Here is a 57671-nt window from a genome sequence, read left to right on the forward strand (position 1 = left end):
CCGCCAGTAACATGAGGGACACACCGCCGGTCGCCATGACAAAACTGGGAGACCAGAGGGCCTTGTTGATGGGAACCCAGGGATGCCCCAGCTGCCCCGCCACCAGCAAAGCCAGGCCAGCCAGCAGCCACTGCAGGCAGAGCGTTTTCTGCGCTGCCACCGACTTCCCCGCCTGTCGCCACTGCAAACCGGCGAAGACCCCGAGCAGGCAGGTGGCCACCGCCGGCAGGGTGGTCAGCAACCCCTCCGGGTCAAAGGCAAAGGGTTCGGCGGTGCGGTAATAGACATGGGCACTGCCGAGCAACTGCTGGTCGAGCCAGGCGGAAAAGTGATTGCCGAACTCCAGCTGTCCCAGGAATATTTCGCCGCCGGCCCCCTGGTAAGGGACAAGCAGCATCAGGCCCCAGGGCACCGCCAGCAGGAGCACTGCAACGCCGGCAAGCGCGCGCGGCGAACACCAGCGCAGCAGGTAACAGGTGATGATATATACCAGCGCAATACGCTGCAGGACACCCAGCCAGCGGATCCCCTCGATGCGGTCCTCGAGCCAGCTGTAGGAAGCATCGCGGAAATTGTAAAAAAATACCGCCAGGAAAAGCCCCAGCCCGAACAGCTTCAACGCCCGTGACCATTGTGGCCAGCCCACCGGCGGGAACGCCTTGCGGCTGCCGTTCGCCAGTACCAGGGAAATGCCCACCACAAACAGGAACAGCGGGAATACCACATCAGTGGGAGTCCAGCCATGCCAATCGGCATGGGCCAGGGGCGCATAAACGTAGGACCAGCTGCCGGGATTATTCACCAGCACCATTGCGGCGATAGCGAGTCCGCGCAGCAGGTCCACCGATACCAGCCGCCCCTGCGGCTGCAGTGCCATGATCCGGTCGATATGCTGCCGCAACATGCCTCAGCCCTCCGGGTAGAGCAGGTAGGGCTGGCGCCGCTCGAGGTAGGCGCGGATATCCGGCTGCCAGCTGTGGCGGATTTCCTCTGCCCCCTGGCCAGCCAGGATCGCCCGGCGCAGCGCATCGGTACCGGCCAGCTTGTCGAAGAAACCGGGGCGGGAAAAATACTGCTCGCCACCCTCGCCCGTACGCTTTTGCCAGTCCACCAGGTACTCCAGGTTAAACCGGATCGACAGCGGCTCTCTACGCAGGTCCTGCCCACTCAATTGCTTGCCACGGTGCTTGGGATTTTCGCTGGCACCCGGCACCGGCCGCGGGGTAAAGCTGAATTTACCCACCGTGTCAGCCGGGTGGCCGATTACCTGGAACGGGAAATCGGTCCCGCGACCGATACTGACACTGGTACCTTCAAACAATCCCAGTGACGGGTACAGGCGAACCGACAGGTCGTTGGGGAGGTTCGGGGAGGGCTTTACCGGCAGCGAATAAGCCATGGATTTTTCGTAGCCCGCCACCGGGATCACGGTCAGTTCGCACTGCGCGCCGCCCTCCAGCCAGCCCTCGCCGTTGATCATCTGCGCCAGCTCACCCACAGTCAGCCCGTGTACCAGCGGGATCGGGTGCATGCCGACAAAACTGCGAAAGTCCGGCTCCAGCACCGGGCCGTCCACGTAATCCCCATTGGGGTTGGGCCGGTCCAGCACCAGCAGCGGCACGCCGTAATCGGCGCAGGCCTGCATCAGGTAATGCAGGGAACTGATGTAGGTATAGAAACGCACGCCCACATCCTGGATATCGAACAACAGCCAGTCCAGGTCCGCGACCTGTGCTTCACTGGGGGCATAGCTGCCACCGTAGAGGGAGACCACCGGCAGTCCGGTGGGGCCATCCACCCCACCCTCGACCTTGCCGCCATTCTCCACATCACCACGGATACCGTGTTCCAGCGCGAATATCTTCTGCACTTTTACCTGCCGGTCGCGCAGGAAGTCGATCAGGTGGCGGTCGCCGACCCGGGAAGTCTGGTTGACCACCAGGCCCACCCGCTCATCGCCCAGCAGCGGCAGGTAGGCGTCGGCGCGCTCAGCGCCAGTGAGCAGGGGATTCTCCTGTTCTGCCTGCAGGCAGCCGCTGGCCACCAGCGCCACCAGGACCAGGCAGAGTCGACCAAACCATTGCCTTTGCATTTTCCAATACCCCTGCTGTCGAACTATTGATACAGAAACTTACCGGGAGTTCCCGCCGGGAAATTTATTCGGTGGGGCTGCTGTCACTCCACTGGAATATCAAAATACTGCTCCGGCCAGGGTTCCGGCTTGTAGGTATAGTGCCACCATTCCTGGGCGTAATTGACGAATCCGTGCGCCGCCATGGAATCTTTGAGCAACTGCCGATTGCGCACGGCTTCAGGGTTTTCCAGCGGGAATGCAGTCGCGGAACGCTCGTCCATAAAGTCGAAGCCGGTACCCATATCGAGCGATTCCCCGCTCTGCAGGTTGTACAGACCCAGGTCCACTGTCGCCCCGCGACTGTGGCCGGAACGCTCGGCAATATAGCCGCGCTCGAACATCTGTGATTTTTTCTCGCGGGGATAAAACTGCGACTTGGTGGAAAAGTCCTCTGGCGCGCCGGCCCAGCGGACGAAATGATCCACCGCGCGCTGGGGCCGGTAGCAATCAAAGACTTCCAGCCCCAGCCCCCGCCTCGCCAGGTCATCGGCGACCTTTTGCAGGGCTTCGGCAGCAACCGGGACCAGCAGGCAGTGGTTGGCCCGGTAACCGTCGAGCGGCTCACCCACCAGGTTATCACCAGTAAAATATTTCATTTCGACCCGGATACCATCCCCCTGTACCGATACCGGCTGGAAACCGGCGTCAGCCCCGACGTCATCGCCCGCACAGGCGGCCAGCGCGAGAATCAGCGGCGAGAAACATGCCAGGAACCTTTTTCGGTGCGGCCTGAGGGCCGGCTGGCAGCCGGCCCTCCACTGCAATGGCCCGTGCGATCCGGGGTATTGCCGCTCGTTCAATCTACTGTCCCTGTCATGTCCTTCCATGGGTAATCTCCCGATCAGATATCCTGCAGTTCGCGGCGTGCCGGCTGTGCTTCGGAATCGGTCATCACCCGCAAAGCCACCCTGCCCCCGGTATGGCGTACGCCATGCATTTCCAGGTCCTCACGTTCGAAGACATAGGACTGGATTGCCGCGAGTATCTCCGCGGTGATTTCCTGCCCCGGCACCAGCAGCGGGATGCCCGGTGGGTAGGGAACGATTTCGTCACAGGAAATCCGGCCTACCAGCGCGGACATGTCCTCGCGCTCCAGCGGCAGTAACTCACCGCGGGCGTAATAGGCCGTGCGCGGCAGCGCAACGATATCCGCCAGTGGCGGCAGCGATTGGCCACGGTCGGCCCCGGCGGCATCGCCGGCGCTCTCCGACAGCTTGCGCAGCGCCTGTTTCAGGCGCAGCAGTTTGCTCTCGGTGGTGCCGATGGTGACCAGGAAAGACAGGGTATTGTGGGTATTTTTCTCGACCTGGATACCAAACTCATTGAACAGCCGGTACTGCGCCGCGGGCGCAGACAGGCCGGCGCAGCCGACATCGATGGTGACCTTGGTGGGATCCAGGCGAATGCCGTCCTGCGCCACCTCCTCACTGCACAGGTCATCGACGCCCAGGCAGCGGAAGGCGGTGGACTCCCGCACGAAACTGCGGATCTCTTCCGCAAACCCGAGCGTGCGGCTCATGACATTGAAACCCTCGATGCTCATCTGCTTGCGCGCCACATCGAGGCTGGCGATCATCCCGTACTGCGGGCTGGTGGAAGTGTGCATATTGATATCTTCACGGAAGCCAGCTGCATCAAAATTCTCCACGCTCTCGCCCACGTGGATCATGCTCGCCTGGGAAAACGCCGACAGCATCTTGTGGGTCGACTGGGTGACAAAGTCCGCCCCGCACTCCAGCGCCGTGGGGCGCAGTTCCGGGTGGAATCGCCCGTGCGCATACCAGGCCTCATCGATCAGCACGTACACGCCGTGCTGGTGCGCAAATTCAATGATCGGCTTCAGGTCATAGCGCAGGCCGTCATAGGTGCAGGAAGTCAGTACCAGCAGGCGCGCCGACGGGTTTTCCTCGATTGCCCGGAAGATGCTCGCTTTCGGCACCGGGCCGTAGACACCGTAGTGCTGGTTCACCGATGACTCCAGGTACACCGGCACTGCGCCGCTCATGATCATCGCGTGGTGGACAGACTTGTGGCAGTTGCGGTCAACCACTACGCGATCGCCCTGGCGCAACAGGTGCTGCAGTACAATCTTGTTCGAAGTGGAAGTGCCGTTGGTGACGAAGTAACTGTGCTTCGCCCCAAAGGTTTTCGCAGTCAGGTTCTGGGCCTGGCGGATCACGCTGATGGGATCCATCAGCGAGTCCAGCATTTTCACACTGACCGATAGATCCGTGTTGAAGATGTGCTCACCCATAAAGCGATAGAAATCCACCACCCAGGGACTGGAGCTGAGGCTGTCGCCGCTGGAGTGACCGGGCGTATGCCAAGAGTCCCGCGCGGCATAAACATATTCCTTCAGGGCGTCGGCAAACGGGGTGGCGATGCGCTCCAGCAGGATTCGCCGCAGTGTCCGGTAAACCACACCATAGTTGGATTCGGCCCGGGAGATGACGCACTCATAGATGCGTTCCTCGGTCGGCGTCTTACACGCGGTCAGCAGCACACAGTCGATCTCTGCCCGCAGGCGACGCAGTTCGCGGTAGCACTCCACCAGGGAGTCGGCATCGAGCGCGCCGTCATCCAGCGCCACCACCTGGGTGGCGCCATCGCCCAGCTGTTCCGTCAGCGATTGGCCAGGTTCGCAGTAATTGAACACCAGGCCCAGTGGAGAACCCTCATCGCTCTCCGCTACCTGTGCCAGTTCATTCACCCAGCGGCGGCCGAACTGGGCATCCGCAGTAACCAGTACAACTTTACAATCCATTTCCAAACCCATATTCAGTTACAGCATGACCACACCCAGCAGGACAAAGCCCGCCGCGCTGATGGCACCGGCCTGCAGCGCGTAGGGCAACTGTGTCCGGACGTGGTCGATATGTTCAGTGCCGGACGCCAGCGAAGAGACAATCGTGGTGTCCGAGATTGGCGAGGAATGATCCCCAAAAATACCGCCGGAAAGCACGGCGGCAACGAACAGGGCGGGTTCAGCGCCCAGTGCCGATGCGACCGGAATCGCGATCGGCAGCATGATCGAGAAAGTGCCCCAGCTGGAGCCTACCGAGAAAGCAATCAGGCCCGAGACCAGGAAAATCACCAGTGGCAGCAACCACAATGGAATCGCGTCACCCACCATGCCGGCCACATAGTCCCCGGTGCCCAGGGTCTTGGAGACCGATCCCAGTGCCAGGGCCAGTACCAGGATCACTGCCAGCGGCAGCATACGCCCGGCACCTTCCATCCAGGTATGGCTGAGCTCGTCCAGCTTCATGATCCGCTGCGCCAGCACCAGCACCGAGATCACCGCGAGCCCGGCCAGCGAGGCCCATAGCACCGAAGTGGATCCGGAGCCGGCAAAGATCTCGCCGTTGCCGGTAATCCACAGGCTCGCCGGCATCGCCAGCACCAGCACCAGGATCGGCAGGAGCATATTGACCGCTCGCGGCTTGCTGGTCTTCTCACCCTTGATCGACGCGGTGAGCTCAATCCCGTCCACTTCACCACCATCAGTCCGCGCCTGCGCTGCAGCCATGGGGCCCGGGTTGTAATTGCGTGAGATGGTAAAAGCCGTCAGGGCCACTGCCGTAATGGCGTAGAGATTCAGGGGGATACTGGACAGCAGCACTGTCAGCGGGTCGCTCACATCCAGTCCCTCAAGCAGGCCCAGGTTGAAAGCACCCCAGGCATTGAGGGGGATCAGCATGCAGATCGGGGCAGAGGTGGAGTCGATGATATAGGCGAGTTTTTCCCGCGCCACGCGGAAACGATCGAACAGCGGGCGCGACACGGTGCCGGAGACCAGCACCGTGATATTGGATTCAATAAAGATCAGCACCCCCACCAGCCACGCCATCCACTGGGCGCGCTTGCCGTTGGTGACCCAGCGGCTGCGCTCCAGGAAGCGCACAAAGCCGGTAACGGCACCGCTGCGCTCCAGGGTGAGGATAAAGGCACCGATCACCAGGGTGAACATGACCACGCGCGCATCCCCGGGGTTGGCCAGTACCGCCAGCACGCCGTCGAGGGCTTCCGCCAGGGAGGGCAGCACCCCGGACTGGTTGAGCAGGAAATAGCCAAGCCAGATACCGGCAAACAGGGCCAGGTATACCTGGCGGGTCAGCAGGGCCAGGCCGATGGCGATAAACGGGGGAAGCAGGGTAATCCAGGTCAAATCAGTCATACAGGCTTCTATTTATTATTGATTTCGCCGGCCAGCCCCCGGCTCCCGCCAATCCGGCAGGCATCGCCCGGTCACCCGGACGCCGGGCGACAGGCCCGGCAGAACGCATCATAGTGGTTTTGTGATCACGTAACTACCGGCTCGAGCAGTTTCAGAGTGCCGGCATCACCGTCAAGTTCCGCCATGGCCCCCACCGGCACGACCGTCTGGTCGTCCACGTGACCGATCATCAGGCCCCGCACCACGGGAACCTCCAGCCCCGCACAGCGCTCCCGCAACACGTGCTCGACGCTGAAGGTGTTGCCGTCCGTGTCGGTCTCCGTGAACTTGCCAAACACGATACCCGCCACCTGGTCGAGCTTCCCGGCCAGCCACAACTGCGTCAGCATCCGGTCAATACGGTAAGGCGCCTCACCCACGTCCTCGAGGAACAGCAACCGGTCGCGGAAGTCGGGCTCGAACTCGGTGCCCAGCAGGCTGCACACCAGGGTCAGGTTGCCCCCCACCAGGCGACCGCGGGCGCGCCCGCCGCGAAAGCGGGTAATGCGGTTGCGGTGCTCCGCCCTGCCCGGCCGGGCCTCGAAGGGCGGCGGCGCGCCCAGCAGGGTCGGGGACTCACCGCGCACCAGCACCTTGCGGTACTCCTCAAGGGTGTAATCGGTAAAGTTCTGCGCGGCGATGGGGCCGTGAAAGGTAACGAAACCGCAGCGCTGGTAAATGGCATTCAGCAGCGCGGTGATATCGGAGTAGCCCAGTAATACCTTGGGATTCCCCGCAATGGTGTCGTAGTCCAGCATCGGCAGGATTCGCGGCGTGCCGTAGCCGCCCCGCAGGCAGAACACCGCATCCACACTGTCATCGGCAAACATGGCATTGATATCCTGGGCCCGGGCCAGGTCCGGGCCGGCCAGGTACTGGGTGCGCTGGTAGAGGTGTTCGCCTTCCTTTACCCGGAATCCCAGCGACTTCACCACATCGATGGCGAAGCGGATATCCTCGTCCTCCCAGGCGTTGCTGGCCGGAGTGACCAGGCCTACGGTCATGCCCTTGCGCAGCCTGGCGGGTCTACGCGGCCGCTGTTCCCCGGCGGCCGCGACATGGGTGGCGGCACCGGCCATTGCGCCCAGTAATGGCGCCGATACCAGGCTCTTGATCAGGGTTCTTCTGTCCACGTTCACTCCTGTCACTGCTTATTCTTCTGTTTCTTCTGTGCCAACAGACCCACCGCCTCGCCGTTTTCCCCGGCCGGGCCGGTACGGACAAAGCGCAGGTCCGGGAAGTCATAACTGAAGTCCACCCCGCGGGACAGGGGCTGCATGGTGACCACCAGCTCGCCATCGTCGCCCCGTTCGGCTACCAACCAGGCATCTGCCTGCAGGCTGCGGTCGTCCCAGCGCAGGCTCCAGACGCCCGGTGCAGCGGATTCCATAGTGCCCACAAGCCGCGGGGATTTCAGTGAGCGCCAGCGCAATTTGCCCGCCGCGCCTGTGTAGATCTCCATCGGCCCGAACCAGGGATCACGGTAGCGCCCCTCAACCTGTTTGCGGGCGACCGGTGCACGGCTCTCGGGCCGGGGCAGCAGTTCCGGTTCGCTGGGCGCCGCGGCGCCCCCCCAAAGCTCCTGGAAGTGCGCCAGCCAGTCCCGCGGCTCGGCCCCCAGGTAGGGCTTCAGCAGCCCGTGGATCAGTGCCTGGCGTGCGACACCGGCACTGCGGTTCATCAACACCACCATGGCCAGCTTTTCTTCCGGTACGATCGCCGTCCACGCATACATGCCCGACAGCGAACCGGTATGGTGAATCACCCGCTTGCCATACATATCCTGCACCCGCCATCCCAGCGCGTACGCATAGAAGTGGCCACCATCACGCTCGGCACGCTCGGGCGACATTGGCATCAGGGTGACCGGCTGCCACAGCCGATCGCGGGATTCCTCGCTCAGCAGGCGCTGCCCGTCCGGGCTCACACCGCCCGCCAGCAATGTGCGCAACCAGCGCAGCATATCGCCGGCACTGCAGTGCATGCCCCCGGCAGCGGCGAGGACAATCGGGTGGTCGGGCGCCAGGTTGGGCGTATCGACCACCAGGCGATCGCCCTCCAGCCGGTGGGGGTCGGCCAGGTTGTCCCGCGCCGCCTCCGGCACCGGTCCGGCGTAACAGTGCTCCAGGCCCAGCTCCGCCAGCAGGCGTTGCTGCACAAACTCCTCATAACTCATGCCGGATACGGCGGCAATCAGCTCGCCGGCCACGATATAAAGCAGGTTGTCGTAGGCGTAGTCGGCCCGAAAGCTGCCGGTCACCGGCAGGTGCCTTAACCCCTGCAGGATATCCGCACGGCTGAAGCTGTTGGGCTGCGGCCACAGCATCAGGTCGCCCGCGCCGGGACCCAGCCCGGAACGGTGGGTAAGCAGGTCCACCACCTGGAACTCGCGGGTAATCCACTCGTCCCCCAGGGCAAATTGCGGCAGGTAATCCGCCACGCGGCTGTCCCAGTCCAGCTTGCCCTCTTCCACCAGCAGCGCCAGCGCCGCGGTGGTGAACGCCTTGGTCGTGGAAGCCAGCTTGAACAGGGTTTCCTGGTCAACCGGGCGCGGACTGTCGACGTTGGTCACACCGAACCCCCTGACCAGCACCGGCTCGCCATCGCGCCAGATCCCCACTGCTGCCCCCGGCACCCGCTCCTCCTCAATTACCCGCTGTACCAGGGCTTCAGGGTTTATGGGCGACTGGTCCGCATCGCGGTCGCTGCCACAGCCGGGTAACAGCGTGACTACCGCCAGGCCAGTAGCCGACAGGAATAATCGTTTCTTCAGGGAGGTGGGTCGCATCGGATCTCCAATCGGCCGTCAGGCGCCAGCCACTCGCAGTAAACGCACATCGCCGAAGCCGCCACAGGCCTGGCACAGGCGAAGCGGCATACCCTTTGGCGCTCCATTTGCCCTCGACTGACTTGACGCTGGCACTGGTTTAGAATAATTTTCAGAATAATTTATCAATACGAATTTGCCGTGTAAATATAATTTATTCAAACCGAAGGCAAACGACCCCGGAGCCCCACTGTGCGCAAGACCTTTTTGAGAAGAAAAAACCCGATGTTGTCCGTGCGGGTGAGCCGCCCATCTTTCAAAGCTTTTATTCCCGCCGCACTGGTAGCGGCGATGGCACTGGCGGGATGCAGTGCAGCAGAAAGCTCATTGACCCGGGTGCAGCAACTGGCCGACCAGGGGCATTACAGCAAAGCACGCGAGGAGATCAGGAAGATGCTGGAAAGCGATCCCGCCGACAGTGAAGCCGCGTCCCTGCAATTCGAGCATGAGCGCATGCGCCGTATCGAGATGGATTTCCAGCTCACCGGTGATGAACTGCTGCCATCTATCCAGCGCTACATCCCCGACGCCACGGCCGAGGATATTCTCGCCTGGGACCAGCAGGGCCTGCTTGAGTCCAAGGTAATCGACGGCGAGCGTCGTTTCTTCAACAAGACCGCATACAACCTGGTACATATTTCAGATGCCGCGGCACAACGCACGGATGACTACCAGCGTTTTACCGGCAAGGCACCGCTCTATGCATTGCACCCGCACCACCGCGAGGTGATCGCCGCCGACACACCGCCGCGCAACCGTATCCGCATCCAGTACACGCTCACCGTCGATCCCGACGTGGTCCCCGATGGGGAGATGGTCCGGGCCTGGATTCCCTTCCCCCAGGAAATTGCCGGCAAGCAGGAAAATATCGAGCTGGTCACGACCTCCCCGGCTGAGTTCCAGCTGGCACCGACAGACCAGGCCCAGCGCACGGTCTATCTCGAGCAGCCCGCCCGGGCCGGCGAGCCCACTAAATTTCGCGTCAGCTACCGCTATGACAGCCTCGCCCGTCATACCGCGATCGATCCACGGCAGGTAGAACCAGTGGAATTCACCCCGGCCCTGGAACCCTATTTATCCGAGCGCGCACCGCATGTGGTGTTTACCCCGGAGCTGCGCGCGCTTTCCGAGCGTATCGTCGGAAAGGAGAAGCACCCCTACCGCATCGCGCAGAAACTCTTTGCCCATGTCGACCAGATACCCTGGGCCGGCGCGCGGGAATATTCCACCATCCGCAATATCAGCCAGTACGCGGCCCGGGCCGGCCACGCCGACTGCGGCCAGCAGACGCTGCTGCTGATGACCCTGATGCGCATGAATGGCATCCCTGCACGCTGGCAGTCGGGCTGGGAATTTTCACCGGAATCGTTTGACACCATGCACGACTGGGGCGAGTTCTACCTGGCCCCCTATGGCTGGCTACCAATGGATGTCACCCACGGCAAGCTGGACGGCGCCAATGAGTCCGAGACCTGGTTCTACCTGGGCGGGCTGGATGCCTACCGGCTAATTTTCAACACGGACTACAGCCGCCCCTTCTCACCGGAAAAACAGCATTTCCGATCGGAGACTGTGGACTCCCAGCGCGGTGAAGTTGAGTGGCAGGGCGGCAACCTGTACTTCGACCAGTGGGACTACAACATGGAGTGGGAAATCGAGGGCGCCGACAAATCCACACTGGCCACCAGGTAACCAGACCGGCCCAGCCGGGACTCTACCCCGGCTGGCCCCGCCTTTCGGTCAACCACTACCGGCGCGAACGGGAAAGGAATGAGGGAAAACAGGTCGCCGGCTTACTGCTCGGCGACCAGCAGACCGCTGACCAGGCTCTCAATCAGGTGCAGCTGGCCAGAGCGGAACAACAGGCGCTGCAGCGGCTGCTCTTCTTCGGAGGGCATGACATACAGGCGTATGTCGGCGTGGATGCTGGCTGCGTTGTAGTTGTAGCGGGTCAGGCTCAGCACCTTGATGCCCTTTTCCCGGGCGTGGTTGGCCGCTTCAACCAGGGACTCCTCACCGTGCATATCGCAGATGATGCACAGCATATCCTCCTCGCCAAGGCTATCCACCATGGAGCGCTGCAGCATTCCACCCTGGTCGAACACGGCCCAGCAGCCCAGCTCAAGCAACTGGTAGGTGAGGTACTGGGCCACTGACACAGATCCATCACAGGCGGAAACCTGGATGCAACGGGCATTGCGTATCGCCTTGACCGCCGCACGCAAATGTTCCAGGTCATTGATGCCCGCGGTGTTTTCCAGTACCTCGAGTTTTTTCTGGCCCAGTTCGCTCAGCGGTGTATTGGCCCCACCGAAAGGCAGCGGCGCATCATCGCCGCCGACCGGGCTGGAGATGCCGCCGGCATAGCTTTCGTATACCGCCAGCTTCAGGCTCGGGTAACCCTTGTAACCGAGCTTCTGGGAGAACTTCACCACACTCGACTGGCTCACACCAACCGCATCGGCGAGCTGCTGGGAGGAGTAGTCCCGCAGCAGCTTTGTATTGTCCAGAATAAAATCGGCGAGCTTGCGCTCGTTCACCGACATCTGTTCGCGCATCGCGCGCATTTTCAGTAAACAGGTCATCGCTTTCTGTTCCAGCGGTGGCAGCTCACCGGCGCATACCACTAGGCCAGTAATTTCAGCCCTTCAATCTTTTCGATACCCAGCCCCGGCGTATCATTGAGAATGACATCGGCATCGGTATAAGTTGCCCCGCCAATGACAGGGTCAAACTCGCACAGGGATGGCACATCCAGGTCCAGCTTTGACACCACCGCTGAGCGGGCCGCAGCCACGTGCGCGGCGGCGGACACACCAATGCTTGTTTCCAGCATACATCCTACCATGCATTCCACATCGTACAGGCCGGCCAGGTCCGTCATCTTAAGGGCATTGGTGATGCCGCCGGTTTTCATCAGCTTGATATTGATGATCTCGGCAACCCGCCCCTGGATGATATCCATCATTTCCAGTGGGCCGAAAACACTCTCATCGGCCATGATCGGCGTTTTCACACGCTCGGAGATATAGCGCATGCCCTCCAGGTTGCGGGCCTTGACCGGCTGCTCGACGAGTTCCAGCAACACACCGGCATCCTCCAGGCTGCGGATGGCCTGCACGGCCTGCTTGGGGCTCCAGCCCTGGTTGGCATCCAGGCGCAGCAACGCCCTGCCCTTCACTGCCGCGTAGACTGCCTTGATGCGCTCGATATCCAGGCGGATATCCTTGCCCACTTTCAGCTTGAGGATTTCAAAGCCCCGCTCCACGGCGCTCTCGGCGTCCGCCACCATCTTGTCGATGTAGTCGACACTGATCGTGATATCCGTGGTGAGGCTGTTCTCGCCACCACCGAGGGCACGGTACAGGGGCACACCGAAGCCCTGTGCGAACAGGTCGTAAAGTGCGATTTCCACTGCGGCCTTGGCACTGGTGTTATTGACCATGGCGCCGTCGATTTCGCGCGCCAGCTGGTTCAGGTCGCCCACGTCCCGGTTGAGCAGCAGCGGGGTGAAGATTTCGCGGATAGCCGCGATAACCGAGGCGTGGGTATCGCCGGTAATGACGGCGGTCGCCGGCGCATTGCCGTAGCCGATGCGACCGTCATCGGTCTCCAGCATAACGATCACATCTTCCACGCACTCGACAGTCCGCAACGCGGTTTTGAACGGCGTGATCAGGGGCACCTTGAGCATGCCCAGCTTGACGTCAACTATTTTCATGGCATCACCGGTTGAATGGTTTTGATGGCGTAGATGCTGTCCACGAAGCTGCGCTCACGGCCCAGCTGCAGGGGTTTCAGGGGCGTCACCGAGACGCCGGACAGGGTACCGCGATATAGCTCGTCACCCCGGGTAAAGTAACTCAAGCCGGTTACATCGTGGATCACATACGGCTCGCCACCGGCGTGGCCGATATACATCATCACATGGCCGGGAATATAAATGAGGTCGCCAACGGTCAGGTTGTCCAGGGCCTGCAGCCGCTTCCGGTCATCCCCCGGCTCGAAAAACTGTGTCGGCGCAAAGGCCCCCTTGCCCTGCTGGCCGGAATTGCGCGGCATCAGGATCCCGAAGGATTTGTAAACCTCGCCCACGAACCCGGTGCAGTCGCGGCCATTGTAGTCGTGTCCCCAGCCATAGCGTTCACCCAGGAACTTGAACGCCTGTTCCAGAACCAGCGAGGGCCGGTATTCCAGGTGCCCCACATTGACGTCACGGCTGCGCGCCACCAGGGTGGGCTCGAATTCGAGCCGGCCATCCTCTCCCCGCACCGGCAGGCTGACGATATGGCTGGCAACCGGGTTCTGGCCATTCACATTGTGCCCCACCTCCGCAGCACTCAGCAGCGGCAGCGAAACACCCATGTCCAGCGCCTTTTCGGATGTGCGCGTATCGACAGGGTTGAAGTTGGTACTGACCTGCGCACCGGTCACCACCAGGCGAGGTGCCATGCCCAGCCATTGCTCCACCTGCCCACGCTTACCCACCGCCACCGCGGACTTGGGCAGCCAGGCAGCATAGTGGTAATTGACGGCAAACCACCACTCGCCATCCGCACTCTCGTGCAGGAGCACCACCTGCTGGCCGGGAAACACGCCGGTCTCCTGCAAGCGGTCCAGGTCCTGGTCGTCGGGTGCCTTGAAAATACGGTCGCCGGTCGGGAAGCTGCGCATACTGGCCCGCTCCACCACCACGCCCCACTGCAGTTCGACGACGTCAGGAACCTGCTCGCGCTGAACAGCTGCCTGCATCCGCCCGTAGTCGGCCTCACTCACCTGGCGGCCATCGCGGTAGTAGCGCGGCGAGGAAGCCGGCCGGCTGATACCGTCGAGCAGATCGCGCACCTGCTCACCCGGCATGGTTTCGCCCAGCGCCTGCAGGTCGTGCAGATATTCGCCCCGGGCGAAATTGCGGGCATTGAATGAATGGACCTGCTCAGAGCCCATGCGCAACGGATCGCCGTCGAGCCGCTGCACCCAGTAGTCGGCAGAGAGCATCTGTTCAGAGATACCGGGGACGTCACTGACAAAGACGGGAGAGGCCCCGCCGGCCCCGGGACCTGCCCGGTCGCCAGCATGTGCGGTGCCCGTCAAAACGAGCCCCGCGATCAGGATGTGAAGGGAAACCTTGAGAATCAACGCTGCCTTACCTTGTTGTCGTCACGGATGCCTCGGCCCCGTGTTTTTATTATCCGGTTATTCGGTGGCCTGGATGACGGATCCTGTACCTGCCCCAACAGGACTGACGCGCATCACCACAACAACCGACATGGTAGAAGAATACATTATTCAATCAACCACAACAACAAAGAATAATCTCGTAATAAAAAAAACCGGCGCAGAGCGCCGGCCAATGACAAGGACGAGAAAATCATGCGAACCGACGCCAAACCTCCAGCCCACATGCCAGGGAGATAAGAGAGAGGACTTACCACCCGCACCTATCGACGGCTGCCACTGCCGCCTTGAAGACAACGCTGTCTCAAGGAATAAAATATTAATCTAGGGTTGGACGGTCAAGAATTATTTATGTTTAATAGGCAGGATTGCACACTGGTGCAGCTTTGGGAGCTGGGGGTAAAGCTTCCGATGTAGTGAATGGCGCCAGCGACGACACGCGCAATCCCGCAAAGACCAGGATGAAGAACAAATGACTAATAAAGACAGCCGCTGTCCCCACTCAGTGAACCCGTCGTCCAGCAGGTTTTCCCACCCTATGACCAGCACCGGCCATGCAAGAGGTTCCACCATACCGGGCTGGCGACGAATCCTTGCCGCCGCTGTCGCAGCTTCAGCACTGGCCGGCTGCAGCAGCGCAGGAATGAATCACACCCCCGGCAGTGACTATCGTATCGAGACGGTGGAATCGCAGAATGCCAGTGAGCGGGTGCGCTTCCTGGTGATGCACTTTACCGCCATCGACTTCGGCACTTCCCTGCGGGTCCTCACCCAGCCCAGCTCCGCACCGGTCAGCTCCCATTACCTGATTCCCGAAAGCGACGACCCCAGTTACCCCCACGACGAGCTGCGTGTCTACCAGCTGGTGGACGAGAATCGCCGGGCCTGGCACGCGGGGCCTGGCAAGTGGAAAGACCGCACCCAGGTCAATGACCAGTCGATTGGTATCGAGATCGTCAACAAGAGCCACTGCGTCACACCAGTGGAAAGTGGCGAAGTAGCCGTCGGCGATGAAAACTGCTTTTTCCCCGAGTTCGACCCGGCCCAGATCGAGCTGCTGATCGCCCTGTCGAAGGATATCCTCGCCCGCTACCCGGACATCACGCCTACCAATATCATTGGCCACGGCGACGTGATTCCCCAGTACAAGATCGACCCGGGCCCTCGCTTCCCGTGGCAACAGCTGGCCGAGGCCGGCATCGGCGCCTGGTACGAAGAAGAAACCGTCCAGCGTCACCTGGAACACCTGCAGGGCAATACTTCCAGTGACCGGGAAAGCCTGCGTCGCCGGTTTGCCCAGTGGCTCGCGGACTACGGCTACGGCATTGACCCGGAGTCCGCCACCGACGAGGACATCAGCCTCTATACCCGTGCCTTCCAGTACCATTTCCGCCCCTGGAAAGTGGACGGCGAAGTGGACAACCAGTCCCGCGCGATCCTGCTGGCACTGCTGGAAAAATACTCCCCTCGCAAACTGAGCGGCTACCCCGAAATCAATACCAGCGTGCTGGCCGAACTGGAACGCGAATAATCCGCGGGCAAATGACGGACGCCCGGGCTCGCCGCGCGCCGGGTGTCTTCCCTGCCCCGGGACGGGGTAGAATTCCCGCAGGAGAAACACGGGAGCCTGAACCAGTATGGACACCATTGCCCGAACCCCGCAGCCCCCCTACTACGCGGTCATCTTCACCAGCCTGCGCAGCGACATCGACGATGGCTACGGCACCATGGCCGCACGGATGCTGGAACTCGCCACGGACCAGCCCGGCTTCCTGGGCGCCGACAGCGCCCGCGAGAGTGTGGGCATTACGGTTTCCTACTGGCGGGACCTGGAATCCATCCAGCGCTGGAAGCACCACACGGAGCACTGCGAGGCCCGCCGGCTGGGCCGCGAAAAATGGTATACCGCTTTCAGCACGCGGATTTGCAGGGTCGAGCGGGATTACACCTTTGACCGGAGCGGGACGCCATGAAAACCATTGGCATCCTGGGCGGCATGAGCTGGGAATCCACGCTGGAGTATTACCGCCTGCTCAACCAGGGTGTACGCGAGGCACTGGGTGGCCAGCACTCGGCGCGGATCGCACTTTACAGTGTGGACTTCGCCCAGATCGAACAGTTGCAGCACGAGGGTAACTGGGAAGCCACCGCCGAGATCCTGGCCCGCGCCGCGCAGGGAGTAGAGGCGGCCGGTGCCGATTTCCTGCTGATCGCCACCAACACCATGCACAAAATCGCAGACCAGGTGCAGGCGCAGGTCGGCATACCGCTCCTGCATATCGCCGATGCCACAGCCGACAGCCTGCGCCGGCATGGAATCGGGAAAGTTGGCCTGCTGGGCACGCGATTTACCATGGAGCAGGACTTTTACCGCGAGCGCCTGCGGCAACAGGGGGTTGAGGTGCTGGTCCCCGATGAGGGTGAGCGGGAGCTGGTACACCGGGTGATCTATACCGAGCTGTGCCAGGGTAGGGCCAACCCCGACTCAAAAGCGCGCTACCTGGAAATTATCGCCGGGCTGGCAGGCCGCGGCGCAGAGGGCGTTATCCTCGGTTGCACGGAGATTTCACTGCTGGTGCAACAGCCCGATACACCGGTGCCGCTGTTCGATACCACCGCCATCCATACAGACAGGGCCGTGGCATACGCACTGGACTGATGCCGGGAAGACTGATGCCAGGAAAAGGAGCCGGGGCTAGCGCCGCTCACCCAGCGCCCGGCGGATGTCCACAATCGTGGCGACACCTTCCGGGTTATCCCCGTGCACACAGATGGTGTCCGCCTGCAGGGCATACTGCCGGCCGTCACTGGTGGTGACACTACCGGCAGCAATTTCCTGTACCTGGCGCAGTATCTCGTCTCGCCGGTGCAGCACCGCCCCCTCCTCACTACGCGGCACCAGCAGCCCGGCAGGGGTATAGCGCCGGTCGGCAAAGGCTTCCAGCAGCACATCCAGCCCGTATTCCGCCGCCAGCTGCCGGTGCCGTTCGGCATCCGGTGTTGCCATCAGCATCAGCGGCAGGTTGCGCCCGTGACTGGCCACGGCCGCGAGAATTGCGCGTAACACCGACTCGTCCCGCAGCATATCGTGGTACAGGGCCCCGTGCGGCTTGACGTACTCCACCCGGGTGCCCACTGCCCTGGCCAGCCCCTCGAGGGCACCAATCTGGTACAGCACCATCGCGGAAATCTCATCCGGGGAGCACTGCAGCGAGCGGCGGCCGAATCCCGCCAGGTCCGGGTAAGCCGGATGGGCACCCACCTGTACCTGGTGATCCGCCGCCAGGCGCAGGGTACGCTGGATAGTCAGCGGGTCGCCCGCATGGAAACCACAGGCAACATTGGCCATGTCGATATGCGGCATTACCGCGGCTTCCCCGGCCACCTGCCAGCGGCCGTAGCCTTCCCCCAGGTCACAGTTCAGTTTCATGCCGGCCTCCCAACTGGTTTATCTCGCTTCATGCGCCCGTTTCCATCACCCTCGCTAACCGGTTTCGCACTCGAAAAAGCGCCGCTGCTGCCGCAGGGCCTGCTGCGCCCCTTCCAGCGTGCCGAGGCTGAATAATACCGTCGCCCCCGGGCGCGCCTGCGCCAACAGGTCCAGGTCCACGCTGTAAACATGGCCGATTTTCGGGTAACCGCCGATCGTCTGGCAATCTGCCATCAAAACGATCGGCTGCCCGTTACTTGGCACCTGGACTGCGCCCGGCGCCACTGCCTCCGAAATCATACTTCCCGGCAACCCGGTCATGGGTGAGCCCTCCAGGCGCACCCCCATCCGGTCTGAAAGGGGCGACACCCGGTAAGCCTGCGACAGCAGGGTTTGCCGGTGCGCGGAAGAGAAAAGCTCAAACTGGTTGGAAGGCACCAGCCGCAGCGGGATATCGCCGCCGTACTCGCGAATATACTCGCGCGGCACCCCGGCCAAGAGCGTCTCGGCAGCGGCGATATAGGGCAACCGGTCGCCGGACCGCAACGACCTGCCGGCAATGCCGCCAATCCGCTCGCCCACCGTTGTGGCCCTGCTGCCCCAGACCGGTTCAGCCTGGATTCCCCCGGCCAGGGCCAGGTAACTGCGGACACCACTGCGGGCCACCTCAGCCTCCAGCAGGCTGCCGCTTTCAGCACGGTGTGCAGCCCAGTTGGCAACCGGCCTGCCGTCGAGGCGCCAGTTGCACTCGGCACCGGCCAGGGAAAATGTGGTGGCGTGGGAAAAGCGCATGGCAAAGGGACCCAGGGTGATCTCCAGCAGGGCATCCCCCGGTGCATTGCGCAGTAACCTATTGGCCCAGCCAGCCGCGTGCCGATCGAGGGCACCGCCGGGACTGACGCCCAGGTGCCGCTGGCCATGGCGACCGCTGTCCTGGATCAGGGTCAGGGGCCCGGCACGCTCCACCGTGGCGAATTCACCCATCGAGTTCGCCCCCCAGCTGCTCGAACTTTTTCCTGGTCACCGGCACAAAGCGCACCCGGTCGCCCACGGCCAGCAGGACGCGCGGTGGGTTGCTGCTGCGGTCAAACAACGTCTCCGGACAGCGGCCGATCAGGTTCCAGCCACCGGGGCAGCTGTCCGGGTAAACCGCCGCCTGCGCACCGGCAATGGCCACGGCACCGGCAGGCACCCTGGGCCGGGGCGAATCCAGCCGGGGCACTCGCAGGGGTTGCGGCGTTTTACCCATAAAAGCAAAGCCCGGGCGAAAGCCGAGTGCGTACACGCGGTACTCTTCCGCCGCATGCATATCGATAACTTCCCCGGTGGTGAGGCCGGCAAATTCCGCCACCCGTTCCAGGTCCGGCGCAGCTTCCCCGCCGTAATAGACCGGCAACTCCACCATCCGGCCCTGCGGGGCTGCCTCTACCTCATCCGGCTCCAGCAATACCTGCTCCGCACACTCTTCAAGTTTCCGGTGAACCTCGCGGTATTCACTGCGCAACAGGTCGTAAAAGACGGTGACACTGCAGTAAGAGGGCACCACATCGGTGACCCGGTCACCCATCTCGCGGCGCACCAGCGCGGTCAGTCGCGCGATACGCGCCAGCGTCCGCTCGTCATAATCATCGGAAAGGTAGAGTGTGAGGGATTCGTCGCTGGAATCTGCGATCCGCATCATAAGGCCACTCCCTGCTCTCGCCGCACCCCGGGATAACGGGGCACCGGCCGTACATATCCCCTGGAATTCCCCTACAGGTTATCTCAAAACAGCCCGCCGGCGCAGCACCGGCGAGCCGGGTAATTGCGCCGCATTCCATCCGCTATATCAGGTACCGGGGTTACCCGGGGAGCCGGCCGGCAAGGGCGATTCCACTGGCAATACCGTCACCGGTACCGCACCAGCGGGCAGGGTTTTCCGGGTCAGCGCCTCGGCCAGGGCCATATAAATCGGCCCATGTAGCCGGTTGTCATTGTCGATAAACGCCTTGTAGTCAAAGCTGGCGATATGGATATCCGCCAGTTCACGGAAGCCCGCGGCCTCGTACGGCGAGCGCATGCTGACAAACACGGTCTTGCATTGCCGCGCCCGTGCGCGTTCCAGTGTCTTGCGATACTCGCGGTACAGTGCGTGCACCGGCAGGCGCGCGCGGCGCAGTCCCGGCAAGTCTTCCATACCACCCCATTCCACCGCACTCTCGCCGGGAACAATGCTGGCGACAATCACCAGGTCGGCGGGTTGGTCCTCGATCCGCGCCGCTGCTTCCTGCGGTGGCACTATCTCGATCCGGGCACGGGTGACCGCCTCCAGCGAAAGGCGGAAAGCCTGGCCCACCTCCTCCGATGGGGCGACAACCTGGATGGTCTGCACCCCCTGGTCGATCACCGGCAGCGTCCCGGCCTCGACCGGGTAAATGGCGCTGAGCGCCGCACCGGCCAGCTCACGGGCAATTGTCCGGTGCCCCGGGCTGGCCATTACCTGTCGCGCCGCGGCGACTTTCTCCCGCTCCCCCGCACCAATCCAGTCGCGATCGATCACACGCTGCTTGAGGGCGGCAATGCGGTCGATCGAAGCATCAATTTCCGCCAGGGACAGCTCGCCCCGCTCCACTGCCGCCACCACGTCGGTGATCAGCTGGTCCAGCTTTTCCAGGTCCTCAGGGAAACGCACCTTGATCGGCATCAGGGCAATATCCGCACCGGCGGCGAAAGTGCGCACCACCGCCTCTTCCGGGGTGAAGTAGTGGCTGATACCGGCCATATGCAGGGAATCGGTAATGATGAGCCCCTGATAATCGTATTCGTCCCGAAGAATTCCGGTGAGGATTTTCCGTGACAGGGTGGCGGGCACGACGATTTCCTCACCGCTTTTCGCAACCAGAGTGCTGTCATCCAATGCCGGGTACTGGATATGCGCGGTCATGGTCAGTGCCGGCGCAGCGGCGCCGATCACATGCCGGAATGGCAGCAGGTCCGTGGCCCGTGCCTGCTGCCGGCTGCGCTCAACCCGCGGCAGCCCGGTGTGGCTGTCGACCGAGGTATCACCGTGGCCGGGAAAATGCTTCAGGGTTGCGGCAATACCGCCCTGCTGGAAAGCCTGCACGCTGGCAGTCCCCAGCTCCGCCACCACCTGTGGATCCTCGGAATAGGAACGGACATTGATCACCGGGTTATCCGGGTTGCTGTTCACATCCACCGTGGGGGCAAAATTGACATTGAACCCCAGTACCTTCAGCTGCTCTGCCATGGCCAGGGCGGTCTGGCGCGCGAACACATCACCGTGCTTCGGGTAGGTGGCACCGATGGCCATATTGCCGGCAAATGCCGCACTCTCATTGCGGGGCAGGCGATTCACGCGCCCCCCTTCCTGGTCTATCCCCAGCAGCAGCGGCCAGCCGGTAGCAGATTCAAGTGCCGCCCGTTGCAATGCGTGATTCAGCCGCACCATCTGGCCACTGTCCCGCAGGTTATCGGCAAACAGGATCACCCCCCCCAGGCTGTTGCGGGCAATCAAGTCCCCCAATTCCGGCGGCAGCTCGGTGACCGGTTGCCGGCAGTTCTCCCGCATGCCATCTCCGCGGTTGGTCGTCCCACAGTAATAACGCAGGTCCAGCATGATCTTCTGGGCAATTTTCTGCCGCAGGTCCAGGTCCGATACGGCTGCCACCTCAGTGTCGTCGCACGCGGAAAGTGAGAACAAGGCGGCCAGCAGGGCCGCGGGCCGGGCAATTCTGGACAGGCTAGGAATCTTCATCGCGGGAGATAATCCATTATTTTGCGGCTTTCTGGATGGAATATTTTATTCTGCCGAAGATCTTTCCCGTTCACAAGGAAAAACCGCGCAGCGTCGGGCCGCTGTCCGCCCGGCTCGGGGGCACGCATCGACATTTCCAGCGGATACCGACACAGACAGCCGGGAAATGACAAAAGTCCCTCATCAGGGCAGCCCCTGAGGCGGCGATTTCTACATTCGGCAAGCTTATCCCACCCCGGGGCGGCCCGCGGCGATGAAACGCACAGGATTGTTTACGCTTAATTCAACATATGGCTGGTAAACGGTTCACAAAGTGAACCACCTGGCCGGATACGGATGCCTGCATTCTGGTCCATGGGATCATGGAGGCAAGCGTGTCATCGAGCAGCTGGAATGAAATCATCGACAAGCCGACCTTTCTCGGCTCGCTGTTCCTGCTGATGGCGGTCACCCTGCCCCTGGTGATCTTCCCCGAGGCTGGTGCGGCCTGGGTGGCGACGGCCAAGGCCTTTGTCACCGACAAGCCGCACAAGGAGGCGGGGGCGGGGCCACAGCCACCCATCCAGGCTGTAACCAGCGCGGTGCGCTTATCCAGTCGTTAATTCCAGCTTATTCAGGGTCGCGAGGGGAGCCCAGTGAATCCTTCGTATACAGGCGCTGGACCACCATGATCACGATTGCCGTGGTCCAGCCGAAAATGATGATGCCACTGGCTGCCTGCAATGATGAGAGCAGGCGCCACTCTTCCCCCAGCACAATATCGCCGTATCCCAGGGTGGTGAATGAAACCATCGAAAAATACATGGCCGGTTCCAGTTCCCGGAACGCTCCCAGCATGCGGTAGGCGGTGGCCCAGATCCAGACCTCGAATGTCGAGGTCAGGAACATCAGCAGCACAGTGAGTGAGACCACCGCGGGGCGGCCGGGCACCAGAACCGGATGCCCCGGGCGCAACTGGTTGAGGGCGCGAGTCCAGTGAATGGCAATTATCATGGCAACCGCGTGAACCATGGTTGTCAGGATGATTAGTACCGATGCGATCAGGATCACCTTGAGCATTACTTTCCCGCCTTCCCTATTGCAGCACCTTCTTCCACTTACCGGTACGATCGAGCATCTCATCCCGGACCGGCACCGGCAGCAGCTGCTTAACGCTGCGGCTCTCACGTACCTCCCAGCCGCCGCCCAGTGATCGGTATACCTGCACCAGGTTGGCAGCCACTGCACCCCGGGCCCGGGCGAGCAGGTCCTGCTGCTGTGCGTCAGCGGTCAGGGTACTGATCACCGTGTTGAAACCGACCAGCCCGTTGGTGTACTGGGCGGACGACAGTGCCACCGAGCGGCTCGACGCCGCCGCGGCGCGGCGATAGCTTTCCAACTGTTCGTGGGATTTCAGGTACGCCACAATCGCATTCTCCACGTCAGCCTGGGCCTGCAGCACGGCCTGGCGGTAGTCCTCCAACAATTGCTGGAAGCGCGCATCCTGCAAGCGAACATTGCTACGCAGCCGGCCGTAATTAAACAGGTTCCACTGGAAGCCCCCGAACAGGTTCCAGGCTTCACTTTCCCCCTCGAACAGCCTACCGGCTTCCATCGCGCGCGAGCCGATCGAGCCACCGATGGAAAAGGCCGGGTACAGCTCAGCCTCGGCGACACCAATCTGCGGTCTCTGTGCCGCCAGGCGTCGCTCCGCCGCCCTCACATCCGGCCGCTGGCGCAACAGGTCCTGGGGCATACCGATGGCAATCTGTGCTGGGACAACCGGAATCGCGCCCGGCATCCCCGCCAGTGATGTGGCTGCCGTGGGCGGCATTCCCAGCAGCACCGCCAGCGTGTTCTTCAATTGCTGCAGCGTGGTTTCCAGGCTGGGTACAGCCGCGCGGGTGTTATACAACAGCGCCTCGGCCTGCTCGGCATCGAGCGCACTGACCTCCCCGGCCTCGAACTTCGCCCGGGCGATACGCAGGCTTTCTTCCTGCAGGTCGATATTATTCCTGGCCACCTTCAGCCGTGCCTGCGTGGTTCGGATCGCCACATACGTCTGGGCAACCTGGGCTACCAGCGAAACCAGGACACCGTCGTAATCGGCCACACTGGCGCCAAGGTCGGCGCTGGCGGACTCCACCTGGCGCCGGAATCGCCCCCACATATCCAGCTCCCAGCTGAGATTGAAGCCAATATCGTATTCCTCGATGATCAGCTCGCTCTCCTTGGTACGCGAGACAGAACCGGCCAATTCCTGCAGCTGCGGGTACTGGTTACCGACGGCAATAGCCAGTTGCTGCTGTGCCTGCATTACCCTCAAGGCAGCCGAGCGAAGAGTGAGATTCCGGTCCAGCGATATAGCCACCAGCTGGTCCAGAACCGGGTCGCTGAATGCATGCTCCCACCAGAGCGGATCGACAGGCTGGCCGCTGTCCAGGCGTGCACTGCGCTCTTTACTCCAGCTGTCCTCGAGCGGCACCGGCGGGGGCCGATAGTCCGGCCCAAGGGTGCAGCCCGCTAGGCAACAGACCAGTACCAGTAGGGTCCACGGGCTCTCAAGCGCCCGCACGGCCTGTGGCAAGGACCTACTTTCCAGAGGATACCGGTCCATTCTCTTCCCGGGCGGCGGTGCCGCTTTTCACCATCACCGAACCGGTGATTCCAACCCGCAGCTCGACATCGTCGGGCACATTGTCCAACACGATTTTCACCGGCACGCGCTGCGCCAGGCGAATCCAGTCGAAGGTCGGGCTCACCGCAGGCAACAGTTCGTTGCCGGTGCTGCCATCCTGCTGTGAAATCCCGCGGCTGATACTGTCTACCCGCCCCGCCAGTGGCCGGTCCGGATATGCCATCAGGGTAACGACGGCACGATCTCCCGGCGCAATCCGTGCAATGCTGGTTTCCTTGAAATAACCCTCTACCCAGAAGCTGCCGGCGTCGACAATTGCCAGGGCGGCCTTATTGGCGACAGCCTGGCTCCCATCGCGCAGCCTCAGGTTGGTAATGTAACCATCCACTGGCGCAGTTACCCGGCTAAACTCCAGGTTGAGTTCCGCCTGCCGGACGGCCGCTCGCGCAGCCCGGATACTGGCATTTCCCTCGCCGACAGTACCCAGCCGTGCACGGGCCTCTTCCAGGTCAGCACGGGCCCCGTCGAGCGAAGCCCGCGCCTGTGCCAGTTTCGCCTCTGCCCCCTTTCGCTTTTCCCGCGCAATGGCGTGTTCCGCCTGCGCGCGCTCTAGCGATTTTCGTGACGTGGCGCGCTGCGGCAACAATTGTCGTTGCCGCTGGAGTTCGGCACGGCTCTTCTCGATCTCGGCATCAATTTCCTTTATAGCGCTCTCAGCCTGCCAGACAGCAGCCTCGGCCGCCTCAACCTGCGCCGCCGCAACCTGTACCTGCTGCTCGGTGGCCAGGTAGCTATCACCGGTTTTGTCGTATTCTGCGCGGGCACGCGCCAGTTCCGTCTCAAAGGGGCGCGGGTCAATCTGGAACAGGAGCGCGCCACGCTGCACATACTGGTTATCACTCACCGGTACATCCACTACCTGCCCGGTCACGTTAGGCGTCACCTGAATAACCCAGGCTCGCACCTGGCCGTTTCGGGTCCATGGGTTTTCGAGAAACTTCCATACGGCCAGGAGTGCTACCACCATTGCAAGCAGCAGGACCAGCCCGGAAAACAAGTAATTTCTCGCGGCATTCATGTTTCAGATGCCAATAAAAAAAATGCCGAACAGCAGGGTGTATATGATCACCATGCCAATCAGGACCAGTGGGGGACTGGCAAAATACCGGGAGAGTCGATAATGATCGAATGCTCGTGCCGTCATCGTGGCCGCCCCGAACCCCAGGACAGCGGCAAGCAGCAGGGGGGGCAGGTAAATCCCTCCCAGGGATATTTCATGAGGTATTGGCAACATCGTGTATATCACTCCGTGAGTTGCTGTGCCCTGGCAATTGCTGTTCCTTGCTAGAAAAAACGCGGTTCACTCCATTTTCGCCAGTCAATCCCGCGCAGCTGCTCAGTGAGGGAGGCCAGTAGCTCACTGACACTCCGGGACACCCCCAGCAGTAATAGTGCCCCTTCCAGCTGACGCCCGTCCGGCTGACTACCGGCAGGCGCCCCTGTCGCGCCATGGTACTGGCGCAGCAGGTTTTCGATTTCCCGCAGTTGTGCACCTTCCCGTGCGCTGGAATTGGCGGGGGCTGGACGCTCCCCCTTCCGGGTAACAGCCGCCAATCGCTCCAGCGCATCAGCCGCGGCCCCCTGCCAGGATTCCAGTGCCGCCCCTGTAGCGTTTTTGCCCGCAACATCGCCGGCGTGCAGGCGCGCCTCCACGAGCGCATTGATACGCGCGGCCAGTGCCTCGCACCGGGCAACCACAGCCCGCAAGTTAGCCTCACTATCCCCTGGCAGGTAGCGCCGCTCAATAACCCCCGCTAACAGGGAGAGTCTGGCAGGAATCCGGGCGACCAGGTTGCGGTGATAGCGGCTGCGCCAACCGGTGGGTCGGCCCGTGAGGAGCCACGCGCAGCTGCACATAAACTGCCCGAGTTGGCGCTGGAACATGTGCTCAGGGCGTGGCGAGAAGGGTATATAGGCAGCAAAGGACAGTAGTATCAGCAGGAGGGTGACAACAACCAGCATGTTGGCGACAGCGCTGAAGCTGTAAACCTGTGAGTTGCTGATACCCATCACGGACACGAAAAATGCCAGCGCTATGGACCGCCCGGCAGCCCTGCGGGGACCGGAAAACAGCAGGCAGAGGGCGAATGTCACGCCGAAGATCAATGGTCCCAGCGACCAGAAAGTTGATAAGTGCGGCAGCACCAGCAGGTAGATGGCCCCGGAACAGAGAATGGCCACCAACACTGGCAGGAATATTTTGCGCGGTGCAACAAAGGGCATTGCCGCCAGTGCAATCGACAGTGAAGCGGCCAGGGAGAGGATCAGTGGCCCTGCCGGCAGGCCGTCAACGTACAGGTAACCCAGGTAAGCCAGCCAGATGGTGAATATTACCCGGGCAACCCCGCCGAGCCGGTCTGGATCGGGCATCAGGTTCCCCAACATCCTCGACGCCGCACCCGTGTCGGCCACGGCCGGGAATTTACTACCGCGACTCTTAGCTTCATTACTAATCGCGCATGCGGCCTGGGCTACGCTATCCACCTGCTCGGAAACCCGCTGCAACAGCCTCCTGAGGACGGTAACCACAGCCGAATCCAGTAGCCGGGAATCGGGAATGCGCGCCGCCTCGACAGCTATTTTGCCGTATTCTTGTGGCTCGCCGGGCTGCATTTCTCCGACGGGCCCCGTCAGCGCCTGCAAGCGCCTTTCAACTCCGGAGCAGTAACTGTCGATACCGGGTAGCAGTTCCCGCAACAGTCTGTCATCCACCTGGTAGAGACTTTCGCTCAGCCGCTCCAGTAACTCGGTCAGCTCTGTCGACGATGCCAGCAGCTGTTGCCATTCGCGGCGTCTCTCGTGGACCAAGTGGCTGTCTGCAATGGCCGCATCCAGCAACGGACTGACCGCCGACTGCGCGTGGACAAGGTCGCTGCGCGCGTTCACCAGTGCCGTTGTTCGCCCGGCGCCGGCAAGCACTGCCCGGCACTCCTGAAAAAGCGCCAGCTGGGCAGACTGTAACCGCTCGAAAGCCTCCCGGAGATCCCCTCTGCTGTTGCGTGGCCATATCAGCAGGGCCACCAGGGAGTACACCAGGATACCCAGTCCCGTCTGCTGGGTACGCAGCATCGCGATTTCAAAGGCGCCGCTGTGACTGGTGGCTGCGTTGACGCAGATGATCACACTGACCCAGCCGCCAATTTGCCAGAAGTAGGAGTCTTTTGCCCCCAGCGAGAGATAAGTGCACACTCCCAGCCACGATGACAGTGCAGCCATAAACAGCCACCGGTCCTGGGGAAAATGCGCCACTATCACCAGCGCGGCCACCACAGCCATCAGCGTGCCCAGCATTCGTAATGCTGCCTTATTGAGCGACATACCGAGCGACGACTGGCTCACCACTGCCACCGCGAGTCCCGCCCACGCCGCCTTACCCCAGTCGAGGCTGAGGGTAATGCCATAGACTGACACCATCGCCAGGGCGGTCTTTATTGATTCGCGAGTAGCGACGCTCAGTGGGGGCAATTTCAGCATCAAGGTAAGTCCTCCCCTGCCCCGCTCACCGTTCGTGATGGTCGGTTTCACTGCGCGCGAGCCGGCTGGGCTCACCGGCGGCCAGCCGGCGGACAAAGGAGTTGGCGGTGAGGCCGTGGGCAATGACGCTCAGCAGGATCGTACACACCACTGTCACTGCGATCGTCCCTCCGCCGGGCAGCCTCTCATTCAGTACAATTACGCCGAAGACAATGCTCGCTAGCCCGCGCGGGCCGAACCAGCCTATGAATAGCTTTTCCGACGTCGAGGAACCGACGCCAGCAAGGCACAGGAAAACCGGCAACATGCGCACCACCGTCAGGCTCAGGACCGCATAGCAGAACACCTGCCAGGAGAGCAGGTGAAGATAATTCCCGACCACCCCAGCCCCGAAGGCGACCCAGGTCAGGAGGGCCAGGGTATCCCCGGTCTCCTCCGCGGCCGTCAGGAGCGGTTCTTTCTCTGCCCGGGCCAGCCAGCCGAACAGCAACCCGCCGGAAAATGCTGCGATGAAGCCGCTGCCACCAAGCCACTGCGCGGCGGAAAAACATCCCAACGCCATGGCCAGTACCGGGACCTGGCCCCAGGTCTCTGTGACCCAGCCACGCCCTGACGCAGCCCGGAGGAGGTGCGCCATCAAAAGCGTCAATCCCAGCCCCACCAGCAAGCCCAGGCCCAGCTCTTTCAGCACGAGCATCAGCCCCAGTCCTTTGGAGGCCTCCGGTGTCACCGCACCAGAGGCCAGTGCCAGGAATACAAACAATATCGGGACGCAAATACCATCATTGAGCCCGCTCTCCGCACTGAGCCCCTGGCGGATATAGGGAGGTACCGCGGTGTTGGTCACTACCGCTTTGCCCAGCGCAGCGTCCGTCGGTGCCAGCATCGTCGCCAGTACCGCCACTTCGAACAGGCTCAGCCCGTCGAACAGGAAAGCACCCACGACAACACCCAGCACAATGGTCAGGGGCAGGCCCACAAGTAGCAGGCGCCGCGGCACCCTGATCGTCTGCCGCAGCACGCCCAGGTCCGCGTTGGCGGCATCGGTGAACAGCACCAGGGCCAGGGTCAGCTCCGCCAGCGCACGCATCCCCCCGGAGTCAACATTGAGATCCAGCAATCCCAGGCCCTGGGCCCCCATCAGGAACCCGAACAGGGTGTATACCAGGGCACCGTTGATCGGTGTCCGGTCCGCACGACCGCCGATGACGCTGTAGAGAAATACAAACAGCGCCAGGATACAGACATTCTGGTAATTCATGGGTAACCCAAGCCTTGTGGCGCGTTCCAGCCATTGCCCACCCACGGCAGCGCAGGGACCTGGAAGCTGTCCTTAGTCTAGATGACACTATCGCCCTACCCGCCTGCCCACTGAGCATGCAGGCAAACCGAACGCCATCGGATCGGGCGGTGTCAGCGCTGTATAGGGCCACTGTGCTGGCGGGCTTGGGCGGCTGGGGCTTTGCCATACCATGGAATGTACCATCCGCCCTGAAGTGCCCCTGGTATGGCCGCTAGGGTGTTTATTGCACTACCTTTCAGCCGGGAGTACGCGGCAGGCCGCCGCGCCCCGGCGAACTGCGGACAAACGACATGAGTAGAAGCCGGGCATTCAATGCGGGCCAGCAGATCGTGTTAGCGGCAACTAACAGCCCGCCCATCTAAATCAGCGCCATTACCGGAAAGCATTATGGATCAGTGTGTCATTTGCGGAAGGGAAGCCGAAGTAACCGAAGGCTACTACTATAAAGTCACCTGCAGCACCTGCTTTGGCGGCAAGCCGTACGGCGTGGCGGGCGACTTGTGGAGGAGTGGCATTCCCATCGATGGCACAAGGGCGGAGGAAGTGCTCTCTGAGAAGTTTGCACAGGGACAGGACTTGCCAGTACTTGACTGGGATGGCACGGAATATCTTTAGCCTGTTTCCTGAACCTGGCCAGCCAAAGCCAGCTCGGGACGGTGATCACGCCCACATGTCTCTCAATGTGCGAGAGGACTCGGTTACTCTCCCACCTCCTGCATATTCCCAACAACGCCGCCCCCGCATCGCCCACCTTCCGGTAACTGCCTGCTATCCCGTCCGCGCCACCGGCAGCTGCCGGAAGTCAGTGGTATATGCCGGTGACAGGTGTTCGCGTTTCATTTGCCATTCGTCCGACAGCCGGGCACTGGCGAGCACCGCCCCGCCCCGCCCGAACCGGCGGTTGATTTCCGACAGGCAAGCCGACAGGCGTTCATTGTCGTCGTCGCCGGCATTGCCGAACAGGTCGTCCTGTTGTTCCTGCGCCGGTTCCAGAGCCGAAAAACAGACCGAAGCGCGGCGATAGTCGCGCCCGGCTACATATATCTCCTCCAGGCAGCCCCTGGCGGCAGACGTGAGCGCCCTGCTGTCTTTCGTTGCCGGGCGGAATTCCGCCTGCCCCGACACATGCCGCCACTCCTGCCCGGCAGCCCGGGTCTGGACCGACACGGTGAGCCGGCCGGTGACGCCATCCTGGGCGGCAAGCTTCTCTCCCGCCAGCTGCACATGGTTGGCCACCGCCGCCATTACATCGTCAAACGACACGAGCAAACGGCCGAACATACGCCCGGAGACGATCTCGTTTTTCGCCTGCGCCAGCGGCGCCAGTTCAATACAGGGAATCCCCTGCAGTTCCCGCACGGTGCGCTCCAGCGTTACCCCAAATGCCTTGCGGATAGTGGGGACATGGGACGACGCCAGGTCCCAGGCGGTGTGGATGTCCAGCGTTGCCAGCCGCTTTGCCAGCCGGCGGCCGACGCCCCACACGTCGCCTGCCGGCATCTGCCTGAGCAGCTGCTGGCGGTGGTACTCGGAACCGATGTGCAGGACACCCCCGGGGACACCCAGGGTCTTGGCGAAATGGTTGGCCGCCTTCGCCAGGGTACAGGTGGGGGCAATCCCCGCGCAGCAGGGCATGGATGTCCACCGGTGTACCGACGTCACCAGTTGCTGGCAATGTGTCGCCAGCCCCTCGCCGAAACCGGCAAAGTGCAGGAAGCTCTCATCGATACTGTACTGCTCTACATCCGGGCAGAACTGTTCCAGCGACGCCACGAAGCGGGTGGACATATCGTGGTAGAGCTCGTAGTTGCTGCTGCGCACCACAACACCGCGGTCGCGGAACAGCTGGCGCACCTCGAACACCGGCACGCCCATTTTCACCCCCATCGCCTTGACCTCGCCACTACGGGCGATCACGCAGCCATCGTTGTTGGAAAACACCACCACCGGCCGGTGGCGGATGCGGGGGTCGAAGGCGCGCTCCGAGGACACATAGAAGTTATTGACGTCCACCAGGGCGACCTGGTCGGGCTGCTGGTCCCAGCGCTTCACGGTTTCCCCCTGTGCCGGGTGAGGCTGGCAATCACCACCCCGTCCAGGTCGAACTGCGGCGAGCGCGCCAGGACAATATCCGGGTAGTCCCCGTGGCCCGCCAACAGCCGGGGCGGGTTGCCCCGGTATTGCTTGACCAGGAAGCCCTCTTCGGACCCGGCGATGACAATGTCACCATCGTGCAACTCGCAGCTGCGATCCACCACCAGCAGGCTGCCGTGGTGAATACCAAAGCCGGTCATGGAATGCCCCTCGGCCCGCACCAGGTAACTGGCGTGGGGCCGCCGGATCAGCCAGTCGTGGATACTGCCGGGCGCGGGGCCGGGATCGGGCCGCCGCCGGTAAAGGGCGATGGTGGCCGCGATCACGACCCCCGTCCCCTCCCCTGTTTCCGCGCCTGCCGGCGGCCACTGCAGCGGCTCCGCATCGGCGCCGACCCATACCCGGTCGCCCGCCACCGGCTGCAGGGACCGGTCCAGCACAAGGTGCACCCGGCCATGCCCGCCCAGGGGAACCAGCTGGCAACTGGCGCGGCTGGGCCACAGCCAGTCATCCAGCACCAGAGGCCGGGCGGCATAGGCTGCCGCCGGTGACGGGAAGCCGGCGGACACGGCGACTGGCAATAACGGGACAGGGTTAGAAAATACTGTACACATATCCAGTATTTTCGGCAGGTAGCCCCAGCAGGTCAAGCACCGCGGTGCCGACAGGACTGACCGGCAGTCCGGCGCCACGCCAGTCGCTCCCGGTATCCGCGCGCCTGCACTTGGCACCCCATGCCAACATGGTGAACCATCGGCTTCCGGGGGCCGGGCACTGGCTATTGCACCGGCCCTTCTGGCGCTAAATTAAACATACTGCTGCGCCTCTTTTCCGGTCGATCAATAAAATCTGTAACCGGCTGCATCCAAACTACTCCCCCATCCCGTCAATAGAATCGTTGGCAACAGGAATTCATCGCTCGACCGGCTCAACCCGGCTTCGCACCTGTAGCCGCTCTTGGGGTTTCGTGATCTTATCGCACACGGTCCATACCAACTCACACCAACTGACGCCGGCAAGGATTTCGGCGAATCTGGCGAGATGAGACAAATGAAGAAGAAAGTTTTGAAAGCTGCCGCACCAGTAATGGTGCTGGCGCTGGGGTTCGGGGTAGTACAATTCATGTCCGCCGCCAAGCCGGCACCGGAAAAGAAAGAGGAAGAGCAGCGCCCGGTATCGCTGCTGTTCAGCGAGGCCCGGGAGGAATCGGTACACCTCGCGGTGAGCACCCAGGGGGAAGTGCGGGCGCACACTGAGATCGACCTGACACCACAGGTTTCCGGCCGCATTATTGCCATCTCGGAAAACTTTGCCGAGGGCGCCGGCTTTGAGTCCGGCGAGACCCTGATCCAGCTTGATGATGCCGACTATCGCCTGGCGGTGGCCCGAGCCGAAACCGGCGTAAGACAGGCCGAGGTCCTGCTGATGCAGGCGAAAGCCGCTGCCGACATCAAGCGCAAGCAATGGGAATCCATCAATCCCAACAAAAAGCCCACCCCACTGCAGGTTAACCAGCCCCAGGTAGCGGAAGCCGAGGCCAGGTTACGTTCCGCCAGGGCAGAGCTCACCGATGCGAAACTGAACCTGGCACGCACCCGCATCAAGCTGCCCTTCCGTGGCCGGGTGATCAGCCGCGATATCGGCGTGGGCCAGTATGTCACTGCCAGCATGCCCCTGGGCCGGGTATTTGCCACCGACCGCGTTGAGGTGCGCCTGCCACTCACCGATGCACAACTACAGGAACTGGAGCTGCCCATGGGCTTTGTCGCCAGCAACGACAACCCGGGCCCGCAGGTAACCCTGTCAGCCCAGGTGGGCCGGCAACAGCGCCAGTGGCAGGGACACATCGTCCGCACCCAGGCTGCGGTGGACCAGCAGACACGTCTGATCTATGCCGTGGCCGAAGTGAAAGATCCCTATGGGGCGGGCGCCAGTGACGGCGTCCCGCTCGCTGTCGGGCTATTTGTCACTGCCGAGACAGAGAGCGTGCAGGAGCGCCGCGCCACGGTGCTCCCCCGGGAGGCCCTGCGCAATGCCGACAAAGTCTACGTGATCGACGAAGAGGATCGCCTGGATATCCGCACGGTGGAAGTCCTGTCCACTTCTGAAAGCCGGGTCGTGGTCGCCTCTGGCGTCGCTGATGGCGAGCGGGTGGTGACCTCCACCGTCGCCAATGTGGTGGACGGCATGGCCGTACAGCCCATTACCCAGTTGGCCCGCAAGTAACGGAGTGCGCGCATGAACAAATTGATTGAATGGTGGGCCCGCAACAGTGTCGCCGCCAACCTGGCCATGATGGGTATCTTCGTCGCCGGCATTATCGGCTTCGGCCTGATGGAACGGGAGATGGACCCGCAGGTGCGCTTCCCGGGCCTGGAAATTCGCGTCGCCTGGCCCGGCGCCGCCCCCGAGGAAGTGGAAGAGCAGATCGTCGCCCGGATCGAGGAGGCGGTCAGCGACCTCGATAATATCGAGTGGGTCCGCTCAACCTCGTCCGAGGGCTTCGGTGAAGTCTACATCCTCGCAGAGACCTCAGTGGACTTCAGCCGGTTTATGAACGACGTGAAGATCCGCGTGGACAGCATCTCGTCCTTTCCCCGGGACATAGAACCGCCGCAGGTCCACCAGTGGGTGAATCGCCAGGAATATATCCGTGTGGCGGTACACGGTGACCTGGGCGAGCGTGAACTGAAACGACTGGCGGAGCAACTGCGGCGCGAGGCCGCTGCCCTGCCTGCAATTTCCGTGGTGGAGCTGTTCGGCACCCGCATGGAGGAAGTCTCCATCGAGGTCAGTGAACTGGACCTGCGCCGCTACGGCATTACTTTCCAGGAAGTGGCCGATGCCATCCGTGCCAGCTCCATCAACCAGTCCGCCGGCACCGTGCGCACCGAGGTAGGCGCCTACCAGCTGAAGGTACGTAACCAGGCCGACACCGAACAGGAGTTTGCCAATATTATCGTGCGCCAGACGGCGGACGGCGGCACCATTCGCGTGGGCGATGTGGCCACAGTGGTGGACGGCTTCGAGGACAACGAAATCCTCGCCACCCTCAACGGCGAGCCCGCGGTATTGCTGCAGGTGATGAGCACCGAGACCATGGACATCATCACCGCATCACAGTCCATTCGCAAATGGATTGCCGAGCGGCAGGAAACCATGCCGGCGGGCGCCAAGCTTACTCTCTGGACCGATAACGCCGAGGACTTCAAGGGTCGCCTGGATACCATTGGCTCATCCGCCTTCCAGGGCCTGTTACTGGTATTACTGGTACTGGTGTTCAGCCTGCGCCCGAAGGTGGCCTTCTGGGTGGCCATTGGTATTGCCACCGCTTATGCCGGTGCCTTCGTGCTACTGCCGAGCGTGGGTGTGTCCCTGAACATGCTGTCCACCTTTGCCTTCCTGCTGGTGCTGGGGATCGTGGTGGACGATGCCATCGTGGTGGGTGAGAGTATCCATACCCAGTCCCACAATGTTGACTACCGGCATCCCGATGCCGGGCTCAAGGCTTCGGTGCTCGGCACACAACTGGTCGCCAAGCCTGTGGTCTTTGCCGTGGTCACCACTGTCCTGGCATTCCTGCCGTGGCTGTTTATCAGTGGCTCCACCAGCGATTTCACCCGCCATATCACCTGGGTGGTGATCCTGGCGCTGCTGTTCTCCCTGATCGAGTCCCTGTTTATCCTGCCGGCGCACCTGCGCCAGCTGAAGCCACGCACCGAGATGGGCCGCTTCGGGCGCCTGCAGAAAGGTATTGCCGACCGCATCGTTTACTTTGCACAGAACCACTACCGCCGTATCGGCCAGTGGGCGGTGGACCGCCGCTACCTGACCCTGAGCATTTTTATCGCAGTGCTGATGATTGGCTTCGGCATGTTCGGCAGTGGCTGGGTGAAGAAGAGCTTTATGCCCGAGATCGAGTCCGACGAAGTCATTGTCAACGTTGTGATGCCCGAGGGCGCGCCCTATAGCCGCGCACTCGAAGTGCTGGCCCAGCTGCAGGACGCGGAAAAGCGCCTCGTGGAGGAGGTCAACCAGCGCACCGACGGCCAGGGCGTATTGATCGAGAACTGGTATACCCGCTCCCGCCGGGACAGCGTACTGGCCATCGTCAAGCTGGCACCGCCGGAAGTGCGCGAGATGTCCGCCAAGGATGCGGCGCTGCGCCTGCGGGAACTGCTGGGCGAGATTCCGGATGCCAAGGAAGTCTCGGTACAGTATTCCATGGGTAACAACGGGCCCGGCTTCGAGCTTTCCATCCGCCACCCGGACCTGGAGGTGTTGCGCGCGGCCACGGCCGAACTGGAAGGCCAGCTGCGCAGCTATGAAAGCCTCTACGATGTGCGCAACAACCTGGAGGGCGCATCGGAGGAGATCCGCATCGACCTGCAGCCCGGCGCTGCCAAGCTTGGCCTGACCCTGGCAGACGTCAACCGCCAGGTGCGCCAGGCCTACTTCGGTGAGGAAGTGCAGCGCCTGCCCCGCGCCGGCCAGGACGTGAAAGTAATGGTGCGCTACCCGCTGGAATCCCGCCGCTCCATCGAGAGCCTCAAGGACTTCCGCGTACGCACCGCCGATGGCCGAGAAGTGCCCCTGCTGGCGGTGGCAGAACTGGAATACGCACCGGGCATCAAGCGCATCCAGCGCTGGAACGGCAACCGCGCCGCGCGCGTGATGGCGGACCTTAAGGACGATGTGCGCGGCGAGATCATGAAGGACCTGAACGAGAACTTCTTCCCCGCCTGGGAAAAGCGCTACCCGGGTATCATCCGCGGTGCCGTGGGCCAGGCAGAGGGCGAGAAGCGCTTTATCCAGGAAGTGCTGGGCCTGTACACCATGGCCTTCTTCGCCATGTACAGCCTGCTGGCAGTGGCCTTCCGCAGCTACTCCCAGCCGATCCTGATCCTGGTTGCCATTCCGTTTGCTTTTGTCGGCGCCATCTTCGGGCACGCCGTTACCGGCATGACCATGGCGATCTTCAGCTACTTCGGTATCGCTGCTGCCGCGGGTGTGGTGGTCAACGACAACCTGGTGCTGATGGATCACAGCAACCGGCTGCGTGACCAGGGCATGCATCCACTCAAGGCCATCGTGGAAGCCGGTGTGGCCCGCTTCCGCCCCATCCTGCTGACCACCGTCACCACCATTGTCGGCCTGATGCCAATGATGATGGAACGCAGCATCCAGGCGGCATTCCTGCAGCCGATCGTGGTGGCACTGGCATTCGGGGTATTTGTGGCCTTCTTCGTGACACTGCTGCTGGTACCGGCGCTCTATGGGGTCGGCGTGGATATTGGTGCGGCAACCGGTCGTGCCAGGGACAGGGTGAAGTCCCTGCTGGCAGGCCCGAACCACAGCGCCGATACCGCCAGCGACTGAGCCAACATCACTGGAGCGCGACCAGACGCGGTTTCCACCTGAAACTTCACTGAATGAACAGGCCCGGCAATATGCCGGGCCTGTTCATTCAGGAGCCAGTCCTGCCAGGCGGCAACCCTGCAGTATGCCGGACCCGACTCTCCCGGCAGTACTGACACGGGCATCTTTACCGGCTGGCACTGCCGACACACCCTCCTATAGTGCGAATGCCACTGCCATCCGGCGCAGCCCCCCTCGCCCACGACCAACCTGATCACGGCTATGGCTCACTCATTACCGGCCGCCGACCGGGCCAGGTACAGGCGCAGCAACTTGATTAGGCCTGACTTCTCTGTATCCGTAAGGACTGACAGGAGCCTGTCCTGGGTCGCAACGTGGTCAACAATCGCCTTTCTAATCACCGCCCGCCCCCGGGTGGTTAATTTTACCTGCCTGCTGCGCCTGTCCCCGGGGCTCACCACCCGCTCAATAAAGCCTCCCCTCTCCAGGGAGTCCAGGCGGCTCGTCATCGAGCCGGAAGTCACCAGCATCTGGTCGAGCAACTGCGAGGGGGTGAGCGTGTACGGCGGTCCGCTGCGCAATAACGTGGCGAGGACATCGAAGCCGGCGTCAGTCAATCCGTGACGGCGAAATGTCGCCGACATTGCCTGCGTCATCTGTTTATTGACCAGCTGTAAACGGCCGATCAGGGCCATCGACGAAGTGTCCAGCCCGGGCATTTCTGCCGCCCAAAGCTCCTGAATGCGGTCAAGGTTATCCATACCGGTATCGCCCTACTATCTTGAACTCAAGACAATCATGCATTATCTTGAATTCAAGGTAAAATCCGGAACTCGAGGTATCCCAGGCAATGAACACGGAAAACCCGCCTTTCCTGGTTGCACGATATGCATTGATCATCGCGATTGTCGGCGGACTGGCCGCGCTGCTGACCTTCGCCGCAGGCGGTCTGGGAGGGACCGGTGTCACGGCACAGGAATTCGTCGACCTGCAACAGGGCCACACTGTGCATGCGGGGTTTCGCCGGGCACACGCCAAGGGCTTTTGTGTGGCCGGTGAATTCGTTTCCAGCGGGGCTCTGGAACCCCACACAACCGCGACGCTCTTCGCCAGCCAAACCACGCCCTTTGTGGGGCGGCTCTCCATCGCCGGCAGCAACCCGACCGCGCCCGACCTGAAGGCCCCGGTAAGAAGCCTGGCCCTGAGTTTCGCTGTGGGTGAGCGTGAGGCCTGGCGCACAGCAATGAATACCCCACCGGTGATGGCGGTTCGCACACCGGAAGACTTTTTCCTGCAGCTCTCGGCATTGGCACCTGACCGGGAAAGTGGCAAGCGCGACCCGGGCAAGATCAGCCGTTTTTTCGACGAGCACCCTGAAAGCAAGGCCTTCACCGACTGGGCCTCGAACTACCAGCCCACTGGCAGCCTGGCCACGGAGAAGTACCACAGCATCAATGCGTTCTATCTCGTTAATTCGGGTGGAAAGCGGCAGGCAGTCCGCTGGCAAGCGCGACCGGTCGCCCGGGAAACAGGCATCCGCCCGGCCCCGGGCAGGGACGCGCTGCACCGGGAGTTCTTCCGCAGGCTCGGGCAGGGCCCGGTAAAATTTGACCTGGTATTTACCCTCGCCGCCCCGGAAGATGACGCGGATGACCCCACCCGGCCATGGCCGCAATCCCGCCGACAGCTGGTGGCTGGCCAGCTTGTCATTAATAGCGCGACACCCCAGGCGGGCGGCGCCTGCGAGGGAATAAGCTTTGATCCCCTGGTTCTTCCGCACGGTATGGAACCGACCCGGGACCCCATCCTGCGCGCCCGCTCCGCAGCCTACGCCGAGTCATATCGCCGCCGCGCAAGGGAACACTGGTTGGGCCGTGCCGGGGAGGCAGGAGAATGAAACCGGATAATACTGTGGCAACTTACAGCTTCACCGTGCGCATCATCCACTGGGGGATGGCCGTTCTGCTGCTCTCGCTCTTGTTGGCCGGGCTTACCATGGTCCGCAGCCTCGAGCCCTGGCAACCCGCATTGCTGGGATTGCACAAATCCCTCGGGACCATTGCTTTCATCGCGGTCATCACCAGGCTCTCTGCGCGCCTGGACAGCGCCAGCCCTGGACTGCCACAGGCGATGCACCCGCTGCAGCGTGCAGCAGCCAGGTCCAGCCACTTGCTATTATATGTGCTTATGATCGCCCTGCCATTGTCCGGTTACCTGATGCAAAGCGCCGCGGGCCGCCCTATTCACGTTTTCGACTCGTTGACCATTCCCACCGCCTTTCCGGTAAACCAGGAGCTTTACGGTTTGTTCCGCGAAACCCACTTTGCGCTCGCAGCAAGCCTTGCGGTATTGGTTCTCATACATATCGGGGCCGCGCTTCACCACGGCCTGGTCCGGCGTGATGGGGTATTGCAGAGCATAACCCTGCCGAAGGGCAAACTGGATAAGGCATAAAAAAAGGGACTGGAGCGGGACTGAGACCGGATTAAAGAAGAGCCCTTTTCTCCCCACAGCACGGTTAAACAAAAAAATCCGGCATTTGCCGGGCTTTCATTCTGTGCCTCAAAGAGCGTCAAGCGGGTATCACCCTGACGGGATTAGCTTCGCTTCGCTCGCTGGTCTCCGGCAGCTCCGCTGCCTCCGGCTCGAACGGGGGTTCTCATCCAAATCCCCCTCGCCGCGGTAAACAAAAATCCCGGAGTAGGCGGAAAACCAGATCGGAGTAAAAATACGGGAGGGATGGACTCAAAACACGCTGAGCGTGTTTTGACCCTGCGGGCTCGGCGGGACGCCTCGGTCCCAACTCGCGTACGCGAGCTGGTCGAACCGCGAGGGTTCTCACCCTCCCCGCAACGCGGTTAAACAAAAAAGCCCGGCGATTGCCGGGCTTTCATTCTGTGCCTCAAAGAGCGTCAAGCGGGTATCACCCTGACGGGATTAGCTTCGCTTCGCTCGCTGGTCTCCGGCAGCTCCGCTGCCTCCGGCTCGAACGGGGGTTCTCATCCAAATCCCCCTCGTCGCGGTAAACAAAAATCCCGGAGTAGGCGGAAAACCAGATCGGAGTAAAAATACGGGAGGGATGGACTCAAAACACGCTGAGCGTGTTTTGACCCTGCGGGCTCGGCGGGACGCCTCGGTCCCAACTCGCGTACGCGAGCTGGTCGAACCGCGAGGGTTCTCACCCTCCCCGCAACGCGGTTAAACAAAAAAGCCCGGCGTTTGCCGGGCTTTCATTCTGTGCCTCAAAGAGCGTCAAGCGGGTATCACCCTGACGGGATTAGCTTCGCTTCGCTCGCTGGTCTCCGGCAGCTCCGCTGCCTCCGGCTCGAACGGGGGTTCTCATCCAAATCCCCCTCGTCGCGGTTAAACAAAAAAGCCCGGCGATTGCCGGGCTTTTTTGTTTAATGGCGGTGAGGGAGGGATTCGAACCCTCGATACCTTTCGGTATACACACTTTCCAGGCGTGCTCCTTCAGCCACTCGGACACCTCACCGAAACTGCTTGTTGCGTTTTGGGCGCTGGTTGCTGCCTCTGCACGCCTGCATCAACTTTCCTTGCCCTGGGGCATTTGCTTGGAAAATTGTCTTGCTAATCAGGAACATAGCTCCCGTCCAGCGAGCGCGCACTTTACATAAACGCAGGCCGGGACGCAAGCCTTGGGGGCAAAAAGAGTGAAAATTCAGCTCTCTGGGCCCCGATCATGCACTCAGTTGCCATGCCAATGACCGAAATAGTCCTCTACTGCCAGCTCGGGAGCCTCGCGGGGTGCCTTGGCCGGGGTGCCCAGATAGATGAAGCCCTCGATACGCTCATTGTCGGCCAACCCCAGGCCCCGGGCGACCAGTGGGTCGCTGGCCAGCGGGCCGGTGCGCCAGTAGGCACCGACGCCCTCGGCAAAGGCAGCGGTGAGCATCGCCTGCACGGCGCCGGCGGTGGACTGGCGCTGCTCGATATGGGGCACCTTGGGATGATCCTGCAGGGTGGTGATGGCCACCAGCACCAGCGGCGCCCGCAGGGGCATGGCGAGGGTCTTCTCTCGTTTCGCCTCGGACAGCGGGCCTTCGGCCCGCTCCATCGCCTCCAGGTAAACCTGGCCCAGTTTTTCGCGCGCCGGTCCCTCTACCTGGAGGAATCGCCAGGGACGCAGGCAGCCGTGGTCGGCGGCGCGCAGTGCGGCCCGGAATATCCGCTCGCGCTGCTCCACCGGGGGTGCGGGTTCGCTCAGCTTGCCTACGGATACCCGGTTGTGGAGGGCGTAGAGCGCATCCATGGTTGTCTCCTGCTTCAAGAAAATCTGGGACTTGTTGTACTGGCGGCTATTCTAACGGATTCACCTGACGCACTCATTATTCTAAACTGACATACCTGTCACACCGAATGCGGCAACAAGATTTCACATTATTCACTGTTCCGGAGTACACTGCACTCCTGTCCTTGGGGGACAGGATAAGCGTCATAACAAGCCGGATAATAAGAACAACGCCAGCCACAATGCTGGCTACTTTTCGTTCAAGGGCATATAGAAAACCATAATGTCGATGCTGGACCAGTCAGAGACCACCGCCGGGGCCAGGCGTGACCTGGAGTCCCTGTATCCGGTCTATTTCCGCACCCTGATCTGCTTTGCCGCCGCCGGCACCCTGTTTAATGCTGTCGAGTGGTCGTCGCCGTGGACACCGGACAAGATGCTGGTCACGGGCGTGGCAGTGATATTGCTGCTCTATACCGGCGTCGCCTTCCAGATCAACCGGCGGACGGGTCCGGAAAATGCGGATTTTGTCGGCCGCTGCCTGTCCTTCTGTGACACCACCCTGATCGGCGTTGCCATTGCCCTTGCCGACTTCAGCCTGCTCCCCACCATGCTGTTCGTTACCATGGTGCAGTTCAATGCCCTGACCCAGGGCGGCGGGCGACGCTGGTTCGAGCACAATACCGGCCTGTTGCTGGGTGTCGCGGTGGGCTACATGCTGCACCGCCCGGCACTGGTGATCAACGCTGACCTGAGTATCAGTGTTGCCAGCCTGATCGGCGTCTTTACCTATTTCTGTGCCTATGCGTTTTATACCCATTCCCAGATTGACCACCTGAAGCGCGCCAATCGCTCGCTGACCGCCGACCAGCACCTGGCCAAGATGCGCACCTACAAGCTGTCCAAGTACCTCCCCCAGCGTCTGTGGCGCGCTGTTACCACCGGCAAAGAGGAAGAGCTGGTAACCGAGCGCAAGCTGCTTACCGTATTCTTTTCCGATATCAAGGACTTCAGCCAGCTCACCGAGGAGCTGGAGGCCGATACCCTCACCCAGCTACTCAACAGCTACCTGTCGGAAATGGCGCGGATCGCCGGGCAGTACGGCGGCACCATCGACAAATTTATCGGTGACGCGGTGATGGTGGTGTTCGGTGATGACGAGAGCAAGGGACCCAAGTCCGACGCCCTGCGTTGCGTGGCCATGGCACTGGCGATGCGCAAGCGCGTGCGGGAAATGAAGCAGGAGTGGTACAACAAGGGCATCGCCCGTCCGCTGCAGGTACGCATGGGTATCAACACCGGCTACTGCACCGTGGGTATTTTCGGCACTGCCAACCACCAGTCCTATACAGTGATGGGCACCCATGTAAACCTGGCGGCGCGCCTCGAGGGTGCCGCCCAGCCGGGTGAGATCCTGATCAGCCACGAGACCTGGGCGCTGATCAAGCAATCGGTAATGTGCCGCGACAAGGGCCATGTAACGGTGAAGGGCTTCAGTACCCCGGTGAAGGTTTACCAGGTCACCGACCTGCGCAAGAACCTGGGCGGGCAGCAGAGTTACCTGGAGGACCACGCCCCCGGCTTCTCCATCCATATGGACCTGGACAAGATCCGCAATTACGACAAGGACAAAGTGTTGCAGGCGCTGGAGAAAGCCACCAACACCCTGAAGAACAAGGTCATTATCTAGTCGTGGCGGCCGCCCGCCGCCGAGAGCTCCTCCCCCCCATCACACCCCCGGCAGCATCAATCCAGTTGCATAAACTGCACTGCCCGGTCCTCCAGCCAACTGTAAAAGGGATTCCAGCGCAGGCGCAATTGCGTCGAAGCGCCAATCGCCAGGGCACCGCGCTCCCCCCGCAGAGCCAGGTTGCCCAACTGGATACCCGGCCCCGGGCCGGCCGGGCTGCCGCCATAGATAAAATCGGACGGCGGGAACGGCAGCGCCACGTGGGACAGTGAATATACCCCCGCTGGCCAGCTGAGCCCGAGGGGCCACCGGCGGTCGCGGTTCGCACCCGGTGGCCATTGCCGGGCCACCGCCTCCCGGGTTTCGGGGCCGGCGTTGGTGACCAGGGTCAGCGTATAGCGCCGGCGCGGCACATCCCGCACGGCGGCGATCATGGGCTGGGGATCCCAGGTAAGGAGGTGTTCGATATCCGCCTGCCGGTTAAGGTCAAACAGCACCAGTTCATGCCCACCGGCAGGCAGCAGGTTGAACAGGTTGCTGACAACCGCAGTAGCCTCCACTGTGGCATCCACGACCGACGAGAAAGACAGGACAGGAGGCATTGCCTGCAAGCCGTCCCCGGAGGCAAGTTCGCGCAGCCGGTGCTGAATTTCGACGGTGATCTCATGGGTGACCGTGCCCCCATTGACCGCAAAAGACCCGTACTTGAATGGCTCGTACTCCAGCTGGTGCACGCTGTCCCACTGGAGCTTGTCGATGCCCAGCAGCCATCCCAGGCGTGCCTGCCAGATTGCCAGCGCCGCCATCCGCGATACGCCGATCTCCGGCGAAATCAACACCAGGCTTGCCACCGGCGGCAACCCGCTATCGTCCAGGGCGGCGAGTGCGTAGTGCACGGCGAGGGCCGCACCGTTGGAGTAGCCGACGATATGGATCGGGTGCCCGCCGCCGGCATCGGCCAGGTGGTGCATGGCCAGTTGCACCGCGGCGGCCATATCCCGCCAGTGCACCGAAACCAGGCCCGACGGTGCCGTACCGTGCCCCGGGATACGGAGCCCCAGCACATTCGCCCCCGCAGCGTGAAGGCGCCGGCCCAGGTGTCGCAGGCTGTAGGGGGCATCCGTCAGGCCATGCAGGAGGAGTACCGACGCCCTGGGGTCCTCGGCTTCCAGGAGGTAACTGTGATTCCAGTTTTTCGGCCAACGGCCAGGGTCCGCCATACTGCCGCGGCGGTAGCGATTGATCGTGTTGGGGGAAGCGGGCCGGGTTTTCGCATATACCTCCCGCTCGAGCTGCGCAAACAGGCGCTTCTCCAGTACCAGGTATTCCTCGAAAGTGGCTACCGGGGATGCCCGGGTGAATTCGGCATCCAGTTCAGCGGTATGCCAGACCTGCAGGTCGGGCAGACGCTGGATATAGAGCACCAGCCCCACCACAGCCGCCAGCAGGACGCCACTGGCAGCGCAAACGAGAAACCTCAGAGCCCTGCCCAGTAGCATGACATCATACCGGGTGGGGGCCAGCTGCCGTCAGCATGGATACGCGCGCAACTGCTAGGCACGCACTGCCCTGCCGCCCGCAATCATGATCATCCCGACGAAAAACAGCTTGATCCCGAACAGGATCCCCAGCGCCCAGACACCGGAAAACGGGAACTGGGCCCAGAGCATGATGCCCAGCAATATGGATACTGCCCCGCCGAAAATCAGCCATCCCCGGCTTCCGGCTCCCGCGGCACTGAACCCCGCCGCCAGTTCCGCCACACCGTCGGCCAGGAAATACAGCGCCAGCATGATGGTCAGTGCGCCCGAGAGAATAATGGGATTGGCGAGCAGGATAATGCCGGCCAGGACAGTCAGCACGCCGAGTGCGAAACCGAGCAGTCCCTTGCCTACACTACCGGCGCGAAACGCCCAGAACATGCGGAACAGCCCGCCGACCAAAACCAGCCCCCCGATCAGTAGTGCGATGGAAAACCCGGTAAAACTGGGGGCCAGAATTGCAAGGATTCCCAGGATGACCGTAATCACGCCGAGCAGCGTCATTGATTTCCCGGGGTTCGCAGTGTCGCTCATGGTTACCTCCCGGAGCCAACAGGCTCAATGGATGTACCAGTAGTAAAGACCCTCAGCGGGATACTGCGCACATTCTTTTGTCACTGCCGGCGTATTGTGCGGAAATTCGAGCCGAGGATGGCAGGGAAGCAGGCGGCAGGGGGGGGGGTGAGGCCGGGTCCAGCGACCCGGCCCAGGGCTCACTGGCGGGCAAGGCGTCCCGGCAGCTCCGCACCCGCCCTCTTGGCGCGCAGGGGGTTGATGTCCAGCCCGCCGCGACGGGTATAGCGGGCGCAGACCGTGAGTTCCTTGAATTCAGCCAGCCCCTCCAGGTCGCAGAAGATGCGCTCCACGCAGTGCTCGTGGAAATCCTGGTGCTCCCGGAAGGAAACCACGTAAGCCAGCAGCCCTTCCCGGTCGAGTGCAGGCCCATGGTAGTGGACAAAGACCGTGGCCCAGTCCGGCTGGCCGGTCACCGGGCAGTTGCTGCGCAGCAGGTGACTGTAGAGGGTCTCCTCGACGATCCGGCCCTCGGCATCCCCGTCCAGGCGCAACAGCGCGGCATCCGGCTGGTAGCGGTGGGTTTCGATGTCCAGCTGGTCCACGCAGTGGCCCTTCGGCCGGTGTACGGCAAGCTCCTCGCTCGCCACATCGTACAGGGTCACGCCTACCTGCTCCCCGGCAGCGCGGGACAGGTCCGCGGCCAGGGTGTCCCGCACCTCTTCCCGGGAACCGAACTCGGTCTGGTTGAGGGAGTTCAAATACAGCTTGAAAGACTTGGACTCCACCATCTGCGGGCTGTTGGCCGGGAAATGAAACCTGCCCACCGCCACCTGTGGCACGCCCCTGCGGTTCAGCCATGACAGCTCAAAACCCCACCATTCGTCGTATCCCACGAACGGCAGGTCCCCCTCGGTGATACCCAGGTGGGCCCGGGACACATGGCGGGGAATCGGGTGCAGCAGCTCGGGGTTGTACTGCGATTCGTACTCGGTCTCCTGCCCCAGCGGCAGGTTCTGCCAGTCTTCTCTATCCATTGATTCTCAGAGCCCAGGGTAGTGGCCTGCGGGCAGGCAGCCAATAACGTACCGGGATCGCCCGGCCACCAGGTAATGTTTGTCGTCAGTGACGCAGGCGCTTGCCGTGGGACATCAGGTGCAGTCCCCAGCCAAACAGTAGTGCAATAAATACCAGAACCCCAACAAAAGCCCAGGCCACATTGATATCGGAAACGCCCAGTACGCCGTAGCGGAAGGCGTTCACCATGTAGAGCACGGGGTTGAGCTTCGACAGTCCCTGGAAAAACGGTGACAGCAGGTCGATGGAGTAGAAAACCCCACCGAGGTAAGTCAACGGTGTCAGCACAAACGTGGGGATAATCGAGATATCGTCAAAGCTGTTGGCGAAAATGGCGTTGATGAACCCGGCGAGTGAGAACAGTACTGCGGCCAGGAAGACGATCGCCACTGTCATACCCAAATGCTGCACACCCAGGTCAGTGAAGAACAACGCGATCAATGTCACCACAAAACCAACAATCAGCCCGCGCGATACGCCGCCCAGCACATAGCCGGCCATAATCACCCAGTTGGGGGTCGGCGATACCAGCAGTTCCTCAACGTTGCGCTGGAACTTGGCACTGTAAAAAGACGAGGCCACATTGGAGTAGGAATTGGTGATCACCGCCATCATGATCAGGCCGGGCACCACGAATTCCATATAGGAGAAGCCACCCATCTGGCCGATACGGCTGCCGATCAGGGAGCCGAAGATCACAAAGTACAGCGACATGGTAATCACCGGCGGCACCAGTGTCTGCGGCCAGATCCGGGTGAAGCGGCGCACCTCGCGACGCAGGATGGTGGAGAATGAAGTCCAGATTGCGGTTGAATACATTACCCCTCTCCCTCCTGCTTCGCATCCGCCAGCAGCGATACAAACAGCTCTTCCAGCCGGTTGGCCCGGTTGCGCATACTCACCACAGCGACATCCTGCTCCCCCAACCGGGTAAACAGGTCATTGAGTGACTGCCCCTTCTCAACCGTCACTTCCAGGCTCGTCTCGTCCTGCAGCCGGCCTTCGAAGCCTCCCAGGTCGGGGCACTCAGCGAGCGGCTCCCGCACATCCAGGATAAAGACTTCCCGGTTCAGTGTTTTCAACAGGGAGCGGATGGAAGTGTTCTCGATAATGTCACCCTGGTCGATAATGGCGATATTGCGACACAGGCTCTCCGCCTCCTCCAGGTAGTGGGTCGTGAGGATAATCGTGGTGCCCTCGGCGTTGATCTGCTGCAGGAAGGTCCACATGGAACGGCGCAGCTCGATGTCCACGCCCGCGGTGGGCTCATCCAGGATCAGCAGTCGCGGCTCGTGGATCAGCGCGCGGGCGATCATCAGCCGGCGCTTCATGCCGCCCGACAGCATACGTGCCTGCACACTGCGTTTGTCCCACAGGCCCAGCTGCTTCAGGTACTTCTCGGTGCGCTCTTCTGCCAGTTTTCGTGGCATGCCGTAGAAGCCGCCCTGGGTGCAGACAATGTCATACACTTTCTCGAACTGGCTGAAATTGAATTCCTGCGGCACCACGCCGAGGAGTTGCTTGGCCGCTGCAAAATCCTTGTCGATATCCACCCCGAATATCGACACACTGCCGGCGGTCTTACGCACCAGCGAGCAGATAATACCGATTGTGGTGGACTTGCCCGCGCCATTGGGCCCCAGCAGGGCAAAGAAATCCCCCGGCTGGACATCGAAACTGATGCCCTTCAGGGCCTGGAAGCCGTTGTCGTAGGTCTTTTCGAGGTTGCGAATGGAAAGCGCAGCTGTCATTGAATCCTCCTGCGGATAAGGGCGCATATTCAACGCCCTTAGCTGCCATATTGCAACCGGACAAACTATGGGGGTTTTTCCTACCACGGGGGACCGGGGCAAGCGGCCTGCCCGCCCAGACTGCTGCAGGGCCGGGATCCCTACCTGGCGCCCTGCACCAGCCGCACGAAATCCCGGTAGGCCGGGGAATCGGCCAGGACCTGCTGGCCAGCTGCGATCAGGCGGTCAACTTCTGTATCCGTCAGGCGGAATGTGGTGCCGATATTGTTGAGGTACTGCCGGTCAGCATCGTTACGCACCCGGTCAAAACTCACCTCCACAAAGTGGAAGGTCAGCGGCCGATCCGGTGTCGAGCTCTCATCCACCCACTGCTCAAACATCTTGCGGGTGATCAGTATGGTGTCGTCGCTGAAGCGCTGTATCTGGCTGCCGCTGACACTGCCCGCCACCTCCAGGAAGGGAGGTGAATGCGGCTCCTGCGCCCACTCTCGATGGGGATGCGAATTGGCATTGACCAGTATCACAAGGATATGGCGGGCGTTGAGGTGGGGTAGCAGGCTGGAGTCGATTGCCGGGTCCGCGGTGAGGGTAATGGTGCGGTAATAACTGCGCAGCCCCAGGTTGTCGGAGATCCCCCCATCCACCAGGTGCAGCCACGGCCGCCGCTCCCGATCCAGGTATGCCTTCACACTGCGCGCGGCAATCTTCCTGGAGGTGAGCTGGTCGTCCTCCAGCGCCAGGTCCACCCAGGCGGGCTGCCGGAAACCACAGCTGCCGGCGTGGCTCTGGACTGCCACAGGTGAGAACACCAGTGGCACCGCCGATGACGCGGCCACCGCCCGGGACAGCGGGTAGCTTTCCAGGTCCAGGCAGAAAAGGTCGAACATTTCCTGCACGAATGGCACGCGCTCACCGGTGGCAAGGTCCGTGCTGTTGATCACCACCCTGGGTACACCGGGCCTGACCAGTGCGCCCAGGGGGGCATCGTCAAACAGCAGCTCATCATAGTATTCCGCCGCCAGGTCGATGCGGCCGAAAGTCGGGCTGGCGAGGCGCTGCCAGTTGGAGGGGCTCAGGGCCCGCCGGACCAGCTCCCCCTGCACGTCCCGGCGCAGGAAGCGCTCCTCGTAATCGGCAAAGATGCGTTCGCCGTACAGGCCGTAATAGGCTGCGGTGAAACTGCCGCCGGATACCGAGGAAATCATGTCCACCTCCTGCAGCATCGTGCGCTCCCCGGCAGAGGTTCGCACCGGGGTCCGGTCCAGCTCCCTGAGGACCCCATAGGACAGCGCCGCAGCCCGTGTCCCACCACCGGAGAAGGCCAGCAGCACGGCAATCTCGGTGGACCGGTCACCGGTCATTTTCTCGCGTGCCGCCGCATTCCGCTCCGGCGACCAGCGCGCCAGCGGGACTGCCTGTTCAGGCATATAGGAACAGGCCGTACACGCCAGCAAGAGGCCGGCGACCAGAATACGTACCACTGCGACCGAAACATCCCTGCGCACTGTCACTCCTTCCTCCATGGCCTTGTGAATACCGCCGGGCGGTCGTCTCCGGCTGCAAGTATAGGCATGGCTCCCGCTGGCGCGGTGCTCGTTTCCAGTATCCGGAAAGGGAGTGATGGCGGAATGAAGAAAGGAAGGAGCGGAAAATAAAAAAGCCGCTCAAATGAGCGGCTTTTCTATCTGGAGCGGGAAACCGGGTTCGAACCGGCGACCTCAACCTTGGCAAGGTTGCGCTCTACCAACTGAGCTATTCCCGCGATCCTGTAACGCGGGGCTGCATTTGCAACCCCGCGGTATTGGCATCCCCAAGGGGAGTCGAACCCCTGTTACCGCCGTGAAAGGGCGGTGTCCTAGGCCTCTAGACGATGGGGACAGAAAACTTGCACAGGCTATTACACCATGCGCTACCACACTGCCGTGGCATTACCTCGGGTTGCCCCTTGGTATACTTCGCATCGACAGGGTATTGCACCACATCGCCACGAAAGAAACTGGAGCGGGAAACCGGGTTCGAACCGGCGACCTCAACCTTGGCAAGGTTGCGCTCTACCAACTGAGCTATTCCCGCAATGGCGTCCCCTAGGGGAGTCGAACCCCTGTTACCGCCGTGAAAGGGCGGTGTCCTAGGCCTCTAGACGAAGGGGACCCAAGAACTTTCTTCTTCAGCACTCTTGGCGTCTCAGTGATCCGCTGTGCTTCAGAAGTGGGGCGCATTCTATGGAGCACCCGGGAAGCTGTCAACACCCGATTGAAAAAAATTTCCTGTTTTTTTCTTTTATAGTCAGGCACTTACCCGAATCACAGATCCGCGGCCCCGCGGCGCCCTACCCTTCTTGCTGGCCCTGCTCTGCCGCGAGTTCTTCCAGCTCCACCAGGAACTCCCGGATACGCCGGGCATTGGCCCCCAGGTCACTGACCCCGACACGGGAACTGGAGCGAATATCCACCCGCGAACCATCCTCCGCCGGGGTCACCCGCACCACCACGTCGTCACTGAATCCCAGCAGGGCGGTGCGATCGACCGCTTCCAGGTGACCGGTCTCGTCGTCCCTGGCCACGATGCGCCAGCCCAGGTCCTCCGCCACCTGCGCCGCCATCCCGGTCACTTTTGCGACCGGCAAGTCCAGCTCCAGCGGCCTGATGTCCTCGTAGATATCGGCCTCCCGCTGTTGCTGCGCTACCGCCTCACCATCGTAGGCGGCGCTGTTATCACCTTCCTCACGCAACGACAGGATTGCCTGGTATTCCGGCGGGTTACTGAGGTCGGTGGTGATATCGTGGATCGGGGGCACATCGAAGTTGCCCTTGCCCACTGTCAGCAATGGCACGGCCACCGGCAGCAGGCCAAGCACCACCCCCCAAAGTGCTGCCCGCCTGGCATCGGCGTGGCGCTTCACCAGACCCCAGATAAACACCAGCATACTGACCAGCGCCATTCCCAGGGCCCCCAGGCCGGCATACTTGAATACCTGGAACACCGGCCGGAAATGTACCAGCTCCAGCCGTAGTGCCAGGCCGGCCATAAAGATGATGGCGATCAGGAGTAGCTGGATCCTTACCAGCCAACGACTCCAATGGGTATGTTTCATTCCTTGCCCCCCTTGTCCGGATCCAGTTTCACCGACAACGAATTGACGCAGTAGCGCAACCCGGTTTCCGTGGGCCCATCCGGGAATACATGTCCCAGGTGGGAGTTGCAGCTCGCGCAGAGAATTTCGATACGCTGCATCCCCAGGGAATTGTCCGGACGCTCCTCGACCGCCCCACTGCGAATTGCGGCATCGAAACTCGGCCAGCCGCAACCGGCATCGAACTTGGATTCCGAGTGAAACAGCACTTCGCCGCAACAGCGGCAGCGGTAGGTGCCGTCCTCGAAACAGTCCCAGTATTCACCGGAGAAGGGCCGCTCCGTGCCCGCCTTGCGGCAGACATGGAACTCTTCATCGGTGAGTCGCTCGCGCCAGTAGTTATCGTCTTTCTCTTTTGACATACTCTCCTGTCCCTAATCAGTTACCGCAGTGGGAACCCCGCATACGGGTGATGCCGGCCCGCCCGGCCATCATCATCGCCTGTGAGCAACATCCTACGTTTAGCACCTTGCCAAGGATTACCTGACTCACCATGAAGGACATTCTGAAATCGGAAAAGCTGCACGGCGTCTGTTACGAAATCCGTGGCCCGGTCATGGAGCACGCCTACCGGATGGAAGAGGAAGGCCATCGCATCCTCAAGCTGAATATCGGCAACCCGGCCCCGTTCGGTTTCGACGCGCCCGATGAAATTATCCAGGATGTCATTCACAACCTGTCCCTCGCCCAGGGCTATGTGGAATCCAAGGGGCTGTTTGCCGCCCGCAAGGCCATCATGCAGGAATGCCAGACCCTGGGGATCCCGAATGTCGATATCGATGATATCTACCTGGGCAATGGTGTATCCGAACTGATTTCCATGGCCACCCAGGCTCTGCTCAATGATGGCGATGAACTCCTGCTGCCTATGCCCAACTACCCCCTGTGGATGGCAGCCACCAATCTCACCGGCGCCAACCCGGTCCTGTATCGCTGTGACGAACAGGCGGACTGGTTACCCGACATCGACGACATCAGGGCAAAGATAACACCGCGTACCCGGGGAATTGTAGTCATCAATCCCAACAACCCCACCGGAGCCGTCTACCCGCGCGCATTGCTGGAAGAAATAGTGGAACTGGCGCGCCAGCACGACCTGGTGATCTTCGCCGACGAGATCTATAGCAAGATCCTGTACGACGACACCGAGTTCACCCCCATGGCCAGCCTGGCCGAGGATGTGCTGTGCCTGAGCTTCAATGGCCTGTCCAAGTCCTACCGCCTGGCCGGGTTCCGCTCTGGCTGGATGATTGTCAGCGGTGCCCGCCACCGGGCCGGGGGCTTTATCGAGGGCATGGATATTCTCTCCTCCATGCGGCTGTGCGGCAACGTACCGGCGATGTTCGCCGTGCAGACCGCCCTGGGGGGCTACCAGAGCATCAACGACCTGGTACTGCCCGGCGGCCGCCTGCGCCAGCAGCGTGACCTGGCCTGGAATATGCTGAACGACATCCCCGGGGTCAGCTGCGTAAAGCCGAAGGGAGCCATTTACCTCTTCCCGCGGATACACCTGGACCGCCACCGCATCAAGGATGACGAGCAACTGGTGCTGGAATTCCTGCGCCAGGAGAAAATCCTGCTGGTACAGGGCAGCGCCTTTCACTGGGACGCACCCGACCACCTGCGCATTGTCTTCCTGCCCCGCGTCGACGACCTGTCCGACGCCATTGGCCGGCTGGGCAACTTCCTCGAGCGTTACACGGGATAAACCGAAGCCTGGATATGCTGGACGACCTGCACATACACGATTTTTACCGCGATGCCGGCCGCACCCTGCTGGCCCTGTTCCTGCAGTTTCCCGCACCGTCGACGGTGTATGTGGAGGATATTGCGGGGCCCGATACCCCGGACGAATTCGGCCTGCACTCACCGCGCCACCTGGCCTGCCTGGGTGCCATGACCTGGCTGAAGCAGAGTGGCTATATCCATTTCACCCAGCTGGTGCGCCAGGAGGCAGTGGAGGAGGCGAGTCTCACCCACAGCGCTTTCCTGCTGCTGGTGCGCCGCGACGGCGACGGGATCAGCAACGCACAGCGCCTGGACCAGGTTGTGCGCAGCGGTTCCTCCCCCCAGCTACAGGAGTTGATGGAACACCTGATGCGTGAGATGGCCCTGCTCTGACGCGGGGCCGGCTTCAGGGGAAAGCCAACAGGGAAGGTCAGCGGCGAAAACGCACATGCAGCATTTTCAGTGCCGCATCCGGATCGCGATCAGGGAAGTCGGGATTCTGTGGCAAACGCCGCACGATCTCGTAGCGTGCGTCGGCACGCTCGATCATCTCACGGAACAGCTGCTCGCTGTGCCCGGGCGAATTCATCACCAGCAACAGATCGGCTTCGTCTGCCAGGCATGCGGGCAGCAAGGGCAACAGCTCTGCATAGTGCTCATTGACGTCGAAGCGGCCCTTCTGGCGCGTGGGCGGGTCCACCACCGCCAGCTGGAATGGGCCGCGCCGGTCAAAGCGATCGAACTCCCGCAGCGCATCCATTTTCAGGAACTGGATCCCTTTCTGCGGCAGGTCATTGAAGGCATGGTTCTGCCGGCCCCGCTTGAGGACACCGCCGTTCAGGTCCACATTCACCACTTTCAGTTCACCGCAGGCCCGCGCCACCACCGAGAAAGCACAGGTAAACGCGAACAGGTTGAGCATCTTCAGGTCAGCGCCTGCCGCAAGCTGCTCCCGCACCTGCTGCTCTAACCACTGCCGGCCGGGCTCGATATCGAGGAAAAACCCTACGTTCTGGCGTGCAAAGGTGAGTGGGAAAGCCAGTTCGCCGCGCCGGGCCACAGGCTCGGCCACCGGCAGGCCACAGGGCCACTCTACCGGCGCACCCTGCTGGTAGCGCCGCTGGGCGGCCACACCGCGGTAGCCATGGGGCCCAGCCAGCGCCCATAACGCCTGGCAGAGCGCCTCCTCGCTCTCATGGGGCTCAAAGAAGGTCACCAGCATTGCCGGGTGGAAGCTGTCCACACACACCTGCTCCAGCCCAGGCCAGCGACGGCCGCGCCCGTGGAAAAGCCGGCGACTGTCTCGATTGCCGGCGGCCCTGTCCTGCTCGAGCTTTTCCACCACCTGTTCCAGCAGGGGTCCCCAATCGGCGCTGATCATTCAAATTCTCCATTGCTGAGCGGGTAGAGAATTGCATCCCGGTAACCGGTAATCACCCGGATAAACCCGCTCCACTGCTCATCGAGCCCGGCATCGCCGCTGTCCACCAGCAGTGGCCGCCCGCCCAGCTCGGTTATCTTGGTCTTGGTGGCCACCACAATCAGGTTGTCCCTGCCCACAGCACGCAGTACTGCGGGGGAAAACTGCTGGTTGCCCCGCCCAATCAGGTGCCCCTGGCCGCCGATGGCGGTGAGGATAATTTTTACCGGGCCCTGGTGGCCCTCGATGGCCGCTTCGATTTCCGCCGCACCAATGTCCTCTGCCACCAGCGCACCATCGAGCAACAGGTCCACCCCCAGCAAGGTGCCGTCACAACCCACCTCATCGAGGATTGCCAGGGTGGTGGAGCCGGGCCCGACGATGTAGAGGGTTTCCGGGTCCAGGTCCTCTACCACATCGGCGGCGATATCCGCCACCGCCAGCTCTTCAACCTCGCGGCCGGCGTTCTTGACCGCCTGCAGGAAATGCCCCTCTTCCGGCACCAGCAGTTCACCGTAATGGCGGGTACTCACCCGGCCCTCGCGAAAGGATTTCTCATCGATATCGCGCACTTCGCGCTCGCGCAGGTCCACCAGCTGCCCCGCCATCAGCCGGCGTAACACCTCGGCGCCGGCGCGCGGGGAAATGGCAAAACAGGCCGAGTGCATCTTGACCCCGGCAGGAATGCCCAGCACCGGGAAGTCATCCCCCAGGGCATTGACCATATTGCGCGCCGTGCCGTCACCACCAACAAATACAACCAGGTCGGCGCCGCTGTCGCGGATCACCTGTGCGGCGCGCTCACTGTCTGCGGGGGTGGTTGGCTCGCTTGCGGCTTCCCCCACCACCGTCACGGATAATCCCGCATCACGGGCCACGGTTTCACCCATATCGTTGGCGAAACAGAGAATCTCCAGCCGGTCGCGAAAGTCGGCCAGCCCAACCAGGGCCGTGGCCGCCCGCTTCTGCGCCTGGGGCTCCACCCCGGCTTCCAGCGCCTGCTGCACCGTCTCGGCGCCGTCGCTACCCTTCAGCCCCGCTGGGCCGCCGACCCCCGCCCACGGATTGATTACCAGTCCCAGTTTTTTCAGTTTCACAACAATCCCAGTACTGCCAGTTGGTGCCGTTCCCCTTCCCCGGGTCCGGCGTCATCGATGCGATAGTGCGAGAATTCCAGCCGCTCCGGGTACTCCCGGCGCAGGCGGTCAAAACCGAGACTCATTGGCTCTCCGCCTGCAGCCGCCCGCTCCGCCGCCGCCCGCAGGCGCCGGTCATCGGCGCGGGGGTCATAGACCTGCAGCAACAGTTCCGCCATGGCCCCGAACCCCCGGGCGGCAGGCGTTTCCAGCACCCGGCCGGCTGCCGTGGCCCGGTGATCATCCTCTGGCGCGGTGCCGGCCCCGGCAATGCCCAGGAAACGGTCCAGGGCGGCGCGCACCATGCGCGTGCCCGCCAGCTTGCCGTCCAGGCTGTAACCGGCGATATGCGGTGTGCCGATATCCACTTGCCGGAGCAGTTCCAGGTCGATATCGGGCTCGTTTTCCCAGACGTCCAGCACCGTCATGGGGCCATTGCCAGCGCGCAGGCGCTCGAGCAACGCGCGATTGTCCACCACCGCCCCGCGGCCGGCACTCACCAGTACCGCGTCATCCCGCAACAGCCGCAGCTCCGCTGCACCCAGCAGGTGATGGCTGGGATGCGAACCGCCACGCACCAGCGGCGCGTGCAGGCAGACCACATCCCGCTCCAGGACGGTGTGCAGTGAAGCGGCGTCGGGATTGTCGGGCAGCCAGGGATCGTAGACGGCACAGTCGATTCCGAGCGTGTGGAGGCGGCGCTGTAACAGCCCGCCCACATTGCCGCAGCCAACGATGCCGAAGTCGCGCCGGCGCCAGTCCGCGCCCAGCGCCGCCAGTGCACAGAAGACATACTCCACCACCGAGTTGGCATTGCAGCCCGGCGCCGCGCTCCAGGCGACCCCCTGGCGTTCCAGCCAGTCGGTATCCAGGTGATCGGTGCCAATGGTGCAGCTGCCCACGAAGCGCACCGGCGAGCCGGTGAGCAGTTCGCTGTTCACCCGGGTCACGGAACGCACCAGCAGGATATCCGCATCCACCAGCTGGGCCGGCTGCAGGTTGCGGCCGGCTACCCGGGTGATGGTTCCCAGGTCACCGAAACACTCCTCGACGGCCGGGATATTCTCGTCGGCAACGATACTCAGCGGTCTCTGGCTCACACGGTCTCCCTGTTTTCTGTTAATTCGCCGGGACTGGCGGCAAGTATCCGCCCGATTTTAGCCTTGAGGCCGCCGATACCGAACTCGTCCGCAAGTGCCTGCGCCAATTCGGTGTCGGCGCCGCGCCAGCACAAGTCGCGGGCGCTGCTGGCCAGTGGCACCCCTTCTTCCAGGGCTGCCAGGCGCCGGGCCATGGCAATCTGCCCGGCGTATTCCGCCAGCTTCAGCGCCAGCCCCTTCGCCCCGCGCACGGGCAGGTCCGCCACCCCGGAAGGATTATCCAGTAGCGCGTCGACACTGTCGTAATGGGCCAGGAGCTGTGCGGCGGTCTTGGGCCCGACCCCCGGCACACCGGGGATATCGTCCCCCGGATCCCCCACCAGGGCCAGGAAGTCGGCAATCTGGCCGGGTGCCACACCAAAACGCGCGGTCAGCGCGGCCGCATCCATATGGCGATCGGCGGCGAAATCCCAAAGGGACACTGCACCGCGATCGAGCAGCTGGCCCAGGTCCTTGTCGCGGCTGATGATCACCGGCCTGTGCTCACGACTCAGCCAGGTGAGAGTGGCCAGGATGTCGTCCGCCTCGTAGCGTTCGCTGGCAAAACTGGCAATCCCCAGCGCCTCTGCCATCTCCCGGCACGCCACCAGCTGGAAGGCGAGTGCCTCGTCCGGCAGGGCCCGGCTGCACTTGTAATCCGGGTAGATTTCGTTGCGGAAGCAGCTGCCCAGGGACTCGTCAAAGGCGCAGGCGATGCGCGCGGGCCGCAGCGCCAGCAGGTCGAGTAGAAAGTTGGTAAAACCGTATACCGCCTCGGTGCTGTAGCCGGCGCTGCTGACCCAGTTGGGCGGCAGCGCGAAGTAGTAGCGGAAGATATAAACCGAAGCATCCACCAGCAGGGTGCTGCCCTGGGCGCGGCCGCCGGGAAATTCGCTCACAAAAGATGCTCCAGCTGGTAGAGGTCGACGGCGAATGGGTCCGGTCGCCCGAATTCCACTGCCAGTGCACGGGCGAACCGACCGGCGCGTTCATTGACGCCCCCGCAACAGTAGTCGCGCGCCTGCCGCCAGATGTTTTCCCGGAACTCCCTACTGGGACCCAGTCCGCTTTCCAGGTTGTCGGCACTGATGCGGAACTTCAGGCCGCAGGCGCGGGCGAAGATCCACTCCAGCGCCTGGGGCCGCACCTCCACTTTCTCGAACAGTTGCTGCTGCGCCAGGGTGCGGCCATCCGGGGCATACCAGTAGCCGTAATCCGGCTGCAGGCGGCGCGCGGCGCCAGCGACACACCAGTGAGCCACTTCATGCAGGGCGCTGGCCGGGTAATCACGGGTGAACTCGATCTGGTGGTGACTGCGGCCGCTTCCCGCCGGGCGGTAAAAAGGCTCTTCGCAGCCACCGCAGAGACGGGTGTTGAGTCCGTCCGGGGCCGCGAAGCATTGGTCGAATACAGCGACAATGCGCGCCGCAACCGGGTCGGCCAGGGGATAGGCATTAGCTCGGGACTCAGCGGTCACGGGCGGCTCCACAATACAGGTTTACTGGAAAGCCGCGGACTATAGCAACCGCGCAGCGCAGTTCAAGGGCACGTATTGCCCTCCGGCTGCAGGGATACGCGGCACCCGGGGCATTCAGCCGCCTCCGGAAAGGCAGCGGCGCCGGCCGGGGACCATCACGCTGGTTGTATTTCGTGATACCAGCATATACCTTTAGTAGCAGGGACTCCGGTAATGGCGCCCGCCCGGCCCGGGGTCCTTCATGGGGGGAACAAGCAGTAAAAACGCCCTCCGGCACCACAACCGGCCCTGCAAGGAGGTGCTCCATGACCGACCACAGTGATTCCAACGTGGTTGACCTCTTCACCGGCG

At 62.3% G+C, this 57671-nt stretch carries 50 protein-coding genes and 5 tRNA genes (2 of these 55 cut by a window edge); 13 read left to right on the top strand and 42 right to left on the bottom strand.

Features of this window, described 5'->3' with window-relative positions; genetic code table 11:
- From LVE68_RS03305 to LVE68_RS03335, 7 genes are all read right to left on the bottom strand, one after another.
- Positions 1–904, bottom strand: the 5' portion of a protein-coding gene (locus LVE68_RS03305) for an acyltransferase family protein (RefSeq protein WP_232942965.1). 287 nt of this gene lie to the left of the window's left edge; only the first 904 of its 1191 coding nucleotides appear in the window; it begins with the start codon at positions 902–904; its stop codon lies beyond the left edge, outside the window.
- 3 nt (positions 905–907) lie between these two features.
- Positions 908–2092 (bottom strand): exo-beta-N-acetylmuramidase NamZ family protein, encoded by a 1185-nt coding sequence (locus tag LVE68_RS03310; protein WP_232942966.1) that lies wholly within the window; start codon positions 2090–2092, stop codon positions 908–910.
- Positions 2093–2175: 83 nt separating this feature from the next.
- Positions 2176–2844, bottom strand: a complete 669-nt coding sequence (locus LVE68_RS03315) for a M15 family metallopeptidase (protein WP_370636832.1) — start codon at positions 2842–2844, stop codon at positions 2176–2178.
- 131 nt (positions 2845–2975) lie between these two features.
- Positions 2976–4898 (bottom strand): aminotransferase class I/II-fold pyridoxal phosphate-dependent enzyme, encoded by a 1923-nt coding sequence (locus tag LVE68_RS03320; protein ID WP_232942968.1) that lies wholly within the window; start codon positions 4896–4898, stop codon positions 2976–2978.
- A gap of 18 nt (positions 4899–4916) precedes the next feature.
- Positions 4917–6311, bottom strand: a complete 1395-nt coding sequence (locus LVE68_RS03325) for a Na+/H+ antiporter NhaC family protein (protein WP_232942969.1) — start codon at positions 6309–6311, stop codon at positions 4917–4919.
- 125 nt (positions 6312–6436) lie between these two features.
- On the bottom strand, positions 6437–7483 hold the full coding sequence (locus LVE68_RS03330) for a S66 peptidase family protein (protein WP_232942970.1): 1047 nt from the start codon (positions 7481–7483) through the stop codon (positions 6437–6439).
- An 11-nt stretch (positions 7484–7494) separates the two neighbouring features.
- Positions 7495–9138: a serine hydrolase gene (locus LVE68_RS03335; protein ID WP_232942971.1), complete on the bottom strand. Its 1644-nt coding sequence runs from the start codon at positions 9136–9138 to the stop codon at positions 7495–7497.
- A gap of 231 nt (positions 9139–9369) precedes the next feature.
- Here LVE68_RS03335 and LVE68_RS03340 point away from each other — a divergent pair, with 231 nt between their 5' ends.
- Complete coding sequence (locus LVE68_RS03340; RefSeq protein WP_232942972.1) at positions 9370–10869, top strand: transglutaminase-like domain-containing protein; 1500 nt, start codon at positions 9370–9372, stop codon at positions 10867–10869.
- Positions 10870–10970: 101 nt separating this feature from the next.
- Here LVE68_RS03340 and LVE68_RS03345 read toward each other — a convergent pair whose 3' ends face one another.
- The 3 genes from LVE68_RS03345 to LVE68_RS03355 are packed head-to-tail and all read right to left on the bottom strand — an operon-like array spanning position 10971 to position 14271.
- The gene (locus LVE68_RS03345) at positions 10971–11762 is read right to left on the bottom strand and encodes a MurR/RpiR family transcriptional regulator (RefSeq protein WP_232942973.1); all 792 of its coding nucleotides are present in this window, start codon (positions 11760–11762) and stop codon (positions 10971–10973) included.
- A gap of 41 nt (positions 11763–11803) precedes the next feature.
- Positions 11804–12898, bottom strand: coding sequence for a dipeptide epimerase (locus LVE68_RS03350; RefSeq protein WP_232942974.1), 1095 nt, complete (start codon positions 12896–12898; stop codon positions 11804–11806).
- Positions 12895–14271: an SH3 domain-containing protein gene (locus tag LVE68_RS03355; RefSeq protein WP_232942975.1), complete on the bottom strand. Its 1377-nt coding sequence runs from the start codon at positions 14269–14271 to the stop codon at positions 12895–12897. Before LVE68_RS03355 ends, LVE68_RS03350 begins: the two co-directional genes overlap by 4 nt.
- A gap of 727 nt (positions 14272–14998) precedes the next feature.
- Between LVE68_RS03355 and LVE68_RS03360 the strand changes: the two genes are divergently transcribed.
- From LVE68_RS03360 to LVE68_RS03370, 3 genes are all read left to right on the top strand, one after another.
- Entirely contained in the window at positions 14999–15886 is an 888-nt protein-coding gene (locus LVE68_RS03360) for an N-acetylmuramoyl-L-alanine amidase (RefSeq protein WP_232942976.1), read from the top strand.
- Positions 15887–15992: 106 nt separating this feature from the next.
- The gene (locus tag LVE68_RS03365) at positions 15993–16328 is read left to right on the top strand and encodes an antibiotic biosynthesis monooxygenase family protein (RefSeq protein ID WP_232942977.1); all 336 of its coding nucleotides are present in this window, start codon (positions 15993–15995) and stop codon (positions 16326–16328) included.
- Positions 16325–17014: an aspartate/glutamate racemase family protein gene (locus tag LVE68_RS03370; protein ID WP_232942978.1), complete on the top strand. Its 690-nt coding sequence runs from the start codon at positions 16325–16327 to the stop codon at positions 17012–17014. The genes LVE68_RS03365 and LVE68_RS03370 overlap by 4 nt, the downstream gene beginning before the upstream one ends.
- A 36-nt stretch (positions 17015–17050) precedes the next feature.
- Here the strand turns inward: LVE68_RS03370 and LVE68_RS03375 are convergent, their stop codons facing one another.
- From LVE68_RS03375 to LVE68_RS03390, 4 genes are all read right to left on the bottom strand, one after another.
- Positions 17051–17785 carry a 5-oxoprolinase subunit PxpA gene (locus LVE68_RS03375; protein WP_232942979.1) on the bottom strand — a complete coding sequence of 245 codons (735 nt, stop codon included), beginning with the start codon at positions 17783–17785 and terminating at the stop codon, positions 17051–17053.
- A 54-nt stretch (positions 17786–17839) separates the two neighbouring features.
- Positions 17840–18769 (bottom strand): biotin-dependent carboxyltransferase family protein, encoded by a 930-nt coding sequence (locus tag LVE68_RS03380; RefSeq protein WP_232942980.1) that lies wholly within the window; start codon positions 18767–18769, stop codon positions 17840–17842.
- Positions 18762–19466 carry a 5-oxoprolinase subunit PxpB gene (gene pxpB, locus LVE68_RS03385; RefSeq protein ID WP_232942981.1) on the bottom strand — a complete coding sequence of 235 codons (705 nt, stop codon included), beginning with the start codon at positions 19464–19466 and terminating at the stop codon, positions 18762–18764. The genes LVE68_RS03380 and pxpB overlap by 8 nt, the downstream gene beginning before the upstream one ends.
- A gap of 147 nt (positions 19467–19613) precedes the next feature.
- Positions 19614–21539, bottom strand: a complete 1926-nt coding sequence (locus tag LVE68_RS03390; RefSeq protein WP_232942982.1) for a glycoside hydrolase family 3 protein — start codon at positions 21537–21539, stop codon at positions 19614–19616.
- Positions 21540–21913: 374 nt separating this feature from the next.
- Between LVE68_RS03390 and LVE68_RS03395 the strand changes: the two genes are divergently transcribed.
- The gene (locus LVE68_RS03395) at positions 21914–22141 is read left to right on the top strand and encodes a hypothetical protein (protein WP_232942983.1); all 228 of its coding nucleotides are present in this window, start codon (positions 21914–21916) and stop codon (positions 22139–22141) included.
- A gap of 7 nt (positions 22142–22148) precedes the next feature.
- On the opposite strand, the gene LVE68_RS03400 is transcribed toward LVE68_RS03395, so the two are convergent.
- The 8 genes from LVE68_RS03400 to LVE68_RS03435 all read right to left on the bottom strand — a co-directional run bounded on the left by LVE68_RS03400 (position 22149) and on the right by LVE68_RS03435 (position 31701).
- Positions 22149–22598 carry a potassium channel family protein gene (locus LVE68_RS03400; protein WP_232942984.1) on the bottom strand — a complete coding sequence of 150 codons (450 nt, stop codon included), beginning with the start codon at positions 22596–22598 and terminating at the stop codon, positions 22149–22151.
- A 16-nt stretch (positions 22599–22614) separates the two neighbouring features.
- A complete protein-coding gene (locus LVE68_RS03405) occupies positions 22615–24135 on the bottom strand; it encodes an efflux transporter outer membrane subunit (protein WP_233005637.1) in 1521 nt (506 codons plus the stop codon).
- Complete coding sequence (locus tag LVE68_RS03410; RefSeq protein ID WP_233005638.1) at positions 24110–25213, bottom strand: HlyD family secretion protein; 1104 nt, start codon at positions 25211–25213, stop codon at positions 24110–24112. Before LVE68_RS03410 ends, LVE68_RS03405 begins: the two co-directional genes overlap by 26 nt.
- A 24-nt stretch (positions 25214–25237) precedes the next feature.
- Positions 25238–25450, bottom strand: coding sequence for a DUF1656 domain-containing protein (locus LVE68_RS03415; RefSeq protein ID WP_233005639.1), 213 nt, complete (start codon positions 25448–25450; stop codon positions 25238–25240).
- A 50-nt stretch (positions 25451–25500) separates the two neighbouring features.
- Positions 25501–27690, bottom strand: a complete 2190-nt coding sequence (locus LVE68_RS03420) for an FUSC family protein (RefSeq protein ID WP_233005640.1) — start codon at positions 27688–27690, stop codon at positions 25501–25503.
- A 25-nt stretch (positions 27691–27715) separates the two neighbouring features.
- The gene (locus LVE68_RS03425; RefSeq protein ID WP_233005641.1) at positions 27716–28951 is read right to left on the bottom strand and encodes a cation:proton antiporter; all 1236 of its coding nucleotides are present in this window, start codon (positions 28949–28951) and stop codon (positions 27716–27718) included.
- Between the two features lie 810 nt (positions 28952–29761).
- Positions 29762–31045: a Y-family DNA polymerase gene (locus LVE68_RS03430; protein WP_233005642.1), complete on the bottom strand. Its 1284-nt coding sequence runs from the start codon at positions 31043–31045 to the stop codon at positions 29762–29764.
- Entirely contained in the window at positions 31042–31701 is a 660-nt protein-coding gene (locus LVE68_RS03435) for a LexA family protein (protein WP_233005643.1), read from the bottom strand. Before LVE68_RS03435 ends, LVE68_RS03430 begins: the two co-directional genes overlap by 4 nt.
- 436 nt (positions 31702–32137) lie before the next feature.
- Between LVE68_RS03435 and LVE68_RS03440 the strand changes: the two genes are divergently transcribed.
- The gene (locus LVE68_RS03440) at positions 32138–33313 is read left to right on the top strand and encodes an efflux RND transporter periplasmic adaptor subunit (protein ID WP_233005644.1); all 1176 of its coding nucleotides are present in this window, start codon (positions 32138–32140) and stop codon (positions 33311–33313) included.
- 12 nt (positions 33314–33325) lie between these two features.
- Positions 33326–36466, top strand: a complete 3141-nt coding sequence (locus tag LVE68_RS03445) for an efflux RND transporter permease subunit (RefSeq protein WP_233005645.1) — start codon at positions 33326–33328, stop codon at positions 36464–36466.
- A gap of 266 nt (positions 36467–36732) precedes the next feature.
- Here LVE68_RS03445 and LVE68_RS03450 read toward each other — a convergent pair whose 3' ends face one another.
- Complete coding sequence (locus LVE68_RS03450; RefSeq protein WP_233005646.1) at positions 36733–37227, bottom strand: MarR family winged helix-turn-helix transcriptional regulator; 495 nt, start codon at positions 37225–37227, stop codon at positions 36733–36735.
- 89 nt (positions 37228–37316) lie between these two features.
- Between LVE68_RS03450 and LVE68_RS03455 the strand changes: the two genes are divergently transcribed.
- Positions 37317–38363 carry a catalase family peroxidase gene (locus tag LVE68_RS03455; protein ID WP_233005647.1) on the top strand — a complete coding sequence of 349 codons (1047 nt, stop codon included), beginning with the start codon at positions 37317–37319 and terminating at the stop codon, positions 38361–38363.
- Between the two features lie 14 nt (positions 38364–38377).
- Positions 38378–38920, top strand: a complete 543-nt coding sequence (locus tag LVE68_RS03460) for a cytochrome b (protein ID WP_233005648.1) — start codon at positions 38378–38380, stop codon at positions 38918–38920.
- Between the two features lie 951 nt (positions 38921–39871).
- Here LVE68_RS03460 and LVE68_RS03465 read toward each other — a convergent pair.
- Together LVE68_RS03465 and LVE68_RS03470 are read right to left on the bottom strand one after the other, a co-directional pair.
- Positions 39872–39959: transfer RNA gene (locus LVE68_RS03465), tRNA-Ser, on the bottom strand.
- A gap of 213 nt (positions 39960–40172) precedes the next feature.
- Positions 40173–40736: a nitroreductase family protein gene (locus LVE68_RS03470; RefSeq protein WP_233005649.1), complete on the bottom strand. Its 564-nt coding sequence runs from the start codon at positions 40734–40736 to the stop codon at positions 40173–40175.
- 262 nt (positions 40737–40998) lie between these two features.
- Between LVE68_RS03470 and LVE68_RS03475 the strand changes: the two genes are divergently transcribed.
- The gene (locus LVE68_RS03475) at positions 40999–42405 is read left to right on the top strand and encodes an adenylate/guanylate cyclase domain-containing protein (protein WP_233005650.1); all 1407 of its coding nucleotides are present in this window, start codon (positions 40999–41001) and stop codon (positions 42403–42405) included.
- Between the two features lie 56 nt (positions 42406–42461).
- On the opposite strand, the gene LVE68_RS03480 is transcribed toward LVE68_RS03475, so the two are convergent.
- The 12 genes from LVE68_RS03480 to msrB all read right to left on the bottom strand — a co-directional run bounded on the left by LVE68_RS03480 (position 42462) and on the right by msrB (position 50782).
- Positions 42462–43904 carry an alpha/beta hydrolase gene (locus tag LVE68_RS03480; protein WP_233005651.1) on the bottom strand — a complete coding sequence of 481 codons (1443 nt, stop codon included), beginning with the start codon at positions 43902–43904 and terminating at the stop codon, positions 42462–42464.
- 54 nt (positions 43905–43958) lie between these two features.
- Positions 43959–44480, bottom strand: a complete 522-nt coding sequence (locus LVE68_RS03485) for an HdeD family acid-resistance protein (RefSeq protein WP_233005652.1) — start codon at positions 44478–44480, stop codon at positions 43959–43961.
- Positions 44481–44659: 179 nt separating this feature from the next.
- Complete coding sequence (queF, locus tag LVE68_RS03490) at positions 44660–45496, bottom strand: NADPH-dependent 7-cyano-7-deazaguanine reductase QueF (RefSeq protein ID WP_233005653.1); 837 nt, start codon at positions 45494–45496, stop codon at positions 44660–44662.
- An 85-nt stretch (positions 45497–45581) separates the two neighbouring features.
- The gene (locus tag LVE68_RS03495) at positions 45582–46355 is read right to left on the bottom strand and encodes an ABC transporter permease (RefSeq protein ID WP_233005654.1); all 774 of its coding nucleotides are present in this window, start codon (positions 46353–46355) and stop codon (positions 45582–45584) included.
- Complete coding sequence (locus LVE68_RS03500; RefSeq protein ID WP_233005655.1) at positions 46355–47287, bottom strand: ABC transporter ATP-binding protein; 933 nt, start codon at positions 47285–47287, stop codon at positions 46355–46357. The genes LVE68_RS03495 and LVE68_RS03500 overlap by 1 nt, the downstream gene beginning before the upstream one ends.
- 140 nt (positions 47288–47427) lie before the next feature.
- The gene (locus LVE68_RS03505; protein ID WP_233005656.1) at positions 47428–48792 is read right to left on the bottom strand and encodes a patatin-like phospholipase family protein; all 1365 of its coding nucleotides are present in this window, start codon (positions 48790–48792) and stop codon (positions 47428–47430) included.
- A 181-nt stretch (positions 48793–48973) separates the two neighbouring features.
- A tRNA-Gly gene (locus tag LVE68_RS03510) sits at positions 48974–49049 on the bottom strand.
- A gap of 40 nt (positions 49050–49089) precedes the next feature.
- Positions 49090–49165 (bottom strand) — tRNA-Glu (locus tag LVE68_RS03515).
- A gap of 119 nt (positions 49166–49284) precedes the next feature.
- A tRNA-Gly gene (locus LVE68_RS03520) sits at positions 49285–49360 on the bottom strand.
- Between the two features lie 2 nt (positions 49361–49362).
- Positions 49363–49438: transfer RNA gene (locus LVE68_RS03525), tRNA-Glu, on the bottom strand.
- 178 nt (positions 49439–49616) lie between these two features.
- Positions 49617–50381, bottom strand: a complete 765-nt coding sequence (locus tag LVE68_RS03530) for a DUF1499 domain-containing protein (RefSeq protein WP_233005657.1) — start codon at positions 50379–50381, stop codon at positions 49617–49619.
- Entirely contained in the window at positions 50378–50782 is a 405-nt protein-coding gene (msrB, locus tag LVE68_RS03535; RefSeq protein ID WP_233005658.1) for a peptide-methionine (R)-S-oxide reductase MsrB, read from the bottom strand. Before msrB ends, LVE68_RS03530 begins: the two co-directional genes overlap by 4 nt.
- Positions 50783–50913: 131 nt before the next feature.
- On the opposite strand from msrB, the gene LVE68_RS03540 reads away from it, so the two are divergent.
- Both LVE68_RS03540 and LVE68_RS03545 read left to right on the top strand, forming a co-directional pair.
- Positions 50914–52128, top strand: coding sequence for a pyridoxal phosphate-dependent aminotransferase (locus tag LVE68_RS03540; RefSeq protein ID WP_233005659.1), 1215 nt, complete (start codon positions 50914–50916; stop codon positions 52126–52128).
- 14 nt (positions 52129–52142) lie between these two features.
- The gene (locus tag LVE68_RS03545; protein ID WP_233005660.1) at positions 52143–52541 is read left to right on the top strand and encodes a hypothetical protein; all 399 of its coding nucleotides are present in this window, start codon (positions 52143–52145) and stop codon (positions 52539–52541) included.
- A gap of 37 nt (positions 52542–52578) precedes the next feature.
- Here the strand turns inward: LVE68_RS03545 and LVE68_RS03550 are convergent, their stop codons facing one another.
- The 5 genes from LVE68_RS03550 to LVE68_RS03570 are packed head-to-tail and all read right to left on the bottom strand — an operon-like array spanning position 52579 to position 57320.
- Positions 52579–53529 (bottom strand): class I SAM-dependent methyltransferase, encoded by a 951-nt coding sequence (locus LVE68_RS03550; RefSeq protein WP_233005661.1) that lies wholly within the window; start codon positions 53527–53529, stop codon positions 52579–52581.
- On the bottom strand, positions 53526–54665 hold the full coding sequence (locus tag LVE68_RS03555) for an ATP-NAD kinase family protein (RefSeq protein WP_233005662.1): 1140 nt from the start codon (positions 54663–54665) through the stop codon (positions 53526–53528). The genes LVE68_RS03550 and LVE68_RS03555 overlap by 4 nt, the downstream gene beginning before the upstream one ends.
- Positions 54662–55804, bottom strand: coding sequence for a 4-phosphoerythronate dehydrogenase (locus LVE68_RS03560; protein ID WP_233005663.1), 1143 nt, complete (start codon positions 55802–55804; stop codon positions 54662–54664). The genes LVE68_RS03555 and LVE68_RS03560 overlap by 4 nt, the downstream gene beginning before the upstream one ends.
- On the bottom strand, positions 55801–56742 hold the full coding sequence (locus LVE68_RS03565) for a 5'-3' exonuclease (RefSeq protein WP_233005664.1): 942 nt from the start codon (positions 56740–56742) through the stop codon (positions 55801–55803). The genes LVE68_RS03560 and LVE68_RS03565 overlap by 4 nt, the downstream gene beginning before the upstream one ends.
- Entirely contained in the window at positions 56739–57320 is a 582-nt protein-coding gene (locus tag LVE68_RS03570; protein ID WP_233005665.1) for an elongation factor P hydroxylase, read from the bottom strand. Before LVE68_RS03570 ends, LVE68_RS03565 begins: the two co-directional genes overlap by 4 nt.
- A gap of 305 nt (positions 57321–57625) precedes the next feature.
- On the opposite strand from LVE68_RS03570, the gene LVE68_RS03575 reads away from it, so the two are divergent.
- Positions 57626–57671: the beginning of a hypothetical protein gene (locus LVE68_RS03575; RefSeq protein WP_233005666.1), read on the top strand. 641 nt of this gene lie beyond the right edge of the window; only the first 46 of its 687 coding nucleotides appear in the window; its start codon is at positions 57626–57628; its stop codon lies beyond the right edge, outside the window.

The sequence above is a fragment of the Microbulbifer sp. YPW16 genome (genome assembly GCF_021290385.1).
Lineage (GTDB): Bacteria > Pseudomonadota > Gammaproteobacteria > Pseudomonadales > Cellvibrionaceae > Microbulbifer > Microbulbifer zhoushanensis.

Bases quoted from the DNA above. Each gene is read 5' to 3' on its own strand.
- LVE68_RS03310 (WP_232942966.1), bottom strand. From the start codon at position 2,092: ATGCAAAGGCAATGGTTTGGTCGACTCTGCCTGGTCCTGGTGGCGCTG.
- LVE68_RS03320 (WP_232942968.1), bottom strand. From the start codon at position 4,898: ATGGATTGTAAAGTTGTACTGGTTACTGCGGATGCCCAGTTCGGCCGC.
- LVE68_RS03325 (WP_232942969.1), bottom strand. From the start codon at position 6,311: ATGACTGATTTGACCTGGATTACCCTGCTTCCCCCGTTTATCGCCATC.
- LVE68_RS03335 (WP_232942971.1), bottom strand. From the start codon at position 9,138: ATGCGACCCACCTCCCTGAAGAAACGATTATTCCTGTCGGCTACTGGC.
- LVE68_RS03345 (WP_232942973.1), bottom strand. From the start codon at position 11,762: ATGACCTGTTTACTGAAAATGCGCGCGATGCGCGAACAGATGTCGGTG.
- LVE68_RS03350 (WP_232942974.1), bottom strand. From the start codon at position 12,898: ATGAAAATAGTTGACGTCAAGCTGGGCATGCTCAAGGTGCCCCTGATC.
- LVE68_RS03360 (WP_232942976.1), top strand. From the start codon at position 14,999: ATGAATCACACCCCCGGCAGTGACTATCGTATCGAGACGGTGGAATCG.
- LVE68_RS03365 (WP_232942977.1), top strand. From the start codon at position 15,993: ATGGACACCATTGCCCGAACCCCGCAGCCCCCCTACTACGCGGTCATC.
- LVE68_RS03370 (WP_232942978.1), top strand. From the start codon at position 16,325: ATGAAAACCATTGGCATCCTGGGCGGCATGAGCTGGGAATCCACGCTG.
- LVE68_RS03375 (WP_232942979.1), bottom strand. From the start codon at position 17,785: ATGAAACTGAACTGTGACCTGGGGGAAGGCTACGGCCGCTGGCAGGTG.
- LVE68_RS03380 (WP_232942980.1), bottom strand. From the start codon at position 18,769: ATGGGTGAATTCGCCACGGTGGAGCGTGCCGGGCCCCTGACCCTGATC.
- pxpB (WP_232942981.1), bottom strand. From the start codon at position 19,466: ATGATGCGGATCGCAGATTCCAGCGACGAATCCCTCACACTCTACCTT.
- LVE68_RS03390 (WP_232942982.1), bottom strand. From the start codon at position 21,539: ATGAAGATTCCTAGCCTGTCCAGAATTGCCCGGCCCGCGGCCCTGCTG.
- LVE68_RS03400 (WP_232942984.1), bottom strand. From the start codon at position 22,598: ATGCTCAAGGTGATCCTGATCGCATCGGTACTAATCATCCTGACAACC.
- LVE68_RS03405 (WP_233005637.1), bottom strand. From the start codon at position 24,135: ATGGACCGGTATCCTCTGGAAAGTAGGTCCTTGCCACAGGCCGTGCGG.
- LVE68_RS03415 (WP_233005639.1), bottom strand. From the start codon at position 25,450: ATGTTGCCAATACCTCATGAAATATCCCTGGGAGGGATTTACCTGCCC.
- LVE68_RS03420 (WP_233005640.1), bottom strand. From the start codon at position 27,690: ATGCTGAAATTGCCCCCACTGAGCGTCGCTACTCGCGAATCAATAAAG.
- LVE68_RS03425 (WP_233005641.1), bottom strand. From the start codon at position 28,951: ATGAATTACCAGAATGTCTGTATCCTGGCGCTGTTTGTATTTCTCTAC.
- LVE68_RS03435 (WP_233005643.1), bottom strand. From the start codon at position 31,701: ATGTGTACAGTATTTTCTAACCCTGTCCCGTTATTGCCAGTCGCCGTG.
- LVE68_RS03440 (WP_233005644.1), top strand. From the start codon at position 32,138: ATGAAGAAGAAAGTTTTGAAAGCTGCCGCACCAGTAATGGTGCTGGCG.
- LVE68_RS03445 (WP_233005645.1), top strand. From the start codon at position 33,326: ATGAACAAATTGATTGAATGGTGGGCCCGCAACAGTGTCGCCGCCAAC.
- LVE68_RS03450 (WP_233005646.1), bottom strand. From the start codon at position 37,227: ATGGATAACCTTGACCGCATTCAGGAGCTTTGGGCGGCAGAAATGCCC.
- LVE68_RS03455 (WP_233005647.1), top strand. From the start codon at position 37,317: ATGAACACGGAAAACCCGCCTTTCCTGGTTGCACGATATGCATTGATC.
- LVE68_RS03470 (WP_233005649.1), bottom strand. From the start codon at position 40,736: ATGGATGCGCTCTACGCCCTCCACAACCGGGTATCCGTAGGCAAGCTG.
- LVE68_RS03475 (WP_233005650.1), top strand. From the start codon at position 40,999: ATGTCGATGCTGGACCAGTCAGAGACCACCGCCGGGGCCAGGCGTGAC.
- LVE68_RS03480 (WP_233005651.1), bottom strand. From the start codon at position 43,904: ATGCTACTGGGCAGGGCTCTGAGGTTTCTCGTTTGCGCTGCCAGTGGC.
- LVE68_RS03485 (WP_233005652.1), bottom strand. From the start codon at position 44,480: ATGAGCGACACTGCGAACCCCGGGAAATCAATGACGCTGCTCGGCGTG.
- queF (WP_233005653.1), bottom strand. From the start codon at position 45,496: ATGGATAGAGAAGACTGGCAGAACCTGCCGCTGGGGCAGGAGACCGAG.
- LVE68_RS03495 (WP_233005654.1), bottom strand. From the start codon at position 46,355: ATGTATTCAACCGCAATCTGGACTTCATTCTCCACCATCCTGCGTCGC.
- LVE68_RS03500 (WP_233005655.1), bottom strand. From the start codon at position 47,287: ATGACAGCTGCGCTTTCCATTCGCAACCTCGAAAAGACCTACGACAAC.
- LVE68_RS03530 (WP_233005657.1), bottom strand. From the start codon at position 50,381: ATGAAACATACCCATTGGAGTCGTTGGCTGGTAAGGATCCAGCTACTC.
- msrB (WP_233005658.1), bottom strand. From the start codon at position 50,782: ATGTCAAAAGAGAAAGACGATAACTACTGGCGCGAGCGACTCACCGAT.
- LVE68_RS03540 (WP_233005659.1), top strand. From the start codon at position 50,914: ATGAAGGACATTCTGAAATCGGAAAAGCTGCACGGCGTCTGTTACGAA.
- LVE68_RS03545 (WP_233005660.1), top strand. From the start codon at position 52,143: ATGCTGGACGACCTGCACATACACGATTTTTACCGCGATGCCGGCCGC.
- LVE68_RS03550 (WP_233005661.1), bottom strand. From the start codon at position 53,529: ATGATCAGCGCCGATTGGGGACCCCTGCTGGAACAGGTGGTGGAAAAG.